Genomic DNA, 55,477 nt, shown 5'->3' with positions numbered 1-55,477 from the left:
CGGCCAGCCGGTGCGCGGCCGGGCCCAGGGCGTGCACCGGCAGCGGGCCCCGCTGGGAGATCTCCTGCGCCAGCTGGGCGGCGGTCACCGCGGCGCGCAGCGCGTCGGCGGACTCGGCCAGCCGGTCGGCGAGGACCAGGTCCAGGTCGGCGTCGTGCAGGTCCTCGACGTCGCGGAGGAAGACGGCGCCGCTCGGAGCGGCGACGCGGGAGGAGACGGGCGAGGCGACGAGCGGGTGCATGGCGGTTCCTCCTGGATCGTGGTGCGCCGGATCCGTCCGGCAGGTGCCACCGTCGAGGAGCAGCCGCACGGCGGCGCCGAGAGAACCGCAGGAAAGCCGCAAGACCGCCCGGTCGCCGTACTGCGCGACCACGTCGCCGGCCGTGTCCGCCGCGGGGGCGGCACCCGTCCCCCCAACGGGTGAGCGCCGGCCCCCGGGCGGCTCCGGGCGCTCCAGCCGGGGGTAGCGGTGGTCGATGCAGGAGTCGACCACGGCGGAGGAGCACGGGTGAGGATCTGGTTGCTGGCGTACGGCGTGCTGTACGTCGTCGTGGAGATCGTCGGGCACCAGCTGGAGAGCCTCGGCTGGGCCCGGATCACCGCCCTCGACGTGGCGACCGCGGTCACCGACGCATTCCTCACCGTCTCGATCGTCCTCGCCGTGCTGCTGGCCGGGCAGCTGGGGCTGCGCCGCTGGGCCCCGGTGGTGGCCGCGCGGCTGCACCCCCCGGCGCCTCCGGCGTTCCTCGTCGACCGGCCGCTCGGCGTCCGCTCGTGGCGCGCCGAGCCCCTCGCCCTGCCGGCCGCCACCCCCGCGCGCAGCCCGTACTCGGTGGGCGCCTACGGGCCGGCGTGGAGCCGCCGCGGACGCCGGGTGGCCCCCGCGTTCCCGGAGGAGCCCGGCCACCTGCTCTGAGCCCGGGAGGCCCGTCGGGCCGGCCCGGAGAAGAGTCCCAGGTCACAGTTCTGCGGCACCGGTGTCCTCATCCCCCGATCGACGGCTAGGGTGAGGACGTCGGGAAGGCCCCGCGCTATGGCAGGACCCCGATGCACCACCTCAGCTAGGAGCGAGCAATGCCCGAAGGAACTGTCAAGTGGTTCAACGCGGAGAAGGGGTTCGGCTTCGCCACCCCGGACGGCGGCGGACCGGACGTCTTCGTCCACTACTCGGCCATCCAGTCCAGCGGGTACCGCTCGCTCGATGAAGGCCAGCGGATCGCGTTCGACATCGAGCAGGGCCAGAAGGGCCCGCAGGCTGCGAACGTCACCCCGCTCTGATCGTCTGATCAGCACAGCGCCCCCCGCCCGGTTCTCCGGGCGGGGGGCGCTGTCGTTCGTGGGCCGGGCCGCCGGTCAGCGGGCCCGCGGCACGTACCCACCGATGAGCGCGGACATGAGCAGGGCCCCGTCGTGCTCGCCGACCGCGGCCGCCGCGTCGGCGAAGGCCCGCCAGCGCTGCCGCTCCAGCTCGGTCGGGGCGTTCTCCGCCCGGGTAGCGAGCTGCTCGAGCAGCCGTTCCCACTCCCCCTGGGGGGTCGGCCAGAGCCCGGCCAGCCGCCGGGCCTCCGGGGAGATCGCCGTGATGCGCACGATGTCGCCGGCGTGGTTGGTCAGCGGCTCGATGTACCCCGCGGACGCCAGCGCCTTCGCCGCGGCGATGACCTCCGCCTTGGGCAGCCCGCTCCCCGGCACGACCGAGCCGAGCAGGTACGGCGCGCCGCCGTGCTTGGGCTCGTCGACCAGCCGGGCGATCGCCCGGAGCACGGGCAGGTCACGGGTGAACCAGACGTCGGGCAGGACGCCGTCGGGCGGTTGGGGCGCGGAGGTCACCCCCCCAGTCTCTCCCGGCCCCGGACGCGACGGCGCCCCGCCTCCCCGGAGGGGCGGGGCGCCGTCGGCGGTTCAGGCGCGGGCGCCGGTGAGGTGTGGCCGGGTGGCGAGGATGACGCCCAGGGCGACGTACCCGATCAGCAGGTGCGCGGCACCCACGTACTGGGTGATCGCCGGCAGCAGGAAGGCGGTCGGGACGGTGACCGGCGCCCAGCTCTCGGCGACCATCGGCCAGAAGCGGGCGACGCCCGTCCAGCGGCCGGCGATCGCGATGCGGACCCCGAGCGCGGCCATGCCCAGCATGGACAGCGGCCAGAAGAGGTCGATCGCGAAGAAGAAGCCGGTGTCGTACAGCCCGGGCGTCAGCGCCCACATGAGCGAGGACACGATCGCTACCGCGAGCAGGCCGTGCTCGACGTGCAGGATCCGCCGGGCCAGGCGGCCGGTGCCGATCGCACCGGTCCGCAACTGCACGGTCACGAGGAGCACCAGGCCGATCTGGAAGGCGACCGCGGCCAGGTTGACGACGGTGGCCTGCCAGGTGCCGGCGGGTGGCGTCGTACCCAGGAACGCGCAGGCGACCGCCCAGCTCCCGGCGCCGGCGGAGAGCGCGATCCCGGCGCGTCGGACCAGGCTCGCGGAGGCGCCGGGGACGCCGCCGGCGGGCGTGTCGAGGTCCGTGCGGGCCGGGGCGGGGGTGGTGCTGAGGGACATCTCGTCTCCCGTGGTCTCGTGCGGTGCCCTGTGCACCGCATGGGAGAACCGTCTCGGGGCGGCGTCCCGGGCACCCAGGGCCGCGCGCCCGCGATCCGGTCCCGGAGCGTGTCCCGGGAAATACGGGACACCGGCCTCGTGACGTCCGGGACACCGGACGGCCAGTATCTGCGCGTGCAGGCGAGGATCCCGGTGGCCGAGTCCACCGACGCGGGGACCCCGGCGGGCGACGTCGCCCCCTCCCCAGCGCGCCGCCGCCCGCGGGTCGCCGCCTGGCTCGTCGTCGCGGTGGTGCTCGGCTCGACGGCCGCGGCAGCAGTCCTCGACGCGGTCACCCCGGAGGTCGCGCGGGCCGCCCGCCCCGGCGCCGAGCTCGGCTGGGTCGTCGCGCTGCCGGGGCTCGCCCTCGCCGCCCCCGCGTGGCTGCTGCTCACCCGGGTCCCGCGCAACGTGCTCTCGTGGGTGGTCGCCGGGACGGCGGTGCTCTGGGCCACGGACGGTCTGGCCGAGTCGTGGCTCACCTACGCGCTGCGCAGCGACCCTCCCCTCCCCGGTGCCAGCCTCGCCTCGTGGACCGTGGAGCGGCTCGGCGCCTTCCTGCTGCTGGGCCTGCCGCTGCTCCTGTTGCTCTACCCCGACGGCCGGCTGCCCACCGGCCGCCTGCGCCGCCTGGCCGTGGCGAGCCTCGTGTCCAGCGCGCTGCTGCCGGCGCTGCTGCTCGTCGTCCCCTCCGAGGTGGCCTACTCCCGGGAGGGCACCGGCACGCCCGACGTCTACGCCGGGCTCGACCTGGACCTCACGACCCTGCCGATCCCGCCGGACGTCGCGCAGCCGCTGCTCCGGATCGCCTTCCCGCTCGCGCTGCTGGCCGTCGCCGTGCCGGCCGCCGCGGTCGTCGCGCGGTACCGGAGGGCCCACGGCGAGCAGCGCCGCCGGATGCGGTGGCTGCTCTGGGCGGCCGTCGTCGACGTGCTCGTGATGCTGTCCACGCTGCTCCTGCCCGGCGGGACGAGCACCGCGACGCTCTCCGTCGCCGTCGCGCTGACCGGGACGGCGGTCACCCTCGGCATCCTGCGCCCGCGGGCGGTCGACATCGACCGGCTGCTCGGCGGCACCGTCGTCTACGGCGTGCTCGGGATCGGCGTGGTCCTCCTCGACCTGGCCGTGCTGGCCGGAGCCGGCGCGCTGCTCGGCGACCGGTTCGGCGAGCGCGATGCCACGCTGCTGACGCTGCTGCTCGTCGCCGCCGTCTACGTGCCCCTCCGGGCCCCGTTGTGGCGCCTCGTCCGGCGCTGGGTCCTCGGGGAGCGGGACGATCCCTACCGGGTGGTCTCCCAGCTCGCGGCCCGGCTGGAGCGGTCCGACGGCGTCGAGGCGCAGCTCGTGGCGATCGCGGCGGCGGTCGCGGAGGCGTTCCGGTCGCCCTACGTCGGCGTCGAGGTCGAGCACGCCGGTGGCGAGCGGCTGGTGGCCGAGCACGGCCGGCGCCCGGCGGCGGTCCAGTCCCTCCCGATCGCCTACCGCGGCGAGGAGGTCGGCCGGCTCCTCCTGCCCGGGGACGGCGTCCGGGCGCACCTGGTCACCCGCGACGAGGGGCTGCTGGCCGACGTCGTGCGCCAGGCTGCGGCCGCCGCCCGGGCCAGCTCGCTCGCCGCCCAGCTGCAGCGGAGCCGGGAAGAGCTGGTGGCCGCCCGCGAGGAGGAACGGCGCCGGCTGCGCCGGGATCTGCACGACGGGCTGGGCCCCAGCCTCGGCGCCGTGGTCCTCCGCATCGACACCGCCCGCAACCTGACCTCCGCGGGCGCGCGGAGGACGGCGACCGGCTGCTGCGCGCGGTCAGGGACGACGTCGCCGGCGCCCTGGCCGACGTCCGCCGGCTGGTGCACGACCTGCGGCCGCCGGCGCTGGACGACCTCGGCCTGGCCGGTGCCGTACGGCAGCAGGCGGATCGGCTGCTCGCGCCACGGGTCGCCGTCTCGGTCACCGCCTGTCCCGGTGCCGACGAGCTGCCGGCCGCCGTGGAGGTCGCCGCCTACCGGATCGCCTCCGAGGCGCTGGCCAACGTGGCGAAGCACTCCCGGGCCGGTTCCGCCACCGTCTCGCTGCACCGTGACGACGACGGGGCGCTGGTCCTCCGGGTCGCCGACGACGGGGCCGGGATCGATCCTGCGGCACCCGCGGGCGTCGGCCTGGTATCGCTGCGGGAGCGGGCCGCGGAACTGGGCGGCCGGTGCACGGTGGAGTGCCCCGACGAGGGCGGCACGGTGGTGCGGGCGATCCTGCCCGTGGAGAGGACCCGGTGATGACCTCGTCCGAGGAGCCCCTGCGGGTGGTGGTGGTCGACGACCACCCGGTGTACCGCGACGGCCTGGCGATGCTGCTGGGCTCGGTGCCGGGACTGCTCGTCGTGGGCACCGCCGCCGACGGCATCGACGCGGTCGCGCTGGCCCGCGAGGAGCAGCCCGACGTCGTGGTCATGGACGTGCAGATGCCGCGGCTGGACGGCATCGAGGCCACCCGCCGGATCACCACCGAGTCGCCGTCGGTCGGCGTCGTCGTGCTGACCATGAGCGAGGACGACGGCACCGTGTTCGCCGCCGTCCGCGCCGGGGCCCGCGGTTACCTGCTCAAGGGCGCCGACCAGGAGGAGGTCGTGCGGGCGGTGACCACGGTGGCCTCCGGCGGCGCCGTGTTCGGGGCGGCGCTGGCCCGGCGGATCACCGACTTCTTCGCCGCCGGGCCGGCCGGCCCCGGATCGGCGTTCCCCCAGCTGACCGCCCGCGAGCGGGAGGTGCTCGACCTGGTCGCCGCCGGGCGGTCCAACGCGCAGATCGCGGCCGCGCTCCACCTCTCCCCCAAGACGGTGCGCAACAACGTGTCGAACGTGCTGAGCAAGCTGCAGGTCACCGACCGGGCGCAGGCGATCGTGCGCGCCCGCGACGCCGGCCTGGGCCGCTGAGCACCGGGAATGGTGCCGCGGCGCGGCTCGTTCGACCTGGCATGACGACCTCCCCCGAGAAGCCCCAGGTCACCAAGACCGACGAGGAGTGGCGGGCGCAGCTGTCCCCGGAGGAGTACGCGGTGCTCCGCCAGGCCGGCACCGAGCGCGCCTGGACCGGTGAGTACGTCGACACGAAGACCGTCGGCGTCTACGAGTGCCGCGCGTGCGGGGCCGAGCTGTTCCGCTCGGAGACCAAGTTCGACTCGCACTGCGGCTGGCCGTCGTTCTACGAGGCCTCCGCCGAGGACAACGTCATCCTCCGCGAGGACCGCAGCTTCGGCATGATCCGCACCGAGGTGCTGTGCGCGACGTGCCACAGCCACCTGGGCCACCTGTTCGACGACGCCCCGCAGACGCCGACCGGCGACCGCTACTGCATCAACTCGGTGAGCATCAGGTTGCAGCCCGCTACGACATCGTGATCCTCCGGACCACACCGCGGCCAGGAGCCGTGCTCTGACACGGCGATCCTCCGGATCACACCGCGACCAGGTGCCGCGGCCGGGCTGCGCTGAGCTGTTCCGCGGTCGGCGTCGGGAGGCCTCCGGCCCCCGCGACGCCGACCGCCGGGCTCACTACGCGAGGTCGCGGACCAGCTCGGCGACCGGCTTGCGGGTGCCGGTGTAGAACGGCACCTCCTCGCGCACGTGCCGCCGGGCGCGGCTGGCCCGCAGGTCGCGCATCAGGTCGACGATGCGGTGCAGCTCGTCGGCCTCGAAGGCGAGCATCCACTCGTAGTCGCCCAGCCCGAACGAGGCCACCGTGTTGGCCCGCACGTCGGGGTAGGGGCGGGCCTGCATGCCGTGCTCCTTCAGCATGTCCCGCCGCTCCTCGTCGGGCAGCAGGTACCACTCGTAGGACCGCACGAACGGGTAGACGCAGACGAACCGCCGCGGCTCCTCGTCGGCCAGGAAGGCCGGGATGTGACTGCGGTTGAACTCCGCCGGCCGGTGCAGCGCCATCTGCGACCACACCGGCTCCAGGCGCCGGCCCAGGGCGGTGCGGCGCAGGCGGGTGTAGGCGTCCTGCAGCGCCTCGGCCGACGAGGAGTGCCACCAGACCATGAGGTCGGCGTCGGCCCGCAGCCCGCTCACGTCGTAGGTGCCGCGGACGACGACGTCCTTGCCGGCCAGCTCCTCGACCAGCGCGGTGGCCTCGTCGGCGGCGGCGGACCGCTGCTCGTCGCCGAAGGGCTGCGCCAGCCGGAACACCGACCACATCGTGTACCGGATGGTGGCGTTGAGCTCGTTGGCCCGCTTGCCGGTGCTGCGCTCGTCCACCTGCTGCTCGCTCATGCCCCCATCTTCCTCCGCGCCGCGGACGGCGCGAGGACCGGGCGGCTCAGGTGCTCGGGATCACCGACAGGTGCCGGCGGGTGCGTCCCGGCAGGCAGGCGAGCGTGGCCAGCGCCAGCGCGACGCCGTCCTCGACCAAGGCCGCCTGGGTGTCGGGCATCCGCTCCGCCGCCCACCGCCGCCAGGCCAGGCCGCCGAACGAGCCGGCCAGCGTGCCGGCGGCCCCCGCCACCACGGGGAGGGCGCCGTTCGCCAGCTCCCGCGCCGCCAGTCGCCACGCGCCCTCGGCACCGGCGAACAGCCGCGGCACCAGCGCCGCCGGCTCCGTGCGCGGCGGGATGCCCGGCTGCTTGTCGGCGACCACCTCGACCAGCACCCCGGCCGCCGCAAAGGCCTTCTTCGCGCTGGACATCCGGCCGACGGCCCCGCGGGTGGCCGGAGCGGTCAGCACCGGCGCCGCGAAGCCGAGCGAGCTGCGGCTCCCGGCGGCCAGCCCGAGCACCGCCGCACGCAGGACCAGGCCCGGCCTTGCCGGGGCGCGCGGAGCCGTCCGCTCGCTCGGGGTGGGCACCGCCTCCAGCACCGCCTGCACCGCGCTGCCGTACGCGAGGTGCGGAACCGCGTCGGCCATCCAGTCCGCACCCGACCAGGTACGCGGATCGCCCACGCCCAGGGCGGCCACCGCGCCGTCGGTGACCGCCGCCGACGCCGCCCCGGCCAGCGCCGCTCCGACCGGGGCGGAGAACCGCACCCCCAGGGACCGGGCGGTGCTGGCCAGGACACCCACGCCCAGGCCGTTCACGGTGCCGGCGAGCGCGCCGAGCGCGGTCCGCCGGGCGTCGCGGGCGGCGCCGCGGCCGGGGATCTCCCGTCCCGCCCGTGCGGCGACGGCATCGACCAAGCGCTCGGGCACCGTGCTCGCCGGGCGCCCGCGCGCAGCCATGTCGAGGTAGTTGACGGCGTCGAGGACGACGGTGCCCAGAGCACCGGCCGCCAGGCCACGGACGAAGGTGCCGGTCATGCTCCGACCCTGTGCTGCGACGGCGGCCCCGGCAACCGGAGGCTCAGCCGGTGGCCTCCTCCGCGGTCGCGGCACCGCGCCGGGGAGCGGGCGTGCGCGCGCCGGGTGTGCGGTGGGCGGGTGTGCGGTGGGCGTCGCGGCAGTCGGGGCAGGCGGCCATCCACACGTGGTGGCGCAGGCAGCGGACGGGGGTGACGGGGAACTGGTCGTGGCGGTGGATCGTGCTCACCGGACTTCCAACGCCGCGGCGGCACCGGTGATGCCCCGGTCGGCCGTGGTCCGCACCACGGGCGGGCCGGGGCATCAGGTCAGCGCGTCGAGTGCCCGGTGGGCGTCGCGGATGCACGCGGGGATGCCAACCCCGCCGAACGCGGCCCCCGCGATGCCCAGTCCCGGGACCTCCGCGACGGCCGCGCGGGCGGCGTCCACGCGCGCCTGGTGCCCGACCAGGTACTGCGGCAGGCCACCGCCCCAGCGGACGACGGCGGTCTCCAGCGGCTCCGGGCGGGAGAGCCCCAGCAGGTCGGCGACGTCGGCCACCACCGCGGCGGCCAGGTCGTCGTCGCCACGCTGCAGTTCGCCCTCGTCGCGGAACCGGCCCACCGACGAGCGCACCAGGAGCACGTCCCCGCCCAGGTGCGGCCACTTGGCCGAGGAGACCGTGACGCCCTTGACCAGCCGCCCGGTGACCGGCGGCACGAGCAGCCCGCTGCCGGCGTCGACGGGCTGCGCGGGGAAGGCCATGGCGACCACGGCCATCGAGGCGTACGGGATGCCCAGCAGCGGCTGCACCGCCCCGGGGGCGACGTCGGCGAGCAGCCGGGCCGCCTTGCCGGCGGGAGCGGTCACCAGCACGGCGTCGGCGCGCAGCACCTCCGGCGCACCCGCCGGGCCGACCGACACCTCGAGCCCCGCGGGCGTCCGCCGGATCCCGTGCGCGGGGGTGCGCAGCCGGACCTCGGCCCGGGCCGCTGCCACCAGCGCCGCGGGCAGCGCGCCGATGCCCTCGTCGACCGTCTGGAACACGGGGCCGTCGGCGTCGCCCCGGCTCCGGTTCCCCGCCTCCCGGGCGGCCGCGGCCGCGGCCAGCACCGACTCCGCGCCCGGCAGGTGGGCGAACAGCGCCGGCATGGTCGCCTGCAGAGAGAGCTCGTCGGCCCGGCCGGCGTAGACACCGCCCAGCAGCGGCTCGACCAGCCGGTCGACCACCTCGTCGCCGAGCCGCTCGCGCAGCAGCCCGCCGACCGCGACGTCGCCGTCCACGGCGAGCGGCGGCAGCTCCACCTCGGCCCGCACCCGGGCGACGCCCGCGGGCGAGAGGATGCCGTCGAGCCCGTCCGCCGACGCCGGCACGCCGAGCACGGTGCCGGCCGGGAGCGGGAAGCGGCCGTCGGGCAGCACGACCGACGCCTGGGTGGTGGCCGGCGCGACGAGCCGGTCCCGCAGCCCGAGGGCCTCGACCAGGCCGATCGCCTCGGGCACGCGGGCCAGCATCGCCTCGGGCCCGGTGTCGTACCAGTGCCCGGCCAGCTGGATGCGGTGCAGCTTCCCGCCGATCCGCTCACCGGCCTCCAGCACGACGATCTCGTCGTCGGGACGCCGGCGGCGCCACTCGAAGGCTGCGGCCAGCCCGGTGATGCCGGCCCCCACGACGACGAGCCGGGACCGGGTCATCGCGTGGTCAGCTCGTGGACGAGCTCGACGACGTGGGTGAGCACGTCCGGGTCGGTCTCGGGCAGCACCCCGTGCCCGAGGTTGAAGATGTGGCCGCGGGCGGCCTCCGCCTGCCGCACGACCCGGCGCACCTCCCGGTCGACCGTCGCCCGGTCGGCCAGCAGGACCGCCGGGTCCAGGTTGCCCTGCAGGGAGCGGTCGGGGCCCACGCGCCGCACGGCCTCGTCGAGCGGCACCCGCCAGTCGACCCCCACGACGTCGGCCCCGGCCTCGCCGATGAGCGGCAGCAGCTCCCCGGTGCCCACCCCGAAGTGGATCCGGGGGACGTCCCGCTCCCCCAGCCCGTCGAACGCCGCGCGCGAGTGCGGCAGCACCCGCTCGGCGTAGTCGGCGGCCGACAGCACGCCGGCCCAGGAGTCGAAGAGCTGCACCGCCGACGCCCCGGCGTCCACCTGGGCGCGCAGGAAGGTCGCCGCCGACGCCGAGAGCCGCTGCAGCAACCGGCTCCACGCCTCCGGCTCGGCGTACATGAACGCCTTCGTGCGGGCGTGCTCCTTGGAGGGACCGCCCTCGATCAGGTAGGTGGCCAGGGTGAACGGCGCCCCGGCGAAGCCGATGAGCGGCGTGGGACCGAGCTCCGCGACCAGCGAGCGCACCGCCGTCTGGAGGAAGCCGAGCTGCTCGGGCGCCAGGTCGGGCAGCGCGTCGACGTCGGCGACGGTGCGCACCGGGTCGGCGACCACCGGCCCGATGCCCGGCTTGATCTCGATGTCCACACCGGCGACGACCAGCGGCAGCACGATGTCGGAGAAGAGGATGGCGGCGTCCACCCCGTGACGGCGGACCGGCTGCAGGGTGATCTCGGTGACCAGGTCGGGATCCTGGCAGGCCGCCAGCATCGCCGTGCCGGCGCGCAGGGCCCGGTACTCCGGCAGCGAGCGCCCGGCCTGGCGCATGAACCAGACGGGCGTGCGGCTCACCGGGAGGCCGCGAGCGGCACGGACGAGGTCGGAATCGGCCGGGGACGCCGACGCGGGAGCGGGACTCACGACCACCGATCCTCCCAGACGGCCGGGCGGCATCGGTCCGCCGCGTCCTGCGGGCCTGCGGCGCGTCGGCGCCGCCGCGCCGCCTCCGGGCCTACTCTGCGGACGTGGAGCCGCGCAACCGGGCCGAGGCCGGGGACGGGAGCCGGGACGACGCCGTCCCGGCCGCCTTCCGCGCCGCCCTGGAGTCGCTGGCCGTGGTGCGCGTCCGCCCGGAGATCGAGCTGGGCCGCATCCCCGCCCCGCAGCGGCTGGCCCCCTTCGCCTACGCGATCGGCGCCCGGGTGCCCGACCCCGACGCCGGGGACGACGAGGACGACCTGGAGATCGCCAGCGCGCGGTTCATCGTGCTGTTCGACCCGGAGGGCCACGAGGCGTGGCACGGCACCACGCGGTGCGTCGGCTACCTGTCCGCCGCCACCGACGAGCAGCTGGTCGACGACGCGATGTTCTCCGAGGTGGCGTGGAGCTGGCTCACCGACGCGCTGTCGGACTCCGGCGCGGCGCACCACACCGTCGGCGGCACCGTCACCCGCACCGCCTCGACCCGGTTCGGCGAGCTGGCCGGGCCCGAGCACTCCGTCGACGTCGAGATCCGCGCCTCCTGGACGGCCGACGGCGCTGACCTGGACCGGCACCTGCTGGCCTGGCTGGAGGTGCTCGGCAACGCCGCCGGGCTCCCGCCGCCCGGTGTCCGGCTGCTGGGTCCCTCCGACCGGGTCGGTAGCGAGACTCTCTAACATCGGTGCGGCACAGCGGCGCGGAGCCCGTTGCGCCGGTGCTCCTCCCCAGGATCGGCGCGGTCGGCCGCGGTGGACCCCGGCCCGGGCGCCGGTGACCGACAGACGAGGAGCGGCGAGAAGGTGGACGGCAACTGAGCACCGAGCCCACCCCCCAGCCACCGGAGGACCCGGCGGCCGCTGCGGCCCCCGAACCGACCCCGCTGCTGGCCCCCCGCGACGGGCTGCCGCCGGTCATCGAGACCTCCACCCAGCTGGTGGAGTACGCCGAAGCGCTGCGCGCGGGTCGCGGCCCCGTCGCCGTCGACGCCGAGCGGGCCTCCGGCTACCGCTACGGGCAGCGGGCCTACCTGGTGCAGCTGCGCCGCGACGGGTCGGGCACCGGCCTGCTCGACCCGATCCCCCTGCCCGACCTGTCGGTGCTGCAGGAGGCGATCGCCGACGCCGAGTGGGTGCTGCACGCGGCGAACCAGGACCTGCCCTGCCTGGCCGAGATCGGTCTGGTCCCCGCCCGGATCTTCGACACCGAGCTGGCCGCCCGCCTCGCGGGACTGCCCCGGGTCGGGCTCGGCGCCGTGGTCGAGTCGCTGCTCGGCTTCTCGCTGCAGAAGGGGCACTCCGCCGCCGACTGGAGCACCCGCCCGCTCCCCGAGGAGTGGCTGGTCTACGCCGCGCTCGACGTGGAGGTGCTGGTCGACCTGCGCAACGCGCTGGCCGCCATCCTCGAGGAGCAGGGCAAGACCGAGTGGGCGCGGCAGGAGTTCGAGGCGATCCTCGCCGCCGGCCCGCCGGCGCCCCGGCAGGACCCGTGGCGCCGCACCTCGGGCGTGCACGGCCTGCGCAGCCGGCGCCAGCTCGGCATGCTCAAGGCCATCTGGGAGGCGCGTGACGAGCTGGCCCGCAAGCGGGACGTCGCGCCCGGCCGGGTGCTGCCCGACTCGGCGATGGTGGCCGCCGTCCAGGCCGACCCGAAGAACGAGGGCGCCCTGCTGGAGCTGCCGGTGTTCCGCGGCCGGGCCAACCGCCGGCTGGTGGCGCACTGGTACAACGCGCTGGCCCGCGGCAAGGCGCTGCCGGAGGACGAGCTGCCGCCGCACAGCAGGCCCGGTGACGGGCCACCGCCGGTGAACCGGTGGGCCGACCGCGATCCGGCGGCCGCCGCCCGGCTGCAGGTGGTCCGCGCAGGGCTCGCCGAGCTGTCGGAGAAGCATGCCGTGCCGGTGGAGAACATCCTCTCCCCCGACCTGGTGCGCCGGCTGATGTGGAGCCCGCCGGAGCCTCGGGAGCCCGGCGCCGTGGCGGATGCGCTGCGGGCCGGCGGCGCCCGCGAGTGGCAGATCGAGCTCACCCGCGACCTGCTCGCCGACGCGATCACCCGCGCCTGACACCCCCGGGCATAGGAAGCTCTACGTGCGGATCGGCGTCCCCATCCGCACGTGAAGCTTCCTATGCCTGTGCTGCCTGGGCCCAGGCCTGCGCCGGGTCCCCAGGGGGCGGACGACGACGCCGGCGCCGCCCGCGGGGTGCGGACGAAGCGGCGCCGGCGTGGTCACCTGCCGCCCGCCGGCGCTGAGCACGGCGGGCGGCAGGGGTCATCGTCGGGCCGTGGCGGCCCGTCGGCGGGCGAGCGCGTCGACGCCCGCGGCGAGCAGGAGCACCCCGCCGGTGATGATGAAGTTGAGGTACGCGGCAACCCCCAGCAGCCCGAGCCCGTTGGCGATGATCGCGATGACGAGCCCACCCAGGACGGCGTCCCGGGCCCGGCCACGCCCACCGAAGAGGCTGGTGCCACCGATCACCGCGGCCCCGACCGCGTAGAGCAGGGTGTTCCCGGCACCGGCGTCCGGGGTGACCGAGCTGAGCCGGGAGACGGCGAAGATGCCGCTGAGCGCCGCCAGGCTCGAGGACAGGACGAAGACGCTCACCCGGATGCGGGTGACGTTGATACCCGCGCGCCGCGCCGCCTCCGCGTTCCCCCCGACCGCGTAGATGTGCCGGCCGTAGCTGGTGCGGCTCAGCACGAAGGTGAGCAGCAGCAGGAGCACGATGACGATCGGCACCGCGTAGGGGATGCCCTGCAGGTCGATCGCGGCGGCCAGCGCCCGGTCGACGCTGAGGATCGCCGTCGCCGCCAGCACGACCGCCGAGATGACCGCGACGCGGAGCAGGACGACGATCAGCGACTGGTGCGCCAGCCCCCGCGCCCGCTGGCTGCGCCACCGCCACAGCTCGGCGACGGCGTAGACGACCACGACCCCGATCGCCAGCACCCAGCCCCACACGACCGGGAGGTTCTGGTTGATCAGGCCGACGATGACCTCGTCCCGGACGGGCACGGTCCCACCCTGGCCGATCAGCCAGAGGGTGACGCCCTGCCAGCCCAGGAACAGCGCCAGGGTGACCACGAAGGACGGGATCCCGACGATGCCGACGAGGCTGCCGGTGAACAGCCCGATGAGCGCGCCGACCGCGACCGCGGCCAGCACGGCGACGTACCAGGCCACGTCCGCCTGTACCAGCAGCTGGGCGAGGACGGCGGCGCAGACACCGCTCACGACGCCGGCGGAGAGGTCGATCTCCCCCAGCAGCAGGACGAAGACCAGGCCCATCGCCAGCACCGTGATCGGGACGGCCTGGGTGAGCAGGTTGGCCAGGTTGATCGGCGTCAGGAACGTGTCCGGCCGCAGCACGGTGAACAGGACCCCCAGGACGACGATGCCCAGGATGGCCGGCAGCGCGCCGAGGTCACCGGCCCGCAGCTTGTTCACGTAGCCGCGGACGGCGCCGCCCAGGGAGTTGTCCTGCCGGTCGCCCTCGAAGCCGGCGGCCGGCTTGTGCGGCCCGCTCGCCTCCGCGGCGGTCAGGGTGTTGCTCGACATGGAAGTCCTCTCAGTCCTCGAGCGCGTCCGGCGCGAGCCCCAGCTCGCCGGAGCGGCCGGAGGTGATCAGCTCGATGACCTGGGTGCGGTCGACCTCGGAGATGGGGACGTCCGCGGCGACCCGACCCAGGTACAGGGCGGCGACCCGGTCGGCGACCTCGAACACGTCGACCATGTTGTGGGTGATGAACACGACGGCGTGGCCGGTGTCGGCGAGGCGGCGGACCAGGTCGAGCACCTGACGGGTCTGCGCGACGCCGAGCGCGGCGGTGGGCTCGTCCAGGATGACCAGCTTGGACTCCCAGAGGACGGCCTTGGCGATGGCGACCGTCTGCCGCTGCCCACCGGAGAGGCTGGACACCAGCTGGCGCACCGACTTCAGCGTGCGCACCGACAGCTTGGTGAGCGTGTCCCGCGCGGCCTCCTCCATCGAGGCCTCGTCCAGGACGATGCCACGCTTGCGCTCCCGGCCGAGGAACATGTTCTGGACGACGTCGAGGTTGTCGGCCAGCGCGAGGTCCTGGTAGACGACCTCGATGCCCAGGCGCGCCGCGTCGCGCGGGCCGTGCAGCTGCACCGGCCGACCCTCGAACTCGACGGTGCCGGAGTCGATCGGGTGGATGCCGGCGATCGACTTGATCAGCGTGCTCTTGCCCGCGCCGTTGTCACCGACGAGCGCGGTGACCTTGCCGGGGTAGACGTCGAGGTGGACGTCGTGCAGGACCTGGACGGCCCCGAAGCTCTTGTTGACCCCGCGCAGGCTGAGCGTGGGCTGCTCCGAGGTCGTGGTGGTCGGGCTCTGTTCGAGTGCGGACACCGATGCGTCCTTCCGCAGGGGGCCGGCCCGTCGGGGGCCGGAGGGAGACAGTCTGGTGCCCTGGGGTCCGCGGGTGGCCGGGGACCCGCAGGGCGGGCGGCAGACGGCCGGGGCGCCCGACTGGTGGGCGCCCCGGCCGGACCGGCTCAGGAGATGCCGAGCTCCTCGCAGGCAGCCGCGTACTCGCCCGTGCAGACGTCCTCGGCCGACTGGTAGCCGTCCTCGATGACCTGGTTCACGTTGTCCCGGAAGATGGAGACCGGCTCGAGCAGCACCGCCGGCACCTCGCGCTCACCCTCGGGGTCCTCGACCGAGCCGTCGACCTCGGGCTCCTCGCCGTTGACGAGGGCGACCGCGAGCTCGGCCAGGGCGTTGGCCTCCTCCTCGATCGGCTTGTAGACGGTCATGCACTGGCGCTCGGCGAGGATGTTCTGCAGCCCCTCGACCGTCGCGTCCTGACCGGTCACCGGCACCTGCCCGGCGACGTTGTTGCGGGCCAGGATCGACACGACCGCGTTGGCCAGGCCGTCGTTGGCGGCCAGCACGCCCTGGATGTCGCCGCCGGCCTGGGTGTACATCTGCTCGAAGATGGTGGCGGCCTGCTGGTTGTCCCAGTCCGGCACGGCCTGCTCGGCCACGACGGTGTACTGGTCCATCGGGTCGAGGACCTCGTGCGCACCCTGCGAGAAGAGGGTGGCGTTGTTGTCGTCGGGCGAGCCGTTGAGGAAGGCGATGTTCGCCGGCTCGTCGCCCAGGCACTGGGCCAGGCCCTCGCCCTGCAGGCGACCGACCTGCACGTTGTCGAAGGAGACGTAGTAGTCGCTCTCCCCGCCGAGGGTCAGCCGGTCGTAGTCGATGGTCTGCACGCCCTGGCTCTCGGCCTGGCGCTGGATGGCCGCGCCGGAGGCCGAGTCGAGGTTCGTGATCGCCAGGACGGTGACGCCCTCGGTGATCATCTGCTCGGCGATGGTGTTCATCCGCTGGGCGTCGCCCTGCGCGTTCTGGATGTCGTACTCGACACCGGCCTCGTCGAAGGCGGCCTCCAGGAGCGGGCGGTCCGCGGACTCCCAGCGGGCGGAGGACGCGGTGTCGGGGAGGATGACACCGATCTTGCCGGCGGCGTCACCGCCGTTGCCGCCACCGCTGCCGCTGTCGTCGCCGCCACACGCGGCCAGCCCGAAGACCAGGGCCGCAGCGATCGCCGTCGTCACCGTGCGCCGTCGCGCCATGAGAGGGACCTCTATTTCGTTGGGGTTGCAGAGAAATTCCGGCGGGTCATCTTGCGCAGCTGTCGGTTGTGACCGCAAGCACACCCCGGAGCCGTTGCCGGACCGTGATCCGGAACCCCCTCGATCGGGTTCGTGCCGCGCTTGGACCTCCGGTTACCGGCGGGTAACTTCTAGCCGGACGGGCCCCGCCGGGCCCGCTACGAACTCCTGCGGAGGTCCCATGTCCCGCTCGCTGCGTGAGGTCGTCTTCGTCGACGGCGTGCGCACCCCCTTCGGCAAGGCCGGTCCGAAGGGCATCTACGCCGAGACGCGCGCCGACGACCTCGTCGTGCGCTGCATCCGCGAGCTCCTGCGCCGCAACCCGGCGCTGCCGGCCGACCGGGTCGACGAGGTGGCCATCGCCGCCACCACCCAGATCGGCGACCAGGGTCTGACCCTCGGCCGCACGGCCGCGCTGCTGGCCGGGCTGCCGAAGACGGTCCCCGGTTACTCGATCGACCGCATGTGCGCCGGCGCGATGACCGCGGTGACCACCACCGCGTCCGGCATCGCCTTCGGCGCCTACGACATCGCCATCGCCGGCGGCGTCGAGCACATGGGCAACCACCCCATGGGCGAGGGCGTGGACCCGAACCCGCGGATCGTGAGCGAGAAGCTGGTCGACCCCTCCGCACTGGTCATGGGCTCCACCGCCGAGAACCTGCACGACCGGTTCCCGCACCTGACCAAGGAGCGCGCCGACGCGTTCGCGCTGGCCAGCCAGCAGAAGTACGCCAAGGCCGTCGCCAACGGGCAGATCGGCCCGGAGCTGGTGACCGTGGCGACCCGCTCGGCCGAGCACGGCTGGGGCGTCGCCACCGTCGACGAGCCGCCGCGGCCGCAGACCACCCTCGAGGGTCTGGGCACGCTCAAGACGCCGTTCCGCCCGCACGGGCACGTGACCGCCGGCAACGCCGCCGGTCTCAACGACGGCGCCACCGGCTGCCTGCTCGCGGCCGAGGACGTCGCCCAGGAGCTGGGCCTCGACATCGGCATGCGCCTGGTCGGCTACGGCTTCGCCGGCGTCGAGCCCGAGGTCATGGGCATCGGCCCGGTGCCCTCGACCGAGAAGGCGCTGGCCCGCACCGGCCTCTCCATCTCCGACGTCGGCCTGTTCGAGCTGAACGAGGCCTTCGCCATCCAGGTGCTGGCGTTCCTCGACCACTTCGGCATCGCCGACGACGACGAGCGCGTCAACCCGTGGGGCGGCGCGATCGCCGTCGGCCACCCGCTGGCGTCCTCCGGCGTCCGCCTGATGACCCAGCTGTCGCGGCAGTTCGCCGAGCGGCCCGACGTCCGCTACGGGCTGACCGCCATGTGCGTCGGCCTCGGCATGGGCGCCACCGTGATCTGGGAGAACCCGAACTGGGAGGGGTTCCAGAAGTGACGAACGCCGTCTTCGAGAACGAGGTCGTGACGCGCGCCCTGGTGCGGTTCGTGACCCACCCGGGCCTGGCCGGGGAGATCGCGCTGATCACCCTGGACAACGGGCACGACCACACCCGCCCCTCCACCTTCGGCCCGGGCGGCCTCGCGTCCCTGGACGCCGCGCTGGACGAGGTCGCGGCGCACACGCCGGCCCCGGCGGCGATCGCCGTCACCGGGAAGCCGTTCATCTTCGCCGTCGGCGCCGACCTCTCCGGCGTCCCGTCGGTGACCGACGAGGCGACGGCACGGCAGATCGCCGAGACCGGCCACCGGGTGTTCCGGCGGCTCAAGGACTCGACGATCCCGACGTTCGCGTTCGTCAACGGCGTGGCGCTGGGCGGCGGGCTGGAGCTGGCGCTGCACTGCCACTACCGGACGATCAGCGGCACGGCCGCGGTCGCCTTCCCCGAGGCGTTCCTCGGGCTGGTGCCCGGCTGGGGCGGTACCCAGCTGCTGCCGAACCTGATCGGCATCGACGCCGCCGTCACCGTCATCGTCGAGAAGGCCCTGGCGCAGAACAAGATGACGCCGGCGCCGAAGGCCGCGAAGCTGGGCATCGCCGACGCCCTGTTCGAGCCGGCCGACTTCCTGGAGCGGTCGATCGAGTGGGCCGTCGGCGTGCTCGACGGCTCGGTGGCGGTCTCCCGGCCCGAGGTCGACCGCTCGGCCTGGGACGACGCGATCACCCGCGCCCGCGGCATCGTGGCGGCCCGCACCCGCAACGCCTCCCCCGGCGCCGTCCGCACCGTCGAGCTGCTCGACCTGGCGCGGGCCGGTGTCGAGGGCGAGGCCTTCACCGCCGGCACCGCCGCCGAGGACGACGCACTCACCGAGCTGCTGATGAGCGACCCGCTGCGGGCCTCGCTCTACTCCTTCGACCTGGTGAACAAGCGGGCCAAGCGACCGGCCGGCGCGCCGGACAAGTCGCTGGCCCGGAAGGTCACCAAGGTCGGTGTCGTGGGCGCCGGGCTCATGGCCTCGCAGCTGGCGATGCTGTTCGTGCGGCAGCTGAAGGTGCCGGTCGTCCTGACCGACATCGACCAGGCGCGCGTCGACAAGGGCGTGGCCTACGTGCACGGCGAGCTGGACAAGCTGGCCCAGCGGGGGCGGCTGAGCTCCGACAAGCTCAACCAGCTCAAGGGCCTGGTCACCGGCTCGCTGTCCAAGGACGTCTTCGCCGACGCCGACCTCGTCATCGAGGCGGTCTTCGAGGAGATGTCGGTGAAGCAGCAGGTGTTCGCCGAGGTCGAGGCGGTCGTGTCCGAGACCTGCGTGCTGGCGACCAACACCTCGGCGCTGTCGGTGACCGAGATGGCCGCCAAGCTCGAGCACCCCGAGCGCGTGGTCGGCCTGCACTTCTTCAACCCGGTCGCCGTCCTCCCGCTGCTGGAGGTCGTGCGCGCCGAGCAGACCGACGACGCGACGCTGGCCACCGCCTTCGCCGTCGGCAGGTCGCTGAAGAAGAGCTGCGTGCTGGTGGCCGACGCCCCGGCGTTCGTCGTCAACCGGCTGCTCACCCGGTTCCTGGGCGAGGTCACCTCGGCCGTGGAACAGGGGACGCCGGTCGAGGTGGCGGAGCGGGCGCTCGACCCGCTGGGCCTGCCCATGACGCCGTTCGAGCTGCTCTCGCTCGTCGGCCCCGCGGTCGCGCTGCACGTCGCCGAGCGCATGCACGAGGCCTTCCCGGACCGGTTCGCCGTCGGCGAAGGGCTCAAGCGCGTCGTCGAGCTCGGCAAGTCGAGCGTCTTCGTCGAGCCGGGCGTCGTCGACCCGGAGCTCGCGGACGCCTTCGCCGGCGACGAGCCGCTCACCGCGGAGCAGGTGCACGACCGCGCGGTCGAGGCGCTGGCGCAGGAGATCCGGCTGATGCTGGACGAGGGCGTCGTGCAGGCGGTGCAGGACATCGACCTCTGCATGATCCTGGGTGCGGGGTGGCCGTTCTGGCTGGGCGGCATCTCGGCCTACCTGGACCGCACCGGCGTCTCGGAGAAGGTCACCGGCTCGCGGTTCCTCCCCCAGGGCGTAGCCTCCCTCCCCGCGTGATGATGATCAGGTGACCTGATCGTTCCGGGTCCTGGCTCACGGTCAGCGCTGAGCCAGGACCCCACACGGTGAGCCAGGACGCACGGCCCCGCACGTCGACGACGACGCGCGGGGCCGTCCGTCGTCCCCCACCGCTCAGCGGTAGCTGTCGACGTACTCCCCCGAGGGCGGGATCACCGTGATGACGTCGACCAGCACGCCCTCCGGGCCCGCGAGCACGAAGTGCCGCTGCCCGAACGCCTCGGTGCGCAGCGGCAGCAGCGCGGTGAGCCCGGCGTCGAGGACGAGCCGGCGGTACTCGGCGTCCACGTCGTTGACCTCGACGTTGACCACCACCCCGGTGGCGGCCGCCCCGCGGTGGGATGCCGGCACGGTCGGGTGGTCGGGATCGAGCACGGCGAGCTCCCAGCGCTCCCGCCGGAGGCTGACGTACCAGTCGGACTCGAAGGTCGACTCGAAGCCGAGGTGCTGCCGGAAGAACCCTGCGGTCGCCTCGACGTCGTGGCTCATCAGCACGGGGTACACGCTCGTCACGGACATGACGGCTCCTTACGTACAGTCTGTCGGTAAGTGCCGCCGACGTTATACCTGCACGCTGTACGTATACAAGGAGGTCCGGTGCCACGACGCAGCCGGGAGGAGAGCGAGGCCACCGCCGCACGCGTGCTGGAGGCGGCCACCGAGCTGTTCGCCCGTGACGGGTACGCCCGGGTGGCCCTCGAGGCGGTCGCCGCGGCGGCCGGGGTCACGCGGGGCGCCGTCTACCACCACTACGCGGGCAAGGCCGAGCTGTTCCGCGCCGTGGTCAGCGGCGTCCAGTTGCGGGTGGCCGATGCAGTCGCAGCCGCAGCCGAGGCGGAGACCGACCCGTGGCGCGGGCTCGAGGCGGGCTGCCGGGCGTTCCTCGCGGCGAGCTCCGCGCCGGGGGTGCGGCGGATCGTGCTCGTCGACGCGCCCGCCGTCCTCGGCTGGCAGGAGTGGCGGACGGCGGACGCCGCCGGGTCGGGGCGGCTGCTGGCCGAGGCGCTCACCCAGCTGCACGACGCCGGCCGGCTCGGGGACCGTCCGGTTGGCGCCACCGCAGCCCTGCTGTCGGGGGCGATGAACGAGGCCGCGCTGTGGATCGCGGCGGAGCCGGACACGGCCGCGGCGATCGAGGAGGCCTGGGCGCCCCTGTGCGACATGCTCCGCGCCCTGCGCCGCGACTGAACCGGCACCCGGCCGCCGTGCTGCGACGCCCGGGGTGGGACGCCCGTGCCCGGTCCCGTACCGCCCGGCGCGCCGGGACCGACCGCGCAGCCCCCTCCGGTCAGGAGCGGCTCACCCGACGCCGCGCACGGCCTCCTCGGTGATGTGCACCCCCTCGGCGAAGCGGGCGGCCTGCTCCGGCGACCAGCCCAGCGCCCGCGGGACCTGGACGGCGACCGGCTGGCCGGTCACCGGGTCGACGTAGTGCAGCAGGTGCTCGACGCCGATGTCGACGGCTCCCGGCGAGTCCGGATCGACACCGCCGTCCACGACCACGCCGTCGGTCGTCCCGACACGGACCGGCACCCCCCCGGACGGGGCGGGAGCGTGCGTCGAGCGCAGCAGCACGGTCAGCTTTCCCGCGTACTGCGCCGGGTCGGTGTTCTCCGCGTTGGCCGGCGCGATGGTGAGCGCGTGCTCGGTGACCCCCTGCACGACCCACCCCTGCGGCACCGCGTCCACCACGAAGCCGGCCGGCTGGACACCGGTGTAGTCGACCAGCGCGATCCCGGCCGTCGCGATCCGGGGCGGCTCGTCCGGCGGCGCGGACGGCGGCACCGCACCGCCGCCCAGCAGAACGGCGCCGGCCAGCGCGCCGGCCGCGAGCAGCCCGGCGACGCCGGAACGCCGGACCCGCCGACGGGCCAGCGCACGACGACCGCGGGCGAGGTCGGCCCGCACGGTCTCGGGTCGCACGGTGGTGTCGACCGAGGCGGCGGCCTCGCGGAGCAGCGCGGAGAGGTTCACCGGTTCCTCCCGCAGGTCGAGGCGGTGCGGTTCTCGTCGACGGGTACCGGACCCGCCCGATCGGGTGTGGCATCCGGCACCGGGGCCGCACCCAGCGCGCGACGCAGGTGCTCCAGCGCGCGCGAGGTCTGGCTCTTCACCGTGCCCTGCGAGCAGTTCAGGACGTCCGCGGTCTCCGCGACGCTGAGCTCGTGCAGGTAGCGGAAGACGACGGCGGCCCGCATCCGCGGCGGGAGCTCGGCCAGCGCCGCCCCCACCCGGCCCAGCCGGTCGTCGGTCTCGGCGGGCGCGTGGTCGGCCGGCACGTCGGGGAGCTCTCCGTGGGAGCGCTCGCGTCGCCGCCACGGGCGTCGTGACTCGTCGACCAGGGTGTTGACGAGGATGCGTCGCGCGTAGGCCAGGCGGGCCTGGGGCGCGCGGACCCAGTGCCAGGCCAGGTAGAGCCGGGTGAGGGCGATCTGCACGAGGTCCTCGGCGAGATGGGTGTCCCCCGCGGCCAGCATGGTCGCGGTCCGCAGCAGGTCACCGCGGTGGCGGACCACGAAGTCGTGGAACGCCTCGTCCCGAGCCGTCCTCACGGCATGTCCGTTCCGTGCATGACTGGAAGACGGAACCGGCGTCGCGGAGGTTGCATGACCGCCGACCCCGCCGGACGGACTCAGCGGAACTTGGCGGTCAGGCTCTCCATCGTGCGGTTCACCGACGCGACCTTGATGTGCGAGAGCCCACCGGCGGCGCCGGCCGCGAGCATCGCCTCGTGCGCGGCCCGCAGCGTCGCCCACACCTCGTCGGCCTCGCCCTCGAGGGTCGTGCCGAGCGCCCCGACCTCGTAGCGCAGCCCCGACGCCTGGATGACGGCGATCGCCGCCTCCACGTGGGCGTGCGGGTCCTCCGCGGTGCCGGGCGGCGACGGCGCCACCTGGATCTCGGCGATGACGGTCATCGCCGGCCCTCCTCGACCGACTCGACGACGTGCTCGTCGCGGGACTCGGCGAGCCGGGCCGTCCACTCGGCTATCCGGCGGGCGACGTCCTGCTCGGTCAGCCCCGCGTCGGCCAGCACCTGGCCACGGCTGCCGTGCTCGAAGAACTGCTGCGGCAGGCCGAGGGTGCGCACCGGCACGTCGACGTCGCGGTCCTGCAGCGCCTGGGAGAGCGTGGTCCCCACCCCCCCGGCGCGGCCGCCGTCCTCGACGGTGACGACCAGGCGGGAGCCGGCGGCGAGCTCGAGCAGCTCTTCGGAGACCGGCAGCACCCACCGCGGGTCGACGACGGTCACCTCGATGCCGTGGTCGGCAGCGCGCTCGGCGACCGCCAGGCACATCGGCACCATGGAACCGACGGCGACCAGCAGCACGTCCCGCCGCTCGCCACGGCGCAGCACGTCGACCGGCCCGCGCCGCTCGACCGCCGGGATGTCCGGCGGCAGGGAGCCCTTCGGGAACCGCACGACCGACGGCCCGTCGGAGACCTCCACCGCCTCGCGCAGCTCCTCGCGCAGGGTGGCCTCGTCGCGCGGCGCGGCCAGCCGCAGCCCCGGGACCACCGAGAGGATCGACATGTCCCACATGCCGTTGTGCGAGGCGCCGTCCTCACCGGTCACCCCGGCGCGGTCGAGCACCACCGTCACCGGCTGGCGGTGCAGCGCGACGTCCATGAGCAGCTGGTCGAACGCCCGGTTGAGGAAGGTGGAGTAGACGGCGACGACCGGGTGCAGCCCCGCCATGGCCAGCCCGGCGGCCGAGGTGAGCGCGTGCTGCTCGGCGATGCCGACGTCGAAGGTGCGCTCGGGAAACCGCTCGGCGAACGGCGCCAGCCCGGTCGGGTGCAGCATCGCCGCGGTGATCGCGACGACGTCGGGACGCTCGGCGCCGACGCGGACCAGCTCGTCGGCGAAGGCGTCGGTCCAGGCCAGGCCCGTCTTGCGGACGCTCGCGCCGCTGTCGGGGTCGAAGACGCCGGTGGCGTGCCAGGCGTCGATTTGGTCGGTCTCGGCCGGCGGGTAGCCGAAGCCCTTGGTGGTGACGGCGTGCACGATCACCGGGCCGCCGAACGAGCGGGCCCGCCGCAGCGCGGACTCCATCATCTCGACGTCGTGACCGTCGACCGGGCCGACGTACTTCATGCCGAGGTCCTCGAACATGCCCTGCGGTGACAGGACGTCCTTGAGGCCCTTCTTGATCGCGTGCAGCGCGTCGTAGAGCTTGGTGCCGACGACGGGGGCCCGGTGCAGCGCCTGCCGGACGGCGGCGAGCGCCTCCTCGTACCCGGGGCGCAGCCGCAGGGTGGCCAGCGCGTCGGCAACCCCCCCGATCGTGGGCGAGTAGGAGCGCCCGTTGTCGTTGACAACGATGACGACCGGGCGGTCCTGGGCCGCGGCGATGTTGTTCAGCGCCTCCCAGGCCATGCCTCCGGTCAGCGCGCCGTCCCCGATCACCGCGACGACGGGGCGGGAGTCACCGCGGATGGCGAAGGCCTTGGCCAGGCCGTCGGCGTAGGACAGCGACGTCGAGGCGTGGCTGTTCTCCACCCAGTCGTGCTCGCTCTCGGCGCGGCTGGGGTATCCGGAGAGCCCACCCCGCTGGCGCAGCCGCTCGAAGCCCTCGACCCGGCCGGTCAGCATCTTGTGCACGTAGGACTGGTGGCCGGTGTCGAAGACGATCGGCTCGCGCGGGGAGTCGAACACCCGGTGCAGGGCGATCGTGAGCTCGACGCACCCGAGGTTCGGGCCGAGGTGACCCCCGGTCCTGGCCACGCTGGTGACCAGGGCGTCACGGACCTCCGCCGCGAGGGCGGGCAGCTGCTCGGGGGGAAGGGCCCGAAGGTCCTCCGGACCCCGCAGCGATCGCAGGAGCGGCACGGTGCGGCGGTGTCCTCTCGGTCGGGCGGAGGCTGCTGAGCAGCCGCCGACCCACTGTAGCTGCGCTTCACGGGTACTTCCGGTCGAGCGGGTGCCGCGGATGCAGCTCACAGCGCCCCGGTCCTCGCTCACAGCCGGGGAACCCACCGTTCACCCCGCAGCGCACCGCCGACGACCTCCACCCCGCGGGCGGCGGCGGCCAGCCGCGCCCCCTCCCGCTCGTAGGCCACCATCGCCGCCTCGATGGCGTCGGGCGGGAGCTGGTCGGCCAGCTCCACGCGCAGCGTGCGCCAGCCGGCGCGCGCGGCCTCCAGGCCGGCCGCGACGTGGTCCCCGGCGAACCGGGCAAGCAGCACCGGATACCGGCGGAGCACCTCGTGCGCGCGGTAGTCCGGCGGGACGAGGTCGAACAGCCAGGCGACGGCGGTGCGCTCCCAGTCCGGCGCGCCAGGTGGGCGCACCTCCTCCGGCCAGCCCGGCGGCAGCGTCCTGTCCACGGCGCCAGTCTGCCGCACCGGTCGAACGTGCGTTCGACGGCGTGCCGGTGCCCGGGTGCCCGCGTCAGCCGGCGGGCGGCGCCGTCGTCAGGAGCCGACCTGCCGCTTGAGCCAGAACTGCTCGAACCCCCAGGTGCCGGCACCGCTGGAGTGGTAGCTGACGAGCTCCCACCCCTCGGCACCGAGCTTGTTGAGCACCGAGCTGGTGTCGCCCTGCTGCCGTTCCGACTGACCGCCGGGGAGCTTGACGCTCACTCCGGCCCGCTGCGACTCGGCGTCGTTCGCGGTGATGACCGAGGCGTATTCCCACGTGGGCACAGGGAGACGGTATCCAATGGGCATCCGGCGGGTGACGGCAGCAGGACGGGAGGCGGTTCCGTCGCGGTCACCGGCCGGCCGGCACCAGCAGCGCCACGCACTCCACGTGGGCGGTCATCGGGAAGGCGTCGAACCCGCGCAGCGCGGCCAGCCGGTAGCCGGCCTCCCCGAACGCCGCGACGTCCCGGCCCAGCGCGGCCGGGTCGCAGGCCACGTAGACGACGGCGCGGGCCCCGCTGCCGGCCAGCAACCGGCTCACCGCCGTCCCGGCACCGGCGCGGGGCGGGTCCAGGACGACGACGTCGGGCGCGGCGCCGAGCTCGGCGAGCAGGTCCGCCAGCCCGTCGGCGTCCACCTCGCCCTGCCACACCTCGGCCTGCGGGAGCGCGGCCAGGTTGGCGTCGGCCGCGGCGCAGGCACCCGGGTCCTGCTCCACGCACACCACCCGGCCCTGCTCGCCGACGGCGGGGGCGAGAGCACCGCCGAAGAGGCCCGCGCCGGCGTAGAGGTCGAGGACGAGCTCCCCCGGACCCGCCGCGGCGAACTCCGCCACCGCCGCGACGAGCGCGTCGGCCGCGGCCGGGTGCACCTGCCAGAAGCCGGTGCCCTCGACCTCCCAGTCCCGCCCGCCCGCCCGCCGCTCGGCGCGGCCGGCCGGCTCCGCGGGCAGCTCCTCCCCCGCCCGCAGCACCTCGGTGGCCTGCACCCGGCCCCGGCGGTCCAGCCGGGCGGTGGTCACCGTGCCCGCCGAGTCGACCGAGACGTCGACGGCGCCCGCCCCCGGCCAGCGCCGTCCGAGCACCGCCCGCGCCGCGGGCTCCACGGTGATCGGGCAGTCGTCGAGGAGCGCCACGTCGTGCGACCGGTGCCGGCGCAGGCCGGGCGCGCCGGTGTGGTCGACGGCGAAGCGGGCCCGCGAGCGCCACCGCAGGGCGCCACCGGGCAGCTCCTCGACGGCGAGGCCGGCCACCACCGGGTCCTCGGGGTCGAGCCTGCCGAGCCGGACCAGCTGCTCCCGCACCACCGCGGCCTTGAGCCGGTGCTGCTCGGCCGGCTCCACGTGCTGCCAGTCGCAGCCGCCGCACTTCCCGGGGCCGCTGTACGGGCAGGGGCGCTCGACCCGTCCCGGTGCCGCGACCAGCACCTCGACGGCATCGGCGCGGCAGAAGCCGGGGTGCCGGTCCTCGGTCACCCGGACCCGCACCCGCTCGCCCGGCAGGGTGTGCCGGACGAACACCACCCGGCCCTCGTGCCGGGCGACGCAGTGCCCGCCGTGCGCGACCGGACCGACCTCGACCTCGAACTCCCGCCCGAGCCATCCCAGGCCCTTGGGAGCGTCGGGCGCCTTGGCCGCGGTGCGCCTGCGGCCCCGCTGCAGGGCCCCGCCCCGAGCCTGCGTGGGGCGGGGGGCAGCGGCGGCCCCGTCCCGAGGCTCGCCCCGAGCCTGCGAGGGGTGAGGAGAACGGGGTCCTTCATCCATACGGGGTCACGTCCATCTCGTCGTCGGTGTAGCCCCGCCGGAGGTCACCGGGCGCGGGCCCGCCGCGCCGCCCGTCGGCGTCGTCGTCGTGCCCGGCGGTGCTCTCCAGCTGCCACGGCACCGTGGTGATCATGACCCCCGGCTGGAACTGCAGCCGGGCGCGCAGCCGCAGCGCGCTCTGGTTGTGCAGGATGTTCTCCCACCAGTGGCCGACGACGTACTGCGGCACGAAGACCACCACGAGCTCGCGCGGGCTGTCCCGGCGGATGCTCTTGACGTAGTCGAGCACCGGGCGGGTGATCTCCCGGTACGGCGACTCCAGCACGGTCAGCGGCACCGGGATGTCGTAGCGCTGCCAGTCGGCCTGCAGCGCCCGGGTCTCGGCGTCGTCGACGTTGACCGTCAGCGCGGTCAGCGCGTCGGGGCGGGTGGCCCGGGCGAAGGCCAGCGCGCGCAACGTCGGCTTGTGCACCCTGGAGACGAGGACGACGGCGTGCACCTTGCTCGGCAGGGTGCGGGCGTCGGTGTCGGGTTCCAGCTGCTGCGACACGTTCGAGTAGTGCCGGTTGATGGCTCTCATCAGGAGGAACAGCACCGGCATGGCCAGCAGCACCAGCCAGGCGCCGCGGGTGAACTTGGTGACCACGATGATCAGCAGCACGACGGTGGTGAGCGACCCGCCGACGAAGTTGATCGCCTGGGAACGGCGCATGCGCCGGCGGGTGACGGCGTCGTCCTCCGCGCGCAGCTCCCGGTTCCAGTGCCGCACCATCCCCCACTGGCCGATGGTGAAGCTGGTGAACACCCCGATGATGTAGAGCTGGATCAGCCGGGTCACGTCGGCCTCGAAGACGACGATCAGCAGCCCGGCGAAGCCGGCCAGCAGCAGGATGCCGTTGCTGTACACCAGCTTGTCGCCGCGGGTGTGCAGCTGCCGGGGCAGGAAGCGGTCCTGGGCCAGCACCGACCCCAGCAGCGGGAAGCCGTTGAACGCAGTGTTGGCGGCCAGGATGAGGATGAGCGCGGTGGCGGCCTGGATGTAGTAGAAGCCGACCGAGGTGTCGCCGCCGAAGGTCGCCGCGGCCAGCTGGGCGATGACCGTGCGCTGCGGCTCGGTCTCGCAGTCGGTGAAGCCCACCAGGTCGCAGGGGAACTCGGTGTACTTGACGTCGCCGAGCAGGGCCAGCGCGGTGACCCCGGCGAACATGAAGGCGGCCAGCCCGCCCATGAGCGCGAGCGTCGTGGCGGCGTTGCGGCTCTTCGGCGGCCGGAACGCCGGAACGCCGTTGGCGATCGCCTCGACCCCGGTCAGCGCGGTGCAGCCGGAGGCGAAGGCGCGGAGCGCGAAGAACACCAGCGCCAGCCCCGCCACCTGCTCGTAACCGGGTTCCGGGGTGATCGAGTACTGGGCGCTCTCGGCGACGACCGGATTGTCGGTGAAGAAGTCCCGGATCAGGCCGGTGACGATCATGATCATGATCCCGGCCACGAACATGTACGTCGGCAGCGCGAAGGTCCGGCCCGACTCGCGCAGCCCGCGCAGGTTCGCCGCCGCGAGGATCGCCACCAGGCCCAGCGCGATGGCCACGCGGTGCTCGTTGAGCGCGGGGAAGGCGGAGATGATGTTGTCGGTGCCGGCCGAGACCGACACCGCCACGGTGAGCACGTAGTCGACCAGCAGCGCGCTGGCCACGACGAGGCCGGCGAACTGGCCGTGGTTCTTCATCGCGACCTCGTAGTCGCCGCCACCGGAGGGGTAGGCACGCACCACCTGCCGGTAGGAGAGCACCACCGTGATCAGCAGGAGCACGACGAGCAGCGCGAGCCAGGGGGCCAGGTAGAGGAACGCCGTGCCCGCCAGGGTCAGCACGATCAGGATCTCCTGGGTGGCGTAGGCCACGGAGGAGAGCGGGTCGCTGGCGAAGATCGGCAGCGCGAGCCGCTTGGGCAGCAGGGACTCCCCCGCCCGGTCGCTGCGCACGGGGCGGCCGAGGACGAGGCGTTTCGGGAGTTGTCCGAGGTCGGACAGGCTTGGCACGGCGCGATGGTACGGACGTGCGGGAGGCCCGCGGGCGTGACTCGGCGCACCTCGCCCCGACGGGGGGATACCGGCGTCCTGCCCGCTGGCGGACCGTGCGCGGGTGTAGCTTCGCGGCCGGTGATGCGCGGGCGGTCGGCGCCGGCGCCGCCGGAGATCTGCGGGAGTGACGCGCGTGCACGTGGTCGTGATGGGCTGCGGCCGTGTCGGCTCGGCCATCGCCCGGCGCCTGGAGCAGATCGGGCACAGCGTGGCCGTGATCGACCAGGACCCCGAGTCCTTCCGGCGGCTCGGCCCGGAGTTCACCGGGCGCCAGATCAAGGGCCTCGGCTTCGACCGGCAGACCCTGCTGGACGCCGGCATCGACTCCGCGGGCGCCTTCGCGGCGGTCAGCAGCGGCGACAACTCCAACATCATCTCGGCCCGCGTGGCGCGGGAGACCTTCGGCGTCCAGCACGTCGTGGCCCGCATCTACGACTCCAAGCGGGCCGAGGTCTACGAGCGCATGGGCATCCCGAGCGTCGCCACCGTCCCCTGGACGGTGAACCGGCTGCTGCGCGAACTCCTCTCGGTCAAGGTGAGCGAGCTGTGGCGCGAGCCCACCGGCAAGGTGCTGCTGGTGCGCGTGACGGTCACCGACGCCTGGGTGGGGCGCAAGCTCGCCGCCCTCGAGGCGGCCACCGGGGCCCGCGCGGCCTGGCTGGTCCGCTTCGGTGAAGCCCAGCTGCCCACGCCGGTCACGGTGCTCCAGGACGGCGACCAGCTCGTCGTCGCCGTCACCGACGAGCTGACCGCACGCGTGCACGAGGTCGTCGAGCGCGGCCCCCAGGAGGGGAGTCACTGATGCGGGTCGCGATCGTCGGGGCCGGCGCAGTGGGACGGTCCATCGCGGGGGAACTCCTGGGTTACGGCCACACCGTCATGCTCATCGAGAAGGACAGCCGCAAGGTCCGCACCCGGTCGGTGCCCGGCGCGGAGTGGGTGCAGGCCGACGCCTGCGAGGTCTCCTCGCTGGAGGAGGCGCAGCTGGCCACCTGCGACGTCGTGGTGGCCGCGACCGGCGACGACAAGGCCAACCTCGTCGTCTCGCTGCTGGCCAAGACCGAGTTCGCGGTCAATCGCGTGGTCGCCCGGGTCAAGGACCCGCGCAACGAGTGGCTCTACACCGAGGCGTGGGGCGTCGACGTCGCCGTCTCCACCCCCCGGGTGCTGGCCGCCCTGGTCGAGGAGGCCGTGTCGGTGGGCGACGTCGTCCGGCTCATGAGCTTCCGCAAGGGCGCGGCCAACCTGGTGGAGATCACCCTGGGCGACGACACCCCCTGGGTCGGCCACGCCCTGCGCGAGGTGCCGCTGCCCCGCGAGACGGTGCTGACGACGATCCTCCGCGGCGACCGGGTCATCACCCCGTCGCCGGACGAACCGCTGGAGTCCGGCGACGAGCTGCTGTTCGTGTCGCACGGCGACACCGAGGAGGAGCTGCAGCACGTCTTCGCGCCGGACGGCCCGGGCCGCACCGACCGCTGAACGAGGGACCCCGTCTTCCTCACCCCTCGCAGGCTCGGGGCGAGCCTCTCGACGGGGCCGCAGCGTGCCCCTGCACCGGAGTCGTGATCAGGTGACGGGCGGGCCGGGCGCGCGGTGCCGGTGCAGCCGGGCGACCACCCACAGGGTCACCACGAGCACGACCGCGGTGAGCGGCAGGCCGAGCACGACCGACGCCGTGCCGAGCAGCTCCACCTCGTCGGCGCGGTAGAGCACCCACTGCACCCCTGCCCGCAGGAAGAACGAGGCCGCCCAGAGCGCGGTCAGCCAGGAGTAGGCGCGCAGCAGCCGGGGCTCCCGGCGCCAGTGCAGCTGCGGCACCGCCGCCGGGTCGGGCACCGGCGGCGCGGTGGCGGGCGCGGGCGCGTCCTCGCGCGCCGCCCGACGACTCCAGGGCAGCGAGTGGGTGGCCATCGCGCCGAGGTGGCTCGGCGCCAGGAACTCGGCCACCACCCCGACCAGCGGCCAGCGCAGCGGGATCGAGCCCAGGAGCACCACCCCGACCACCAGGCTGCGCACGATGCCGAGCACGAAGAAGTCGCGGGCCTGACCGGTGTTGGCGGCGATGGCCACCGCGATGCCGACGCCGACCAGGCCGCTCACCGCCTGCTGCACGCTCTGCCGGCGGCTCAGCCGCAGCACGAAGACCGCGACCGCCGCGACCACCGCCGCCCAGATGCCGGTGCGCAGCCCGGCGATGCCGTTGGCCACGATGAAGGCGACCGTGGGCAGCGTGGCGTCGAGCATGCCGCGCCAGCCACCGAGCTGCGCCAGCAGCTGCTCGCGGTCGAACGGGGAGGCCGGCGCGCCCGCCTCGGGAACGTGCTCGCCGTCGCCCGGCCGGCCCGCTGCGGTCACCTTCGTCTCCCCCGATCGCTGCCCGGCCCACGCATGACGGCTCCCCGCCGCTGTGCGGTGGTCAGCCGGCGCTCAGCTCGTACCAGGGGTTGTAGATGACCTGACGGCCCTCGAAGGAGGCGAACCGCCCCCGCGCGGTCAGCGACCGACCGGGCTCGATACCCGCGATCCGCCGCCGGCCCAGCCACACCAGCGTCACCGACCCCGAACCGTCGAACAGCTCGGCCTCGAGCGTGGGCACCGTCTCGCGCGGCGTGTAGACGACCGACTTCAGCCGACCGGTGACGGTGACCACCGCGCCCTTGCGGCAGGTGCTGACCGGCTCGCAGCCTGCGGTGGCCGTTCCCGCGCGCAGCTCCTGCGCGTCGATGGCGTGGTCGTCGGCGGTCAGTCGCTGCAACGTGCGCGACCACCAGCCCGCCGGTCGGGTCTCCGTCACGGTTCCAGCGTAGTGCGCCACGGTGCCCACGGGGACGCGCGCGGGTGTTCCCTGCATCGCGTCGTCAGGCCGGGCCGGCAGCCGGCCCGCCGTCCGGCGACCGCGGGCCCGCAGCCGTCCCCGGGGCGGGCCGCTGCGCGGCCAGCTGGGCCGCGGCCTGCGGGGGCAGGGCGAGCGGGAGCGGCTCGCGCACCGGCATGGGCTCGCTGCCCCGGACGACGACGATGCCGCGGAACGCCGTCTCCAACGCCGCCGCCTCGGCCTCGGCGCCCGCGGCCGCGGAACCGCTGAGCAGCCCCCGCAGGAACCAGCGGGGTCCGTCCACGCCGAGGAAGCGGGCCGGTCGCCGGACCGGCGGCTGGGCGGCCTGCCCGGGCTGAGCCGGCGGGGCCGCCACGACGGTGCCGACGAGCTCCGCGCCGAACGGGCCCTCCACCTCGCGCAGCGACGCGCCCTGACCCGAGGCGCTGCGGGCCAGCTCGGCGCGGACGTCGTCCCAGATGCCGGCCGCCCGGGGCGCGGCGAAAGCCGCGATCTGCAGCAGCGAGTCCCCGTGGCGCAGGGTCGCGCCGATCACCTTCTGCTGCTGGTTGAGCTCCACCCGCAGGTCCATGCCGGGCAGTGCGGGCAGCCGGATCGCCCCCAGGTCGATGCGCGCCAGACCGTCGTCGGGCGCGTCGGCCTCGTCCCAGGGACCGCTCGTGGGCGGGACGTCCCGGATGCGCTGCTGGGGCTCCGGGGGGACGCCCCGCTCGCGCAGGCTGCGGTCGATGCGGTTGCGCCGTCGTCCGAACGGCATGTCAGTTCCCCTCGGGTGCTGGAGTGTCGGAGGACCCGGCCGCACCGGCCTGGTACCCGCCGGTGGAGCCGTGCCCACCCCCGCCGCGCTCGCTGGGCGGCAGCTCGGGGACCGGCACGAACCGCGCGCGGACCACCGGCTGCACCACGAGCTGCGCGATGCGGTCGCCGCGCGACAGGCGCAGCGGGGCGGCCGGGTCGAGGTTGATGAGGTTGACCATGATCTCGCCCCGGTACCCCGCGTCGATGGTGCCGGGCGCGTTCACCATGCTGAGCCCGACCCGGTGCGCCAGCCCCGAGCGCGGGTGCACGAAACCGGCGTAGCCCTCCGGGATGGCCACCGCGACGCCGGTGCTCACCAGCCGCCGCTCGAAGGGGGCCAGCTCGACGTCCTCGGCTGCCGCCAGGTCGGCGCCCGCGTCACCGGCCAGCGCGTAGCGCGGGACGGCGGCGTCGGGTGCGGTGAGGAGGACGGGCACGTCCAGCTCGGCGGAGGGATCGGGCACGTCGGCGACCCTATAAGGTCCCCGCCCTCACGCTCCGGGCCCGCGCAGGTCGGACAGGACGCGGCGCGCCAGGCCCTCGGTCGCCCGGCGGTTGACCCGGCCGGAGAGCGCGGCGCCGACGAGGAAGGGGGCCGCGCCGGGGACGGCACCGGCCAGCCGGCGGGTCATGCGCCGGCGCAGGGCGCGCATACCGGCGGTGCCCAGGACGGAGCCGAGCCCCGCGGCGCCGACGCCGGCCACGGCCCGCTGCTGCGACCAGCCGGCCAGGTATGCCTGGGCACGCGCGGCGGCGTCCCCAGGGGGTCGTCGGCCGTGCAGCTCGTGCAGCTCACCGATGAGGACGACCTCCACCGCGGCCACCACCACCGTCTCCGCCCCCAGCTCCAGGGGCACGGCGAGCAACGACGGCGGTGCGAACCAGTGCGCGGCGGACAGCCCGCCGGTGGCCGCGCCGATCCCGGAGGTGGCCCGGCCGGCGCGCTGGACGAGCGCCTCGGCGATCTCGTCGTCCGAGAGACCGGGATGGGCGGCGCGCAGCCGCTCCCGGTCACGGATCGGCAGCCGGGGCACCGCGGCCGCCAGGAGGTCGCCCAGCAGGGCGCCAGGTGCCCGGCCGTCCCCGCCGGGAACCCGGGCGTCGGCCGGGCCGGGCGACGGCGGGCCGCTGCCCCCTCCGCCGAACGCTCCGGCCACGGCGCCGGCGACGGCACCGACGACGTCGCGCAGGCCGCCTCCGGCCGCCCGGTCGGCGCCGCCCCCGGTCAGCCCGGCGACGGCGTCGGCGACGGCCCGCCCGGCGCGCGCCAGGGGGCCTTCCTCGACCGGCGCGGCGCCGTCCGACGGCGCCACCGGTCGTGGCGGCGGGACGTCACGCGGCGCCCCGGTCCGCGGCCCCTCGGTCATCGGTCCCCCAGGTGAGGTACTGGAACGGCCCCCGTGCAGGGTCCCGCCGCGAGCCTGCGAGTGGCGGGGGGCACGGGGGTCCTTTCAGGCGCAGTCGCGGCAGAGCAGCTGGTCGCCGCGGGTGGAGGCCAGGCGGCTGCGGTGCTGCACCAGGAAGCAGCGCGAGCAGGTGAACTCGTCCTCCTGCTTGGGCAGGACGCGGACGGTCAGCTCCTCGTTCGACAGGTCCGCTCCGGGGAGCTCGAGGTTCTCGTTGAAGTCGGTCTCGTCGACGTCGACCGACGAGGACTGGGCCTCGGCCCGGCGAGCCTTCAGCTCCTCGAGCGAGTCCTCGCCGAGCTCGTCGGTCTCGTTGCGGCGCGGGGCGTCGTAGTCGGTGGCCATGGGGTGTGCCCCTCCTCCGGGGTTCTCGCGGGCGTCGTGCCCGCTCGTCTGACGCGGCGCGGGGTGCGCGCCGTCGTCCTGGCCGATCGCCGGTGGGCGACCGGTGGGTCGGTGTGGGGCGTCCCTCACCGGGCGCCCGTCCACTGCGCCGGCCTCTCCTCGCGGAGTGGCCAGCAGCCCCCCAACGCCGTCCGGCCCCGATTTGTGCCCGACTCCGCGGAGGTGACACATCGGGCCCGGGAAGGGCCGGGCGGGCGGCGGAGCGCCAGAGGTTACCCTGCGCCGGTGGCGACTCCCCCGGGTGCTGATCCAACCGTCGTCGGGCCGTACCTGGCCTCCGTCTTCGGGGAGGAGCGATGGCGATCGGTGGACGTCGAGCTGATCGCCGCGGGCATGTCCAACCTCACCTACGTGGTGACGCCCGAGGGCGGGTCCGCGGACGACGCGGTGATCCTCCGGCGTCCGCCGACGGGCGCCGTGCTGGCCACCGCTCACGACATGGCCCGCGAGCACCGGGTGATCTCCGCGCTGGTCCCCACGCCGGTGCCGGTGCCGCGGACACTGCACCTGTGCACCGACACGAGCGTGCTGGGCGCGCCGTTCTACGTGATGGAGCGCGTCGTCGGCCTGCACGTCATCGACCGGATCCCGGAGGGCTACGCCGACGATCCCGCCCGGCGGCGCGCGATCGGCGAGGGCCTGGTCGACGTCCTGGCCGATCTGCACTCGGTCGACCACGTCGCGGTGGGCCTGGGCGACTTCGGCCGCCCGGAGGGCTTCATGGCCCGCCAGGTGCGTCGCTGGACCCAGCAGTGGGAGGCGACCCGCGACCGCGAGCGTCCGGGGTTGGACGCCCTCGCCGCCCGGCTGGCGGAGACCGTGCCCACCACCCAGCGGCACGGGATCGTCCACGGCGACTTCCGGCTGGACAACTGCCTCCTCGACCCGGAGGTGCCCGGCCGCGTCCGGGCGGTGCTGGACTGGGAGATGTCGACCCTGGGCGACCCGCTGGCCGACCTGGGCATGCTCCACGTCTACTGGCCGCAGGCCGGGGAGCGCAGCGTCGCCGGGCAGAGCACGGTGACGGCCCTGGAGGGCTTCCCCACCCGCGCGGAGGTCGCGGCACGCTACGCCGAGCGCAGCGGCCTGGACCTCTCCGACCTGCCCTGGTACGTGGGCTTCGCCTACTTCAAGTTCGCGGCGATCGTCGCCGGCATCGTCGCCCGCTCGGCCGCCGGAGCCATGGCGGGCAAGGACACGGCGGGCTACGCCGACCGGATCGACCCCTGCGTCGAGCGGGGACGCGCCGCGCTGGACGACGGTGCGATCTAGGGACGCCGTCCGCCCCTAAGCTCGCTGCTGACAGCCGTCCGCACCAGTCGTCGGCGCCGTCCGTCCCGTCCCGGCCGGTCGGCGCCCCGCCTGCCGGATCCCGCCCGAGGAGCATTCCCGTGACCGAGCGCACCGTCCAGCCTCCGGTGCGCCCGCGCAGTGGCCGTCGCCCGCTCCCCCCGCTGATCTTCCTGCTGGTCCTCGCGCTGGCCGCCGGAGCGGTGTGGTGGACGGTGGTCCGGCAGGACCGGGAGCAGCAGGCAGCGGACGCGCGGGCGTGCGCCACCGCGGAGGCGGCGCCCCCGTCGCTGGACCCGGCAGCCGTCTCGGTGCGGGTCCTCAACGCCACGGACCAGGGCGGGCTCGCGCAGACGGTGGCCGACGAGCTCGCCGCACGCGGCTTCACGGTGAGCGAGGTCGCGAACGACCCGAGCAGCCGCGAGGTGGAGGGCGTCGGGGAGGTCCGCCACGGCTCGCCGGGCAACGACGCCGCACGCTTCCTCGCGGTGCACGCGCCGGGCGTCGGGGACTACCGCGACACCCGGGCCACCGCGGTCGTCGACCTCGTCCTCGGCCCCGAGTTCACCTTCCCCGACAGCCTGGCCACCCCCGAGGAGGTCGAGACGGCGCTCACCGCGCCGGAGAGCGCCGCCGAGGACTGCTGAGCCGCACTGCCGGTCAGCGGTGCAGCTCGGACACCAGCGCGAGGAAGGGCTCGGCCACCGAGGGGGCCACCGCGACGACCATCGGCTCGCCGACCGGCGTGCCGTCGAGGCCCGTCACCACCGCGCCCGCCTCGGCGGCCACCAGCGCGCCGGCCGCGTGGTCCCACGGGTTCAGGTCGAGCTCGTAGTAGGCGTCCACCCGGCCGGCTGCCACGGCGCAGAGGTCCAGCGCGGCACTGCCGAACCGCCGGATGTCCCGCACGCGCGTGACCAGCTGCGCCACCACCGCGCCCTGGGCCCTCCGCTGCTCGACCCGGTAGCCGAAGCCGGTTGCGACCATCGTCCGGTCCAGCGCCTCCGGCGTCGGAACGGTGAGCCGGCGCGGCGGCCGCCCGGGCGACTCCAGCCACGCGCCGCCGCCGGACGTCGCCGAGAACAGCTCCCCGGTGGCCACGTTGAGCACCACGCCGGCCCGCACCACCCCGTCGACCTCGGCGGCCACCGAGACGGCGTAGGCCGGGATGCCGTAGAGGAAGTTCACGGTGCCGTCGATCGGGTCGACGATCCACCGCACCCCGCTCGTCCCCTCGCGTGCGGCCCCCTCCTCCCCCAGCACCCCGTCCGCCGGCCGGGCGGCGAGCAGCCGCCGCACCAGCAGCTCCTCGCTGGCGGTGTCCACCGCCGTGACGACGTCGACGGGGCTGGACTTGGTGGTGACGTGCTCGCCGGCGGACTCCCGCCCGCGGGCCACCAGGGCGGCGGCCTCCCGTGCGGCCGTCACCGCGAGCTCCAGCAGCGCGCCCGGTGCCGGCCGGTCGGAAGGAAGTGCGTGCGCAGAGGTCATGCGGCGATCCTGCCGCAGGGAGGGGACCCCTCGTCGGGGCCCGCTGCGAGCATGCGAGCTGCGGGGGGCGAGGGGGCCTTCCACTAGCCTGTCGGCGTGCAGGGCTTCGGGGTGGACATCGGCGGCAGCGGCATCAAGGGGTGCCTGGTCGACCTGGACGAGGGACGGCTGATCGGGGAGCGGCTGCGCATCGAGACGCCGCAGCCGTCGCTGCCCGAGCCCGTCTTCGACGTCGTGGCTCGCATCGTCGGGTCGTTCGGGTGGTCCGGACGCGTGGGGGTGACCTTCCCGGGGGTACTCAAGTCGGGCGTCGCGCACACGGCCGCGAACGTCGACAAGACCTGGCTGGGCACGGACCTCGCCGCGGGGGTCGCCCAGCGCGTCCCCGGCCCGGTGGAGACGCTGAACGACGCCGACGCCGCAGGACTGGCCGAGATGCGCTACGGCGCCGGCCGCGACCGGCGCGGGGTGGTGCTCATGCTCACGTTCGGCACGGGCATCGGCAGCGCGCTGTTCGTCGACGGGAAGCTGGTGCCCAACACCGAGTTCGGTCACATCCAGGTCGACGGCGAGGACGGCGAGAAGCGCGCTTCCGCGGCCGCCCGGGAGCGGGAGGAGCTCAGCTACCCCGAGTGGGCGCAGCGCGTCGACCGCTACCTCGACGTCCTGGAGGCCGGCGTCTGGCCGGACCTGATCATCGTGGGCGGCGGGGTCAGCAAGAAGGCCCACAAGTGGGTCCCGCTGCTGTCCACGCGCACCCCGGTGGTGCCCGCGGAGCTGCAGAACGACGCCGGGATCGTCGGGGCCGCGCTGGCTGCGGCCGAGCGCGGCGAGGCCTGACCGCGGCGTCCCGGCGCCGGGTGACCCTCCCGGGGTGAGCCGACCGCCCCCTCGGAGCGAGGGGCCGGGGTGCGAGGCGCTGGTTTCACCCGGCGACGTCGTTACAATGGTGGAGCCCCAGCCCGCCGCGCTCCAGCCGGGAGGGATTCCCATACCCGATCGTGGCCAAACGCCGCGCCGGTCCGTGGGGTCCCTCCCGCTCCGAGCACAGGGCCGGAGCCGCTGCCCGCGGGCCACACGGTCCCCCGGGGAACGCACCCAGCACGGGAAGGAACCTGAGTGCCCGCCGATCAGCCAGCACCGGAAGCAGCCGCAGCGAGCACCCCGCGCGCCAGGACGGCCGCAGCCGGTACCCGTGCCAAGAAGCCGGCCGGCGAGCCGGCCGCTGCGCGGAAGAAGGCACCGGCCAAGGCCGCCGGTACCACGACCGCGGCCAAGGGCCGCGCAAAGCCGGCGATCACCCCGTCCACGGCGGCCGGCGAGGGCACGGTCCTCACCGCGGTGGCCAGCGAGGACGGCGCGGTCGCGGTCGTCGACGCCGGCTCCGAGGGCCTCAAGCTCGACGAGACGGTCGTCACCGGCAAGGACGGTGTCGAGGTCGCCGCCGAGGAGGAGACCGCAGAGGGCGGCACCGACTTCGAGTGGGACGAGGAGGAGGAGTCCGAGGCCCTCCGCCAGGCCCGCAAGGACGCCGAGCTCACCGCCTCGGCCGACTCGGTCCGCGCCTACCTCAAGCAGATCGGCAAGGTCGCGCTGCTCAACGCCGAGGAGGAGGTCGACCTCGCCAAGCGGATCGAGGCCGGCCTCTACGGCGCCGAGCGGCTGCGCCAGGCCGAGGAGGAGGGCCAGAAGCTCTCCCCGCAGATGCGCCGCGACCTCAACTGGATCGTCCGCGACGGCGAGCGCGCCAAGAACCACCTGCTGGAGGCCAACCTCCGCCTCGTGGTCTCCCTGGCCAAGCGCTACACCGGCCGCGGCATGGCGTTCCTGGACCTGATCCAGGAGGGCAACCTCGGCCTGATCCGCGCGGTCGAGAAGTTCGACTACACCAAGGGCTACAAGTTCTCCACCTACGCCACGTGGTGGATCCGCCAGGCCATCACCCGCGCCATGGCCGACCAGGCCCGCACCATCCGCATCCCGGTGCACATGGTCGAGGTCATCAACAAGCTCGGTCGCATCCAGCGCGAGCTGCTCCAGGACCTGGGCCGCGAGCCCACCCCGGAGGAGCTGGCCAAGGAGATGGACATCACCCCGGACAAGGTGCTGGAGATCCAGCAGTACGCCCGGGAGCCGATCAGCCTCGACCAGACCATCGGTGACGAGGGCGACAGCCAGCTCGGCGACTTCATCGAGGACTCCGAGGCCGTCGTCGCCGTCGACGCGGTCAGCTTCACCCTGATGCAGGACCAGCTGACCAGCGTGCTGCAGACCCTCTCCGAGCGGGAGGCCGGCGTGGTCCGGCTGCGCTTCGGCCTCACCGACGGCCAGCCGCGCACCCTCGACGAGATCGGCCAGGTCTACGGCGTGACCCGCGAGCGGATCCGTCAGATCGAGTCGAAGACGATGTCGAAGCTGCGCCACCCCAGCCGCTCCCAGGTGCTGCGCGACTACCTGGACTAGGACGCCGGCACCGGTCCCGTACACCGCCGTCGGCCTCGCGCAGCGCCGTGACCCGGACGGGTCACGGACTGCCGGTGGCGGTGTACGCCGACACCTGTCGGGTAGACGGCGTAGCGTGGGGCCCGTCAGAACAGCAGCGGACCCACGGCCGGACCGGTCACCCGACGGCCCGGCAGATGATCACCAGCACGTGCACCACCCGTCCCAGCCAGTGACGTCCCCTGCTGAACCCGCTCCACCCACGCCCGGCGTGTTACGGACTCATCTCATTCGGCGAGTCCGGGATGAACCGGGCGGGAACGGGAATCCGAGGGGCCATCCTGGCGCTGTGCAGGAGGCCGATCCGCAGCCGCGGGTCCGTGCGGTAGAGAGCGAGTGATGACCCAGATGACCCAGACGCTGACGACGACCCCCGCCGCCGACGACCTGGTCGTGCCCTTCCACTGCGACCGCTGCGGCGCACTTGCCAAGGTCCGTGTCGTGCTCGCCAACGGCAGCGACCTCGTGTTCTGCGGACACCACGCCCGCGAGTACGAGGGCAAGCTGCGTGACATCGCCGTCGACATCATCGACACTGAGGGCGAGCAGCGCGTAACTGCGTGAGAGAGGCGCTATCGTCGCGCCCGCGATGACCGCCTCACCCGACGACGCCGCCGCGTCCGACGTCCCGCCTCGTGCGGGCGCCGGGCCGGCGGCTCCGTCGTCTGTGGGGACCCCCGGTCGGCGGCGACCGGAGGAAACCCCCATGTCCCAGCACCACCCCGCATCCGACGAGACGGTGCGCATGCGTCCCGACGCCGGCGACGGGCCACCACCGCCCACGGGCTCGGTCCCGGCCTACCAGGCCGGGGCGGACGACACCCGTCCGGTGGGCCGGGACTGGCAGCCCGGCACGCCCGCTGCGCCCCCGGTCACCGCGGAGAACGCCGCCACCGGGTCGGACCCGGTGGACGACGACGCCGCCAGCACCCGCCGCATCCCGGTGGACGCGGAGGCACCCGTTGCGGACGACGACAGCGCGCGGACCGGCGTCATCCCTCCCGTCGACGACCGCGACGCCACGGACGCCACGGACGCCGCGCCCCCCGAGCCGGCCGCCCAGGACGCCGATGCCGCCGGTCCCCCGCCGCTGGGACAGGAGGACCACGGCGGCCCTCGTGGCCCCTGGTGGCGGCGCCGCGCCGCCCTGGTCCCCGCCGGTGTCCTGGCCGCGCTGGCCGCCCTCTACGGCATCGACCTGGTCGCGTCCTCCGGCGAGGTGCCGCGGAACACCGTCGTCGCCGGTGTCGACGTCGGCGGGCTCTCCCCCGCGATGGCGGCCCAGCGGCTGGAGGAGCAGCTCGCCCCCCGGGTCGTGGCCGACCACCCCGTCACCGCCGCCGACGTGACGGCCACCCTCTCCCCCGCCACGGCGGGGATCACCCTCGACGTCCCCCGGACCGTGGACGCGGCCGAGGAGCAGCCGCTCAACCCCTGGACGCGCCTGGTCACCCTGGTCTCCGACCGCGAGGTGGAGCCGGTGATCACCGGCGAGGAGACGGCGCTGAACGCGCAGATCGAAGCCATCGCCGCACAGGTCGACCGGGCTCCGCAGGACGCCACGATCGCCATCGAGGGCACCACGCCGTCGGTCGTGGAGCCGGTGGACGGCCGGACCCTCGACCGGGAGGGCGCCGCCGACGCGATCACCGACGCCCTGGCCTCCGGCGGGGACCCCAGCACGCCGATCGAGCTGCCCGTGGAAGAGACCCCCGTTCAGGTCGACGCCGAGGAGGCCCGCCGCGTCCTCGAGGAGACGGTCACCCCCGCGCTCTCCGCGCCCGTCCAGGTCGTGAGCCAGGACGGCACCACCTCGGCCGAGGTGCCGGTGACGGCGATCGCCGACGCGCTCGCCTTCACCCCCGAGGACGACGGCGAGCTCGCCGTCGAGCTGGACCCCGGGTCGCTGCAGGCGGCGCTCGGCGACGAGCTGTCGGTCTTCGGCGCCCCGGCGCAGGACGCCACCTTCGACGTCTCCGGCGGCTCGGTGCGCGTCGTCCCGTCGGTCGACGGCACCGGTATCGCGCCGGCTCGGCTGGCCGAGCAGCTGCTGCCGGTGCTGACCGAGGACGCGCCCCGGACCGTCACCGCCGAACTGGGCCCTGTCCCCGCGGACTTCACCACCGAGGAGGCCGAGGCCCTCGGCATCCGGGAGGAGATCTCCAGCTTCACCACCAACATCGGCAACCCGGCCAGCGGGACGAACATCCGGGTGGTGGCCGAAGAGGTCGACGGCGCGATCGTCATGCCCGGGGAGACGTTCAGCCTGAACGGCTTCACCGGACCCCGCGGTCTGGCGCAGGGCTACGTCGAGGCCGGCGTCATCAACAACGGCGAGTTCACCACCGCCGTGGGCGGCGGCATCAGCCAGTTCGCCACGACGATGTTCAACGCCGTCTTCTTCGCCGGTCTCGAGGACGTCTTCCACAAGCCGCACAGCTACTACATCAGCCGCTACCCGGCCGGCCGCGAGGCGACGGTCTACTACGACTCGATCGACCTCAAGTGGCGCAACGACGGGGACACGGGCGTCTACATCGACACCGCCTGGACGCCGGGGACCATCACCGTCACCTTCTACGGGACCCCGCGCTACGAGATCGAGTCGATCAGCAGCGAGCGCTACAACATCCGCCAGCCGGTCGTGCAGAACAAGCCGGACAGCCCCACCTGCGAGCCCCAGTCCGGATCGACCGGGTTCGACATCACGGTGACCCGCGTCTTCCGCGACCTGGACACGGGTGCGGAGATCAAGCGGGAGCCCTTCCGCACGCGCTACGCCGCCGAACCCGTGATCAACTGCGTCCCCGCCGAGGAGCCGGCCCCGCCGGGCCCCGAGGGCACCGCACCGGGCGGCCCGCCCGCGCCCGGAGGCCGGCGCCCACCGCGTCCGCGGGCGGCCTGACGCCGGCCGCCCGAGGCGTTCCGCGGGGCGCCGGCGCCGGGCGTCCCGCCGGTCCCCGCCGGCGCGGCGTGCACACTGTGCAGGTGAGCGCCGTCCTCCCCAGCGGCTCGCCCGCCCGGGCCGGCGCGGACGAGCCGGAGCCCCCCGTTCCCGGCGCATCCGGCGCAACCCGGGCCGATGTGCCACCGCCCTCCCGGCTGCGCCGGTGGCCGACCCCGCTGCGGGTGCCGCTGCAGGTGCTCGGGCGCACGCTGGCCAAGGCCTGGCAGGACCGCATCATCGGCCTGTCGGCCGAGGCGGCGTTCTGGCAGATCCTGTCGGTACCGCCGCTGCTCATCGGGTTGCTCGGCTCGCTGGGCTACCTGGGCTCCCTCATCGGCGACGACGCGGTCACGATGATCGAGGAACAACTGCTGAACGCCTCGTCCGAGGTGCTGACCGACGACGTCGTCGACGACCTGGTACGCCCCACGCTGGCCGACATCCTGGGCTCGGGCCGGCTGGAGGTGGTCAGCGTCGGCTTCCTGGTCTCGCTGTGGGCGGGGTCCTCGGCGACCGCGACCTTCATGAACACCATCGTCATCGCCTACGACCAGCGCGACGTGCGTGGCCCGATCCGCACCCGGCTGAAGGCGCTGTGGCTGTTCGTCGTCGGGCTTCTCCTCGCGGTGCTGACGCTCCCGCTCCTGGTGCTCGGCCGCGGCACGCTGGTCGGCCTCGTCCCGCCCGACTGGCGGAGCACCACCGACATGCTGATCAACGCCGTGTACTGGCCGCTCGTGGTGATCGGGTTGCTGCTGGCGCTCACCAGCTTCTTCCACGTGACCCTGCCGAACCGGCTGCCGTGGCGTCGGCACCTGCCCGGCGCGCTGCTCAGCCTCGGGTTCTTCCTGGTGGCCGCGCTGCTGCTGCGTGCCTACGTCGGCAGCTTCCTCACCACCGCCCTGCCCTACGGAGCGCTGGCGGCACCGATCGGCGCCCTGCTGTTCTGCTTCTTCTTCGGCATGGCGGTGCTCCTGGGTGCGGAGCTCAACGCCACCATCCAGGCCCGCTGGCCGGCGCCGCTGCGCCGGCACGAGCGCCGCCGCCGGGAGCGGCGGCAGGCCAAGCTCGACGAGGAGGCCCGCCGGCTCGGCCTGCGGTAGCGCTACTCCTTGCGGAGCTGCTGGTAGACCTCCTTGCACGCCGGGCACACCGGGCTACCGGGCTTGGGGCTCTTGGTCACCGGGAAGACCTCGCCGCACAGCGCCTCGACCATGGTGCCCATGACGGCGCTCTCGGCGATCTTGTTCTTCTTGACGTAGTGGAAGACCTCGTTGGCGTTGCCGGTGTCGGAGTCGCGGACGTCCGGCCGCTCGAGGATGTCGCTGCTGCTCATGCGGTCTCCCTGTTCGACGGTGCAGTCGTGCGACGGCCGCGCGGCCGGGATCGCCGCGGTGCTCGGCGCACCCGGCGACCATTCTGACAGGGTGCCGGCCGCGACCACCGCTCCCCGCCCGGTCCTGTCCCCCGAGGTCGCCGACGGCCTGGCCGACGGCCGGCGGGCGGCGGCCGACGACGTCACGGCGGCGCTCCGGCCGGCGCGGTTGTGGCCGGGGTGATCGGTCAGCCCGGAACGCGCTGACCCGCCCTCACCGGCTATCCCTCGATGACGCGCCCCGTCCGGGCGGGGTTCTCCAGCACCCGGTCCGGCCGGGCATCCACGCCGGCGAGGCGGGTCCGGCTCTTGGGCGGCCGGTCGTTGGCCATGACGACCGCGACCCACGGCAGCACCGTGCCGAGGATCGCCAGGATGATCATCAGCCAGACGATCTTGTAGAAGACGGCAGCCAGGATCAGCGCCAGACCGCGGATCGCCATGGTGATCACGTAGCGCCGCCTGCGGGCGGCCTGCTGGTCGGTCAGGCTCGGCGCAGCTTCGGTGATCAGCACCGGCTCCGGCTTGCGCGACCGCGGGAACTGCTGGCTCGAGGCCACGGGCACCCTTCCCTCCGCTGGCCGGTGGCCGCGGGGGATCAGCCCCGCCGGCTCCCCGGACCACCCCCATGGTGCCACCGGGCGGGGCCCGGTGCAGGGGCCCCGGTCAGCCCGTCGTCACCTGCTTCGCCGCCTTCGCGGCCTGCTTCTGCTCCTGCTTGAACGCCCGCACCTCGGCCAGGGTCTCCGGGCCGGTGATGTCGGCGACCGAGCGCCGGGAGCCGTCGGCGCCGTAGTCACCGGCCGCCTCTCGCCAGCCGGGCGGGGTGACGTCGTACTGCTTGCCGAGCAGCGCGAGGAAGATCTTCGACTTCTGCGTTCCGAAGCCCGGCAGCTGGTTCAGCCGCCTCAGCACCGTGGCGCCGTCGGGTGCGTCGGCCCACAGCCCCTCCACGCGGCCGTCGTAGCGCTCGACGAGGGTCCGGCACACCTCCTGGGCGCGGCCGGCCATCGAGCCGGGGTAGCGGTGCAACGCCGGCGGTCCCTGGAACACCCGCACGAGCTCCTCGGGGTCCATCGCCGCCAGCTGCTCGGCCGAGAGGTTGTCCACGCCGAGCCGGTCGGCCAGCAGGCGCGGGGCGCCGAAGGCCCGCTCCATGGGGAACTGCTGGTCCAGCAGCATCCCGATCAGCAGGGCGAGGGGATCCCGGCCGAGCAGCTCGTCGGCGGCGGCGTCCTGGGCGATGCAGAGGGTCGGCACACCCGAGATGGTGCCGTAGAGCGACCCCGTGGCAATCACCACCGAGCACCGCGGGCCGTATGGTTCCGCCGGTGGACGATGTGCCTGCCAGAGAGCTAGTTCCAGGTTTTGTGAACGAGCGCTGACTTCCGGCTTCGCTCTACCCCGGTCACCACCACGCCGTCCGCATCCTGGGCGCCGGGCGCCACTTCCCGACATGCATAACGAGCCGGCGCGCGGTAGCGTCGCAACAGTAGTTGAGCATTCAATGAGATGCGCCGACTACTGCCCGCCATGTCCGAACCCACCCGCTACAGGGAGAACCGTGCCCAACATCGCTGTCGTCTACTACTCGTCGACCGGGAACGTCCACCAGCTCGCCGCCGCTGTTGCTGACGGCGCCCGCGAAGCCGGGGCCGAGGTTCGCCTGCGTCGAGTCCCCGAGCTGGCTCCCGAGGAGGCCATCGACTCCAACCCGCTCTGGCGCGCCCACGTGGACACCACCGCCGATCAGGTCGAGGTGGCCACGCCGGCGGACCTCGAGTGGGCCGACGGCTACGCCTTGGGCACGCCGACCCGATTCGGCACCCCTGCAGCCCAGATGAAGCAGTTCATCGACACCCTCGGTGGGCTCTGGTTCACCGGGAAGCTGGCCAACAAGGGCGCCACCGCCTTCACCAGCGCGCAGAACGTCCACGGCGGCCAGGAGTCGACGATCCTGACACTGTTCAACGTGTTCTCCCACTTCGGGGCGGTCATCGTGCCGCCCGGCTACACCGACCCCCTCCTGTTCGAGGCCGGCGGGAACCCCTACGGCGTCTCCAACGCCTCGGGCGGCCAGGCGGCGACCGCCAACCAGGCCGAGCTGGCCGCGGCCCGCTACCAGGGCCGCCGCCTCGCCGAGGTGACCGCCAAGCTCGTCGCCTGACATGGATCACGGTTCCTGGGGCTGCTCCGCGGACTCGCCCCAGGAACCGGCCAGATCCAAGATCCCGGCGCTACCGCCGCAAGGTCGCCAGCGCCTCTCCCGCCCATACGGCACGGAGCGCGAACTCCACCCCGTCACGGGTCACCGGGCGCGTCGGCCGCCGCCCTTCCAGGGGCCACGCGGGTAGCGAGTGACTCTCGCGCCGCGGCCGCTCCGCGGGAAGTCGCGGTCAGAACCGGCCCCTCTCGTCGCGGCGGGTCGAACTGGAGTCGACTTCTTCAGCTGCTTCGTCGACGCATGTACTGGTCGAACAGCATCCCCAGGAGCAACGGCAGCGGGGCACGGCGAGGAGTTCGTCGGCAGCGGAGTCCCGGGTCAGGCGGAGGGGCGGCACAGCCGCGATGGTGCCGTACGGCCGTCCCACGGCAATGACCCGCCGGTCGGCCCGGTCAGCCACGCTGCATCGCCGTACGCCCTGTTCCGCCACGGACTTTGTGCCTACCATCCCGGCGCATGAGTGACGGAGCTGACCGAGGGACCGCAGCCGATGCGGACGGCTTCGCGCGCGCCTTCTTCCGGGAATGGACCGGTGCGGGCAACCGGGGGGACTGGCCAGCCTTCGAGGCGATGCTGCACGAGGAGGTGACCCTCCTCGACCCGCTGGAACCGGAACCAGCCGTCGGCAAGTCGGCGGTCCTGGCACGGGCGCAGGCGCAGTACGCGCCGTTTCCCGATGGACGGGTGGACGTCATCGGTGCGCCGCTCGCCAGCGCCGATCGAAGAACGCTGAGCTACCAGTGGCGTTTCGTCGGCACTCACGAACGGCCGATCGAGCCGCCGGGCTTCGCGCCGACCGGAGTGCGGTTGACCCTCGAGGGGATGTCGTACCTGGAGTTGCAGCACGGACGGGTGCGAGCCGTGCGCCTGTTCTTCGACGCCACCGATGTGGCCCGGCAGATCGGCGCAGCACCTCCTCGGGGGCACCGTGTCGAGCGGCTGGTCGTGGCGGCTCAACGGTTGCGAGCCAGGCGCCGACGCTGAACTCGCCCGGGAGCCTCGGATCCTCGGAGCCCCGGACGAAGCGTCGTGACCATCGTGCCGACGTCGATGAAGGCACAGCCGGCCGGTCCCGACCCGAGGTCGGGTCGGGCTCTTCCTCCACTGCGGCGAGCTCGAGAGGGTCGCCGTCGTCTCGGCCCGGTCCGAGACGCTGCCGGTGCTCCCTACCGGGTACGGGGGCCGGTGCCGACGACGGCCCTACTGCTTCGTTGACGCATGTGCTGGTCCAGCAGCATGCCCAGGAGCAGCGCGAGCGGGTCCCGGCTCAGCAGCTCGTCGGCGGCGTCGTCCTGGGCGATGCGAACGGTGGTCACGTCGGAGATGGTGCCCCCGAGCGATCCCGCCGCAATCACCTCCGGACAAGGGGAACGTCTCGATGATGACTCCCTGTGAGGTCAGGGGAGAGCGCTGATCGGAACACCTCTCCTGCGAACGGCGCAGAACGGTCGGAGTGAATGGTGCGGGTGGGTGGCGATGCGTGAGGTCAGGTGGCCGGGTCGGCGGGCCGGGTCGCGGCTGGACCACTGGGCTCTCGATGACGCCATGCGGCGACACTCCGCACCGCCCAGCTCGCACGGGTGACGCCCGGGCCGACCAGCCGGCGCAGCGCCGGACCGGCGGGACTGCCGCCGACGTGGACGGCGATGGCGTGGAGGCCGCGCACGCCGTGCGGGAAGGGTGTCGTGGTCGTCCCCTCCTGCCACTGGCCGGTGGTCGTGCGGCACCGGACGCGCAGCCGGTGCGTACCGGGCGTGGCCGCCCATCGGGCTGTCCACGGCCGCCAGGCGTCCGGGCCGAGGTCGACGCCGAGGGTGGCGTCGGTCCACGTGCCGCCGTCGATCTGCAGCTGCACGCGGTCGACGCCGACGGGCGGTGCCCAGGCGTAGCCGCGGATCCTGACCTCGCCTGGCTGGACGAGGGCGTGCGGGCCGGGGGCGTCGATGCGGGAGGACGGGTGCACTGGGTAGGTGCCGTCGATCCAGCCGCGCGAGCCCCAGTACGACGGTGGAGGTGTCGCTGTGACGGTAAGCCGCCGCAGCCACTTGATGTTGCCGTCCTGCCCGTGCCGGCCGGAGACGAGCAGCCGGGCGGGGCTGCCGTGCTCGCGGGGCAGCGGATGGCCGGCCATGCCGACGGCGAGGAAGCCGTGCCGGCGGGCCGCGTCCAGCGGGAGCACGTTGGTGTAGCCGTCGACGGCCTCGGCGACCAACCAGCCGTCGTCGTCAGTGACGCCGGCCCGTTCGAGCAGGTCGGCCAGGCCGACACCGGTCCAGCGGGCGCAGCCCATCCGGTCGCCGCCGACCGGGTTGTGCACGCAGATCATCAGCAGGTCCCGCTCCTCCAACGGCAGCGCGAGCACCTCGGGCAAGCTGAGCGACAGCGGCCGCTCCACCTCGCCGTCCACCTCGAGTCGCCAGGTGTCCAGGTCGGTACGCGGCTCGGGGACGGTGACGTCGATGACGACCAGCTCACCGGGCTCGGCCAGCAGCGGGGCGACGCCCGGACGCCGGGCGGCGTCGGCGGCAGACACCGGCGGCAGCGGCCAGACGGGGGCGGGCACTGCCACCTGGTCGCGCAGCGCGGCGGCGCCCCGACGACGCGCCCGCCGGTCGGCGGCCACGACCGCGCCCGTGCCCGCAATGGCGGCGGCCAGCACCGCCGGCGGCGGTACCGGCAGCGGGGCGACCGCGGCCGCGGCGGTGAGCACGCCGGCGGCCGTGGCGGCGGCGGTGTGCCGCGTCGAGGCGTCGCCGCGGCGCAGGGCCAGGTAGCCGCCGACGGCGTGCGGAGCAACGGCCAGGGCGGCACCGAGCAGCGGGCGGCGGCCGGCCACGGTGCCGCCAGCGGCGGCGGCGAGGCCGCTGGCACCGGCCGCGAGCACGGCCAGGCCGGGCTTGTCGGCCCGGCCGACGAGGGCGACGCCGCCGTCGACGAGCATCGCGGGGGCGGCGTCGACGAGGCCGCGGGCCAGGCCGGAGGACGGTGAGCGGCCACGGCGCGTGGCGGAAGCGGCGATCTCACCGGCCGCGGCGGCGAGCAGCCCGGCGAGCAGACCGGTCCGCGCGGGACGTGCAGCAGGGGTGGGGTGGTGGGCCATCCAGGGCTCCTCGGGTGCGCGGTCGGTCGCGGATCAGTGGCTCGGTGGGCTGAGGCCGACGCTAGGAACGGACCGCCGGCGTCACGCCGGGAGAACCGCCGGGATTGCCGGGGCCGGGCCGGTGGGTTGCTGCGGCCCGGCGGCGTCCGCGATGAGCCGGGCGGCCAGCGCCCGGGCGTGAACGCCGAGGAGGCGAGCAGGGCGGAGCCGCGGCAGGCTGCCAGGGCAGGCCGGGAACGTGCCGGCCGGGCACGTCGCGCCGGCCGGTCCGGGCACCCGGGGAGAACCGCCAGGTCGGTTCCGGGCGCCCGCACGGCGCCGGAGCAGCCCCGAGCCCTGCGGCTAGTCGACCGGAAGAGCGGTGAGCTCCGCCCGGGAGGCCACGCCGAGCTTGCTGAACACGTTGCGCAGGTGGAAGTCGACGGTGCGGGGGGACACGAACAGCCGCGCCGCGACGTCCCGATTCGACAGGCCCTGCCGGACGAGTGCGGCGACCTGGCGCTCCTGCGGGGTCAGTTCGGTGGTGGTGGTGACGTCGCGGCGGCGGGCGGTCTCCCCGGAGGCGCGCAGCTCCTGGGCGGCCCGTTCGGCGTAGGGCGCGGCGCCGAGCTCCTCGAAGACGGTGAGCGCGGCCCGCAGGTGCTCGCGGGCGTCGACCCGCCGCCGGGTGCGCCGCAGGTGCTCACCGAAGGCAAGCTGGGTGCGGGCCCGGTCGGGCAGCCGCGGTGAGGCGGCGTGCGCACCGAGGCCGGCCAGGAAGTGCTTCTCGGCGTCCGGGCCGTCGGCGAGCAGCGCGCGGCCGTGCTCGGTGACGGCGACCGCCGAGGCGATGCCGGTGGCCGCGGCGAACTGCTCGACCTCGGCCAGCCACGTGCGCACGACGTCGGTCCGGCCGGAGCGGACGGCGATGTCGAAGACGTCCAGGGCGGCCATGCGGCGCAGCATCGGGTTCTGCAGCTGCTCCAGGTGGTGCAGCGCGGGCGCGGGCCGGTCGGCGCCGCGCAGCGCCTGCGCCCAGTGCGCCAGGTCGGTGACGAGGCTGTCGGTGATGCCGACCGGGTGCGCCGCGCGGACCGCGGCGACGTCGGCGAGGTGGCGGTCGGCGGCATCGTCCCCGCGCAGGGCCGCGATCACCGCCAGCTGCGCGGTGGGCAGGGCGGTCAGCCCCGTGGAGCCGGTGCTCGCGGTCAGCGGCAGCGCCTCGGCGGCGGCTGCGGCGGCTCTCGTCCACGCCCCGGTCGCCAGCTGCGCGGGGAGCCCGCGGGTGAGGGCGTGCTCGACCATGTTGAGCGCGCCGGCGCGGCGGGCGGCGGTCAGCTGCTCGGCGTGCAGCCGCAGGCTGCGCTCGTCGTCGTCGATGAGCCAGGCGGCGATGCCGAGGTTGGGCTGCAGCACGTGGTCGCCGTCGAGCGGCTCGGCGTCGGTCAGGTCGAACGCGCGCCGGAACGAGGCCGCGGCGTGCGCCCAGTCCCGCCGGCCGACGGCGGCGAACCCCTGCAGCAGCTCCCAGGCCGCCCGGCCGGTGGCCGGTGCGTCGGCGGGAGGTCGGCCGACCAGCGTGGCGGGGTCGACCGGGCGCGGGGAGCGCGCCCCGAACGCCGACAGCGCCGCGGCGAGCATCGCCAGCGGCCGCGCGGTCGCCTCGTCGGCTGTGGCGGCGAGGGTGGCGGCCTCCAGGACGAGGTCGTAGCCGTCGTCAAGGGAGTGGATGTTCCACTCGATCTGGCCGTGCAGCAGCAGCAGCCGTGCGCGCTGCACCGGGTCGGTGACATCGGCCGCGGCGGCGGCCGCCAGCCCGGCGGCGTGCGACGGATGGGCGCCGAGCCAGGCCGAGGAGGCAGCGGAGAACAGCCGCCGGCCGCGGGCGGCGCTGTCGACGGTCAGTTCGGCGGCGCGGGCCCAGGCGGCGGAGGCGGCCTCGTGTCCTCCGCGGGCGGCGGCGCGCTCGGCGACGCCGTCGAGCGCGCCGACCACCGTCTCGTCGGGCCGATCGGCCGCCGCCGCCAGGTGCCAGGCGCGCCTGTCGGGGTCGGCGCCGAGGACGTCGGCCAGGGCTCGGTGGGCAGCGCGGCGCTGCGCGCTGGTGGCCGCCCGGTACACCGCCGAGCGGACCAGCGGGTGGTACAGCGCCAGGGTGTCGCCGTCGACGCGGAGCAGCCCGATCCCCTCCGCCTCGTCCACGGCGTCGTCGGCGATGTCGAGCCGCGAGGCGGCGTCGCGGACCACGGTCAGCCGGCCCGTGTCGTCGGCTGCGACCAGGAGCAGCAGCCGCTGGGCCGGGGCGCTCAGGCGACGGACCCGGTCGAGGAACCCGCGCTCGACCCCGCCGGTCAACGGAAGCGGGGTCGGCAGCGGCGCCCGCCCGGCCAGCTGGTCACCGGTCAGCGCGGCGGCGAGCTCACCGAGCGCGAGCGGGTTGCCACCGGTCGCGGCCACCAGCCGGTCGCGCACCGCCGGGTCGACCTCACCGTTGCCCTGGGCGGTCAGCAGCTCCTCGGCGTCGGCACCGCTCACGCCACCGAGCACGGCGGTGGGCAGGTCGGGCGCCTCGAAGCCGTAGGCCTCGCCCTCGCGGGCGGCGAACAGCAGCGCGACGCGCTCGGCCTGCAGCCGGCGAGCGACGAACAGCAGCGCCGCGGCCGAGGCGTCATCGAGCCAGTGCGCATCGTCGACCACGACCAGCACCGGGGCCTCCTCGGCGGCGTCGGCGAGCAGGCTCAGCGTCCCCAGGAACGCCAGGAACCGATCGCCCTCGCCGTCGGCCTCGCCCAGTGCCGCGCCCAGCGCGGCGGCCTGCCGCGCCGGTAGCGCGTCCAGGCGGGCGCGCAGCGGCCACAGCAGCCGCTGCAACGCGGCGAACGCCAGCGGCGACTCCGACTCCACCCCCGACGTGCGCAGCACCCGCATGCCGGCCACGGCGCTGACCGCGTCGGCCAGCAGCGTCGACTTGCCCGACCCGGCCACGCCGCGGATCACCAGGGATCCGCCGGCCCCGGCGCGGGCGGCGCCGAGCAGCGCAGCGATCGCCGCGCGTTCGGCATCCCGTCCGGCCAGCACGAACGGGACCGTACCGAGCGCAGCGGACAGGTCCCGTGATCGCGATCCCGGTGGTTTTCCCGGCGTGAGGGCCCGCGACGGCGGCGAGCGTGGCAGCCAGACCCGCAGACCCACCCTGAGGAGGAGCCATGTCGGCCCACCCCGCCATCGAACCGGCGGCGCCCGCTCACCAGCACCCGCACGCCTGCGGCCACGGCCACGCGGCACCTGCCGCGGACGAGCCGCGCCGGCCGTGGACGGTCTTCGCGCTGATGATCGCCGCGCAGTTCATGGTCATCCTGGACGTGTCGGTGGTGAACGTCGCCCTGCCGTCCATCAGCGAGTCCCTGCGCCTGTCGGCCGCGGACTACCAGTGGACGATCAGCGCCTACGTGCTGCTGTCGGGCGGGCTGCTGCTGCTCGGCGGCCGGATCGCCGACCTGCTCGACCGGCGCCGCGCGGCCCTCGCCGGTATCGCCCTGTTCACCGCCGCGTCGCTGGTCAGCGGTCTGGCGCAGACCCCGCTCACGCTCATCGGAGCCCGGGCGGCGCAGGGTGCCGGTGCGGCGCTGCTCACCCCGGCCGCCTTGTCGATCATCATGACCGCCTACGCCGGAAAGCAGCGGCAGACCGCGCTCGCGGTGTGGGGCACCGTCGGCAGCCTCGGCATCGCCGCCGGCGTGCTCTTCGGCGGGGCGCTGACCAGCGCGCTGGGCTGGCGGGCGGTCTTCTTCATCAACGTGCCGATCGGCATCGCCGTCGTGCTCGGCACCCTGCGCACCGTGACCTGCGGCAACTCGAGGACCGGTGCGCTGCGCCGCCTCGACGTGCCCGGTGCGCTCACCCTGGTCGGCGGGCTGCTGGCCCTGGTGTTCGGCATCGAGGCCACCCGCTCGGCCGGCTGGGCCGCGCCGCGCACCTGGCTCGCGCTGGCCGCCGCCGCCGCCCTGCTCACGACGTTCGCCCGGCTCGAGCGGCGCGCCGCCGATCCGCTCATCCCGCCGACCACCTGGCGGATGCGGTCGCTGGTCTCGGCCTCGGCGGTGATGGCCGGTGTCACCGGTGTGGTGGTCGGCGCGATCTTCCTGACCTCGCTGTACCTGCAGGCCATCGTGGGCTCGACGCCGGTCGTGGCCGGCTTGCAGTTCCTGCCGCTGGCCGCCGCGATCACCCTCGCCGCCGCCGCCGCGTCGAAGGTCATCGGCCACCTCGGCGCCCGCACCCTCATCCTCGGCGGGTTGGTCGTGCTGGCCGCCGGCGTGCTGCTGCTGGCCACGAGCGCCGGCGGCACCTCCTACGCCGCCCACGTGCTGCCCGGCTTCCTGCTCGTCGGTGCCGGCGTCGGCCCGATGTTCGTGGCCATCGCCGTCGCCGCGATGAGCGACGTGCCCGCCGAGCGCTCCGGGCTGGCCTCGGGCCTGATGATGACCGGCCACGAGATCGGCGCCGCCCTCGGCGTCGCCGCGCTCACCGCCGTCGCCGGCGACCTCGCCACCTCCGCCGGGCTCATCGACGGCTACGGCCGGGCGTTCGCCGTCACCGCCGCCGTCCTCGCCGCGCTGTTCGTGCTCACCGCACTCGCCGTTCCCGGCGGCAAGCCCCCGGCCGGCACCGCCGGCCACGGGCACGGGCACGGGCACTGACCCGGCCGATCCCAGCACAGATACCGGCGATTCCCCCGGTGAGAGGCACCCACCCCGGCGCCGAGGCTCCTCCCGACCGACGCCGCACCCATGCACCAGGAGCTCCCCATGCTGTCCGGCACCCCGCGCACCTTCATCGGCGCCACCACCTTCCGCGTCACCGGGATGACCTGCGCGCACTGCCGCCAGGCGGTCACCGAGCAGATCGCCGCCGTCGACGGCGTCGAGACCGTCACCGTCGACCTGGCCAGCGGCATGGCCACCGTCACCGCTACCCGGCCGGTGGACCGCGCCGACATCGCCGCCGCGATCGAGGCGGCCGGCTACCGCGTCCTGCCCTGACCGCCCGGCGGCGGAAGCCCGCGATGCTCCCGCCGCCGGCGCTCCCCCACTCCCTGCACCGCCCGCACGAAGGGACCCCCGCCGTGAACCTGCTCCACGAGGAGCTCTTCCACGCCCGCCAGGCCGAACTGCTCCTCGACGCCCGCACCCACCGGCTCGCGCGGGCGGCCGGGGCCCGCTCCCTGCGCCGCCGCACCCGCTGACCACCCGCCCCACACGCCCCCAGGAGACGCCATGCCCGCCCGCCCTCTTCTCCCACCGCACCCTCGGCCCCCCTCTGCAGGAGAGACCATGACCCGTTCCTCCGCCGTCCCGGCCGCCGCGACGACGGAAGCCGAGCCGCCGATCGCCGCCCGCGCCATCGACCTGGTCAAGACCTACGGCCGCGGCGAGGCCACAGTCCGAGCCCTCGACGGCGCCTCGGTCGCGATCCCCGCCGGTGAGTTCACCGCCGTCATGGGTCCCTCCGGGTCGGGCAAGTCGACCCTCGTGCACGCCCTCGCCGGCCTCGACGCCGTCTACTCCGGCCGGGTCCTCCTCGGCGACACCGACCTGACCACGCTGTCCGAGCGCGACCGCACCCTGCTGCGTCGCGAGCGGATCGGCTTCGTCTTCCAGGCGTTCAACCTCATCCCGTCGCTGACCGCCGCCGAGAACATCAGCTTGCCGCTCACGCTCGCCGGCAAGCGCCCCGACCCGGCGTGGCAGGAGAAGCTGGTGGCGATGCTGGGCTTGGGTGACCGGCTCGACCACAGCCCGGCGCAGCTGTCCGGGGGGCAGCAGCAGCGCGTCGCCGTCGGCCGGGCGCTGATCGCCCGCCCAGAGCTGGTCTTCGCCGACGAGCCGACCGGCAACCTCGACTCCCGCGCCGGCGCCGCGCTGCTGTCCTTCCTGCGCAACGCCACCCGCACGCTGGGCCAGACGATCGTCATGGTCACCCACGATCCGGTCGCGGCCGCCTCCGCCGACCGCGTCGTCTTCCTCGCCGACGGCCGCATCGTCGACGAGCTGCCCGACCCCACCGCCGAGACGGTGCTCGCCCGCATGGCCGGTCTCGACACGCGAGCGGGGGTGTGAGCCGAGATGTTCCGACT

At 74.7% G+C, this 55,477-nt stretch carries 60 protein-coding genes (2 of these 60 running past the window's edge); 26 read left to right on the top strand and 34 right to left on the bottom strand.

Annotated elements, in window-relative coordinates; genetic code table 11:
* A protein-coding gene (locus tag ACI8AG_RS07085; RefSeq protein ID WP_456587791.1) for a hypothetical protein crosses the window boundary here: on the bottom strand, positions 1–241 show its 5' portion. Its footprint begins 5 nt before the window's first position; only the first 241 of its 246 coding nucleotides appear in the window; the start codon lies at positions 239–241; the stop codon falls past the left edge of the window.
* Positions 242–508: 267 nt separating this feature from the next.
* Between ACI8AG_RS07085 and ACI8AG_RS07080 the strand changes: the two genes are divergently transcribed.
* A complete protein-coding gene (locus tag ACI8AG_RS07080; RefSeq protein ID WP_456596449.1) occupies positions 509–916 on the top strand; it encodes a hypothetical protein in 408 nt (135 codons plus the stop codon).
* Between the two features lie 158 nt (positions 917–1,074).
* Positions 1,075–1,278 carry a cold-shock protein gene (locus tag ACI8AG_RS07075; protein WP_014377016.1) on the top strand — a complete coding sequence of 68 codons (204 nt, stop codon included), beginning with the start codon at positions 1,075–1,077 and terminating at the stop codon, positions 1,276–1,278.
* A gap of 75 nt (positions 1,279–1,353) precedes the next feature.
* On the opposite strand, the gene ACI8AG_RS07070 is transcribed toward ACI8AG_RS07075, so the two are convergent.
* The 3 genes from ACI8AG_RS07070 to ACI8AG_RS07060 all read right to left on the bottom strand — a co-directional run bounded on the left by ACI8AG_RS07070 (position 1,354) and on the right by ACI8AG_RS07060 (position 3,605).
* Positions 1,354–1,830 (bottom strand): hypothetical protein, encoded by a 477-nt coding sequence (locus tag ACI8AG_RS07070; RefSeq protein WP_456596448.1) that lies wholly within the window; start codon positions 1,828–1,830, stop codon positions 1,354–1,356.
* 72 nt (positions 1,831–1,902) lie between these two features.
* Entirely contained in the window at positions 1,903–2,544 is a 642-nt protein-coding gene (locus tag ACI8AG_RS07065) for a hypothetical protein (RefSeq protein WP_456596447.1), read from the bottom strand.
* Between the two features lie 773 nt (positions 2,545–3,317).
* On the bottom strand, positions 3,318–3,605 hold the full coding sequence (locus ACI8AG_RS07060) for a hypothetical protein (protein WP_456596446.1): 288 nt from the start codon (positions 3,603–3,605) through the stop codon (positions 3,318–3,320).
* Positions 3,606–4,424: 819 nt separating this feature from the next.
* Between ACI8AG_RS07060 and ACI8AG_RS07055 the strand changes: the two genes are divergently transcribed.
* From ACI8AG_RS07055 to msrB, 3 genes are read left to right on the top strand one after another with little or no spacing between them, the layout of a single operon-like run.
* Positions 4,425–4,847, top strand: a complete 423-nt coding sequence (locus ACI8AG_RS07055) for a sensor histidine kinase (RefSeq protein WP_456596445.1) — start codon at positions 4,425–4,427, stop codon at positions 4,845–4,847.
* Complete coding sequence (locus tag ACI8AG_RS07050) at positions 4,847–5,503, top strand: response regulator (protein ID WP_456596444.1); 657 nt, start codon at positions 4,847–4,849, stop codon at positions 5,501–5,503. Before ACI8AG_RS07055 ends, ACI8AG_RS07050 begins: the two co-directional genes overlap by 1 nt.
* 41 nt (positions 5,504–5,544) lie before the next feature.
* Positions 5,545–5,967 (top strand): peptide-methionine (R)-S-oxide reductase MsrB, encoded by a 423-nt coding sequence (gene msrB, locus ACI8AG_RS07045; protein WP_456587785.1) that lies wholly within the window; start codon positions 5,545–5,547, stop codon positions 5,965–5,967.
* Positions 5,968–6,120: 153 nt separating this feature from the next.
* Here the strand turns inward: msrB and hemQ are convergent, their stop codons facing one another.
* The 5 genes from hemQ to hemE all read right to left on the bottom strand — a co-directional run bounded on the left by hemQ (position 6,121) and on the right by hemE (position 10,617).
* Positions 6,121–6,840 (bottom strand): hydrogen peroxide-dependent heme synthase, encoded by a 720-nt coding sequence (gene hemQ, locus ACI8AG_RS07040; RefSeq protein ID WP_456587784.1) that lies wholly within the window; start codon positions 6,838–6,840, stop codon positions 6,121–6,123.
* Between the two features lie 46 nt (positions 6,841–6,886).
* Positions 6,887–7,861: a hypothetical protein gene (locus ACI8AG_RS07035; RefSeq protein WP_456596443.1), complete on the bottom strand. Its 975-nt coding sequence runs from the start codon at positions 7,859–7,861 to the stop codon at positions 6,887–6,889.
* Between the two features lie 43 nt (positions 7,862–7,904).
* Complete coding sequence (locus tag ACI8AG_RS07030; RefSeq protein WP_456587782.1) at positions 7,905–8,090, bottom strand: hypothetical protein; 186 nt, start codon at positions 8,088–8,090, stop codon at positions 7,905–7,907.
* Between the two features lie 74 nt (positions 8,091–8,164).
* Complete coding sequence (hemG, locus tag ACI8AG_RS07025; protein ID WP_456596442.1) at positions 8,165–9,535, bottom strand: protoporphyrinogen oxidase; 1,371 nt, start codon at positions 9,533–9,535, stop codon at positions 8,165–8,167.
* On the bottom strand, positions 9,532–10,617 hold the full coding sequence (gene hemE / locus ACI8AG_RS07020; protein ID WP_456596441.1) for a uroporphyrinogen decarboxylase: 1,086 nt from the start codon (positions 10,615–10,617) through the stop codon (positions 9,532–9,534). Before hemE ends, hemG begins: the two co-directional genes overlap by 4 nt.
* Before the next feature lie 71 nt (positions 10,618–10,688).
* Here hemE and ACI8AG_RS07015 point away from each other — a divergent pair, with 71 nt between their 5' ends.
* Entirely contained in the window at positions 10,689–11,321 is a 633-nt protein-coding gene (locus ACI8AG_RS07015) for a DUF3000 domain-containing protein (protein WP_456587779.1), read from the top strand.
* Between the two features lie 257 nt (positions 11,322–11,578).
* Entirely contained in the window at positions 11,579–12,706 is a 1,128-nt protein-coding gene (locus tag ACI8AG_RS07010) for an HRDC domain-containing protein (protein ID WP_456596440.1), read from the top strand.
* Between the two features lie 207 nt (positions 12,707–12,913).
* On the opposite strand, the gene ACI8AG_RS07005 is transcribed toward ACI8AG_RS07010, so the two are convergent.
* The 3 genes from ACI8AG_RS07005 to ACI8AG_RS06995 all read right to left on the bottom strand — a co-directional run bounded on the left by ACI8AG_RS07005 (position 12,914) and on the right by ACI8AG_RS06995 (position 16,246).
* Positions 12,914–14,200: a sugar ABC transporter permease gene (locus tag ACI8AG_RS07005; protein WP_456596439.1), complete on the bottom strand. Its 1,287-nt coding sequence runs from the start codon at positions 14,198–14,200 to the stop codon at positions 12,914–12,916.
* Positions 14,201–14,210: 10 nt separating this feature from the next.
* Positions 14,211–15,017 (bottom strand): ATP-binding cassette domain-containing protein, encoded by an 807-nt coding sequence (locus ACI8AG_RS07000; RefSeq protein ID WP_456596438.1) that lies wholly within the window; start codon positions 15,015–15,017, stop codon positions 14,211–14,213.
* A gap of 146 nt (positions 15,018–15,163) precedes the next feature.
* Positions 15,164–16,246 carry a sugar ABC transporter substrate-binding protein gene (locus ACI8AG_RS06995; protein WP_456596437.1) on the bottom strand — a complete coding sequence of 361 codons (1,083 nt, stop codon included), beginning with the start codon at positions 16,244–16,246 and terminating at the stop codon, positions 15,164–15,166.
* Positions 16,247–16,466: 220 nt separating this feature from the next.
* On the opposite strand from ACI8AG_RS06995, the gene ACI8AG_RS06990 reads away from it, so the two are divergent.
* Together ACI8AG_RS06990 and ACI8AG_RS06985 are read left to right on the top strand one after the other, a co-directional pair.
* The gene (locus ACI8AG_RS06990; RefSeq protein WP_456596436.1) at positions 16,467–17,672 is read left to right on the top strand and encodes a thiolase family protein; all 1,206 of its coding nucleotides are present in this window, start codon (positions 16,467–16,469) and stop codon (positions 17,670–17,672) included.
* Positions 17,669–19,756 (top strand): 3-hydroxyacyl-CoA dehydrogenase NAD-binding domain-containing protein, encoded by a 2,088-nt coding sequence (locus tag ACI8AG_RS06985; RefSeq protein WP_456596435.1) that lies wholly within the window; start codon positions 17,669–17,671, stop codon positions 19,754–19,756. Before ACI8AG_RS06990 ends, ACI8AG_RS06985 begins: the two co-directional genes overlap by 4 nt.
* A 135-nt stretch (positions 19,757–19,891) precedes the next feature.
* Here the strand turns inward: ACI8AG_RS06985 and ACI8AG_RS06980 are convergent, their stop codons facing one another.
* Positions 19,892–20,296: a VOC family protein gene (locus ACI8AG_RS06980; RefSeq protein ID WP_456596434.1), complete on the bottom strand. Its 405-nt coding sequence runs from the start codon at positions 20,294–20,296 to the stop codon at positions 19,892–19,894.
* Positions 20,297–20,374: 78 nt separating this feature from the next.
* Here ACI8AG_RS06980 and ACI8AG_RS06975 point away from each other — a divergent pair, with 78 nt between their 5' ends.
* Entirely contained in the window at positions 20,375–20,965 is a 591-nt protein-coding gene (locus ACI8AG_RS06975; protein WP_456596433.1) for a TetR family transcriptional regulator, read from the top strand.
* Positions 20,966–21,076: 111 nt separating this feature from the next.
* Here the strand turns inward: ACI8AG_RS06975 and ACI8AG_RS06970 are convergent, their stop codons facing one another.
* From ACI8AG_RS06970 to ACI8AG_RS06935, 8 genes are all read right to left on the bottom strand, one after another.
* Positions 21,077–21,751, bottom strand: coding sequence for a hypothetical protein (locus ACI8AG_RS06970; protein WP_456596432.1), 675 nt, complete (start codon positions 21,749–21,751; stop codon positions 21,077–21,079).
* Complete coding sequence (locus ACI8AG_RS06965; RefSeq protein ID WP_456596431.1) at positions 21,748–22,329, bottom strand: SigE family RNA polymerase sigma factor; 582 nt, start codon at positions 22,327–22,329, stop codon at positions 21,748–21,750. The genes ACI8AG_RS06970 and ACI8AG_RS06965 overlap by 4 nt, the downstream gene beginning before the upstream one ends.
* A gap of 80 nt (positions 22,330–22,409) precedes the next feature.
* Entirely contained in the window at positions 22,410–22,694 is a 285-nt protein-coding gene (locus tag ACI8AG_RS06960; protein ID WP_456596430.1) for a thiamine-binding protein, read from the bottom strand.
* Positions 22,691–24,610 (bottom strand): 1-deoxy-D-xylulose-5-phosphate synthase, encoded by a 1,920-nt coding sequence (gene dxs, locus ACI8AG_RS06955; protein ID WP_456596429.1) that lies wholly within the window; start codon positions 24,608–24,610, stop codon positions 22,691–22,693. Before dxs ends, ACI8AG_RS06960 begins: the two co-directional genes overlap by 4 nt.
* A gap of 128 nt (positions 24,611–24,738) precedes the next feature.
* Entirely contained in the window at positions 24,739–25,107 is a 369-nt protein-coding gene (locus ACI8AG_RS06950) for a hypothetical protein (protein WP_456596428.1), read from the bottom strand.
* Between the two features lie 87 nt (positions 25,108–25,194).
* The gene (locus ACI8AG_RS06945; protein WP_456587765.1) at positions 25,195–25,425 is read right to left on the bottom strand and encodes a DUF4177 domain-containing protein; all 231 of its coding nucleotides are present in this window, start codon (positions 25,423–25,425) and stop codon (positions 25,195–25,197) included.
* 67 nt (positions 25,426–25,492) lie between these two features.
* Complete coding sequence (locus tag ACI8AG_RS06940; RefSeq protein WP_456596504.1) at positions 25,493–26,749, bottom strand: class I SAM-dependent RNA methyltransferase; 1,257 nt, start codon at positions 26,747–26,749, stop codon at positions 25,493–25,495.
* Between the two features lie 148 nt (positions 26,750–26,897).
* Complete coding sequence (locus ACI8AG_RS06935) at positions 26,898–28,943, bottom strand: APC family permease (RefSeq protein WP_456596427.1); 2,046 nt, start codon at positions 28,941–28,943, stop codon at positions 26,898–26,900.
* Positions 28,944–29,118: 175 nt separating this feature from the next.
* On the opposite strand from ACI8AG_RS06935, the gene ACI8AG_RS06930 reads away from it, so the two are divergent.
* Positions 29,119–29,787: a potassium channel family protein gene (locus tag ACI8AG_RS06930; protein WP_456587762.1), complete on the top strand. Its 669-nt coding sequence runs from the start codon at positions 29,119–29,121 to the stop codon at positions 29,785–29,787.
* Positions 29,787–30,467 (top strand): potassium channel family protein, encoded by a 681-nt coding sequence (locus tag ACI8AG_RS06925; RefSeq protein WP_456587761.1) that lies wholly within the window; start codon positions 29,787–29,789, stop codon positions 30,465–30,467. Before ACI8AG_RS06930 ends, ACI8AG_RS06925 begins: the two co-directional genes overlap by 1 nt.
* 87 nt (positions 30,468–30,554) lie before the next feature.
* Here ACI8AG_RS06925 and ACI8AG_RS06920 read toward each other — a convergent pair whose 3' ends face one another.
* The 6 genes from ACI8AG_RS06920 to ACI8AG_RS06895 all read right to left on the bottom strand — a co-directional run bounded on the left by ACI8AG_RS06920 (position 30,555) and on the right by ACI8AG_RS06895 (position 34,373).
* Complete coding sequence (locus tag ACI8AG_RS06920) at positions 30,555–31,343, bottom strand: DUF3159 domain-containing protein (RefSeq protein ID WP_456587760.1); 789 nt, start codon at positions 31,341–31,343, stop codon at positions 30,555–30,557.
* A 61-nt stretch (positions 31,344–31,404) separates the two neighbouring features.
* Entirely contained in the window at positions 31,405–31,782 is a 378-nt protein-coding gene (locus ACI8AG_RS06915; protein WP_456596426.1) for an OB-fold nucleic acid binding domain-containing protein, read from the bottom strand.
* A 64-nt stretch (positions 31,783–31,846) separates the two neighbouring features.
* Positions 31,847–32,581 carry a DUF3710 domain-containing protein gene (locus tag ACI8AG_RS06910; RefSeq protein ID WP_456596425.1) on the bottom strand — a complete coding sequence of 245 codons (735 nt, stop codon included), beginning with the start codon at positions 32,579–32,581 and terminating at the stop codon, positions 31,847–31,849.
* 1 nt (position 32,582) lies between these two features.
* Positions 32,583–33,086: a dUTP diphosphatase gene (dut, locus tag ACI8AG_RS06905; RefSeq protein ID WP_456596424.1), complete on the bottom strand. Its 504-nt coding sequence runs from the start codon at positions 33,084–33,086 to the stop codon at positions 32,583–32,585.
* 27 nt (positions 33,087–33,113) lie between these two features.
* A complete protein-coding gene (locus ACI8AG_RS06900; protein WP_456596423.1) occupies positions 33,114–33,989 on the bottom strand; it encodes a hypothetical protein in 876 nt (291 codons plus the stop codon).
* 84 nt (positions 33,990–34,073) lie between these two features.
* Positions 34,074–34,373 carry a DUF4193 domain-containing protein gene (locus ACI8AG_RS06895; RefSeq protein WP_456587755.1) on the bottom strand — a complete coding sequence of 100 codons (300 nt, stop codon included), beginning with the start codon at positions 34,371–34,373 and terminating at the stop codon, positions 34,074–34,076.
* A gap of 285 nt (positions 34,374–34,658) precedes the next feature.
* On the opposite strand from ACI8AG_RS06895, the gene ACI8AG_RS06890 reads away from it, so the two are divergent.
* Together ACI8AG_RS06890 and ACI8AG_RS06885 are read left to right on the top strand one after the other, a co-directional pair.
* Positions 34,659–35,705 (top strand): phosphotransferase family protein, encoded by a 1,047-nt coding sequence (locus ACI8AG_RS06890; protein ID WP_456596422.1) that lies wholly within the window; start codon positions 34,659–34,661, stop codon positions 35,703–35,705.
* A gap of 119 nt (positions 35,706–35,824) precedes the next feature.
* Positions 35,825–36,370 (top strand): LytR C-terminal domain-containing protein, encoded by a 546-nt coding sequence (locus ACI8AG_RS06885; protein ID WP_456587753.1) that lies wholly within the window; start codon positions 35,825–35,827, stop codon positions 36,368–36,370.
* Between the two features lie 13 nt (positions 36,371–36,383).
* Here ACI8AG_RS06885 and ACI8AG_RS06880 read toward each other — a convergent pair whose 3' ends face one another.
* On the bottom strand, positions 36,384–37,214 hold the full coding sequence (locus tag ACI8AG_RS06880) for an inositol monophosphatase family protein (protein ID WP_456587752.1): 831 nt from the start codon (positions 37,212–37,214) through the stop codon (positions 36,384–36,386).
* A gap of 96 nt (positions 37,215–37,310) precedes the next feature.
* On the opposite strand from ACI8AG_RS06880, the gene ppgK reads away from it, so the two are divergent.
* The 5 genes from ppgK (at position 37,311) to ACI8AG_RS06855 (ending at position 43,766) form a co-directional block, all read left to right on the top strand.
* Entirely contained in the window at positions 37,311–38,054 is a 744-nt protein-coding gene (ppgK, locus tag ACI8AG_RS06875; RefSeq protein ID WP_456587751.1) for a polyphosphate--glucose phosphotransferase, read from the top strand.
* A 279-nt stretch (positions 38,055–38,333) separates the two neighbouring features.
* Positions 38,334–39,677 carry an RNA polymerase sigma factor gene (locus ACI8AG_RS06870; RefSeq protein WP_456587750.1) on the top strand — a complete coding sequence of 448 codons (1,344 nt, stop codon included), beginning with the start codon at positions 38,334–38,336 and terminating at the stop codon, positions 39,675–39,677.
* 378 nt (positions 39,678–40,055) lie between these two features.
* The gene (locus ACI8AG_RS06865) at positions 40,056–40,280 is read left to right on the top strand and encodes a DUF7455 domain-containing protein (protein WP_091930645.1); all 225 of its coding nucleotides are present in this window, start codon (positions 40,056–40,058) and stop codon (positions 40,278–40,280) included.
* Positions 40,281–40,422: 142 nt separating this feature from the next.
* Positions 40,423–42,621: a VanW family protein gene (locus ACI8AG_RS06860; protein WP_456596421.1), complete on the top strand. Its 2,199-nt coding sequence runs from the start codon at positions 40,423–40,425 to the stop codon at positions 42,619–42,621.
* Positions 42,622–42,704: 83 nt separating this feature from the next.
* A complete protein-coding gene (locus ACI8AG_RS06855) occupies positions 42,705–43,766 on the top strand; it encodes a YihY/virulence factor BrkB family protein (protein WP_456596420.1) in 1,062 nt (353 codons plus the stop codon).
* Between the two features lie 2 nt (positions 43,767–43,768).
* On the opposite strand, the gene ACI8AG_RS06850 is transcribed toward ACI8AG_RS06855, so the two are convergent.
* Positions 43,769–43,999 (bottom strand): DUF3039 domain-containing protein, encoded by a 231-nt coding sequence (locus ACI8AG_RS06850; protein WP_456587747.1) that lies wholly within the window; start codon positions 43,997–43,999, stop codon positions 43,769–43,771.
* Between the two features lie 91 nt (positions 44,000–44,090).
* Between ACI8AG_RS06850 and ACI8AG_RS06845 the strand changes: the two genes are divergently transcribed.
* Positions 44,091–44,222 (top strand): hypothetical protein, encoded by a 132-nt coding sequence (locus tag ACI8AG_RS06845; RefSeq protein ID WP_456596419.1) that lies wholly within the window; start codon positions 44,091–44,093, stop codon positions 44,220–44,222.
* 37 nt (positions 44,223–44,259) lie between these two features.
* Here the strand turns inward: ACI8AG_RS06845 and ACI8AG_RS06840 are convergent, their stop codons facing one another.
* Both ACI8AG_RS06840 and ACI8AG_RS06835 read right to left on the bottom strand, forming a co-directional pair.
* Positions 44,260–44,604, bottom strand: coding sequence for a DUF3099 domain-containing protein (locus ACI8AG_RS06840; RefSeq protein WP_456587746.1), 345 nt, complete (start codon positions 44,602–44,604; stop codon positions 44,260–44,262).
* A gap of 100 nt (positions 44,605–44,704) precedes the next feature.
* Positions 44,705–45,337 (bottom strand): HhH-GPD-type base excision DNA repair protein, encoded by a 633-nt coding sequence (locus ACI8AG_RS06835; protein ID WP_456596418.1) that lies wholly within the window; start codon positions 45,335–45,337, stop codon positions 44,705–44,707.
* Positions 45,338–45,602: 265 nt separating this feature from the next.
* Between ACI8AG_RS06835 and wrbA the strand changes: the two genes are divergently transcribed.
* Both wrbA and ACI8AG_RS06825 read left to right on the top strand, forming a co-directional pair.
* Positions 45,603–46,205: an NAD(P)H:quinone oxidoreductase gene (gene wrbA / locus ACI8AG_RS06830; RefSeq protein WP_456568071.1), complete on the top strand. Its 603-nt coding sequence runs from the start codon at positions 45,603–45,605 to the stop codon at positions 46,203–46,205.
* 513 nt (positions 46,206–46,718) lie between these two features.
* A complete protein-coding gene (locus ACI8AG_RS06825) occupies positions 46,719–47,246 on the top strand; it encodes an ester cyclase (protein WP_456596417.1) in 528 nt (175 codons plus the stop codon).
* A 182-nt stretch (positions 47,247–47,428) separates the two neighbouring features.
* Here the strand turns inward: ACI8AG_RS06825 and ACI8AG_RS06820 are convergent, their stop codons facing one another.
* The 3 genes from ACI8AG_RS06820 to ACI8AG_RS06810 all read right to left on the bottom strand — a co-directional run bounded on the left by ACI8AG_RS06820 (position 47,429) and on the right by ACI8AG_RS06810 (position 52,419).
* Complete coding sequence (locus tag ACI8AG_RS06820) at positions 47,429–47,578, bottom strand: hypothetical protein (RefSeq protein WP_456596416.1); 150 nt, start codon at positions 47,576–47,578, stop codon at positions 47,429–47,431.
* Positions 47,579–47,748: 170 nt separating this feature from the next.
* Complete coding sequence (locus ACI8AG_RS06815) at positions 47,749–49,362, bottom strand: molybdopterin-dependent oxidoreductase (RefSeq protein ID WP_456596415.1); 1,614 nt, start codon at positions 49,360–49,362, stop codon at positions 47,749–47,751.
* A gap of 342 nt (positions 49,363–49,704) precedes the next feature.
* Positions 49,705–52,419, bottom strand: a complete 2,715-nt coding sequence (locus ACI8AG_RS06810) for an AAA family ATPase (protein WP_456596414.1) — start codon at positions 52,417–52,419, stop codon at positions 49,705–49,707.
* 128 nt (positions 52,420–52,547) lie between these two features.
* Between ACI8AG_RS06810 and ACI8AG_RS06805 the strand changes: the two genes are divergently transcribed.
* From ACI8AG_RS06805 to ACI8AG_RS06790, 4 genes are all read left to right on the top strand, one after another.
* The gene (locus ACI8AG_RS06805) at positions 52,548–54,041 is read left to right on the top strand and encodes an MFS transporter (RefSeq protein WP_456596413.1); all 1,494 of its coding nucleotides are present in this window, start codon (positions 52,548–52,550) and stop codon (positions 54,039–54,041) included.
* A gap of 108 nt (positions 54,042–54,149) precedes the next feature.
* A complete protein-coding gene (locus ACI8AG_RS06800; protein WP_456587741.1) occupies positions 54,150–54,383 on the top strand; it encodes a heavy-metal-associated domain-containing protein in 234 nt (77 codons plus the stop codon).
* Positions 54,384–54,674: 291 nt separating this feature from the next.
* Entirely contained in the window at positions 54,675–55,460 is a 786-nt protein-coding gene (locus ACI8AG_RS06795; protein ID WP_456596412.1) for an ABC transporter ATP-binding protein, read from the top strand.
* A 6-nt stretch (positions 55,461–55,466) separates the two neighbouring features.
* A protein-coding gene (locus tag ACI8AG_RS06790) for an FtsX-like permease family protein (RefSeq protein WP_456596411.1) crosses the window boundary here: on the top strand, positions 55,467–55,477 show its beginning. The gene runs 2,518 nt beyond the window's last position; the window shows 11 of its 2,529 coding nt (coding positions 1–11); it begins with the start codon at positions 55,467–55,469; the stop codon falls past the right edge of the window.

This window comes from Blastococcus sp. SYSU DS0552, from assembly GCF_054050815.1.
This window is presented reverse-complemented; position numbering and strand designations above follow the sequence as displayed.

Bases quoted from the DNA above. Each gene is read 5' to 3' on its own strand.
- ACI8AG_RS07075 (WP_014377016.1), top strand. From the start codon at position 1,075: ATGCCCGAAGGAACTGTCAAGTGGTTCAACGCGGAGAAGGGGTTCGGC.
- ACI8AG_RS07065 (WP_456596447.1), bottom strand. From the start codon at position 2,544: ATGTCCCTCAGCACCACCCCCGCCCCGGCCCGCACGGACCTCGACACG.
- ACI8AG_RS07050 (WP_456596444.1), top strand. From the start codon at position 4,847: ATGACCTCGTCCGAGGAGCCCCTGCGGGTGGTGGTGGTCGACGACCAC.
- msrB (WP_456587785.1), top strand. From the start codon at position 5,545: ATGACGACCTCCCCCGAGAAGCCCCAGGTCACCAAGACCGACGAGGAG.
- hemQ (WP_456587784.1), bottom strand. From the start codon at position 6,840: ATGAGCGAGCAGCAGGTGGACGAGCGCAGCACCGGCAAGCGGGCCAAC.
- ACI8AG_RS07035 (WP_456596443.1), bottom strand. From the start codon at position 7,861: ATGACCGGCACCTTCGTCCGTGGCCTGGCGGCCGGTGCTCTGGGCACC.
- hemG (WP_456596442.1), bottom strand. From the start codon at position 9,535: ATGACCCGGTCCCGGCTCGTCGTCGTGGGGGCCGGCATCACCGGGCTG.
- hemE (WP_456596441.1), bottom strand. From the start codon at position 10,617: ATGCCGCCCGGCCGTCTGGGAGGATCGGTGGTCGTGAGTCCCGCTCCC.
- ACI8AG_RS07005 (WP_456596439.1), bottom strand. From the start codon at position 14,200: ATGTCGAGCAACACCCTGACCGCCGCGGAGGCGAGCGGGCCGCACAAG.
- ACI8AG_RS06995 (WP_456596437.1), bottom strand. From the start codon at position 16,246: ATGGCGCGACGGCGCACGGTGACGACGGCGATCGCTGCGGCCCTGGTC.
- ACI8AG_RS06990 (WP_456596436.1), top strand. From the start codon at position 16,467: ATGTCCCGCTCGCTGCGTGAGGTCGTCTTCGTCGACGGCGTGCGCACC.
- ACI8AG_RS06980 (WP_456596434.1), bottom strand. From the start codon at position 20,296: ATGTCCGTGACGAGCGTGTACCCCGTGCTGATGAGCCACGACGTCGAG.
- ACI8AG_RS06960 (WP_456596430.1), bottom strand. From the start codon at position 22,694: ATGACCGTCATCGCCGAGATCCAGGTGGCGCCGTCGCCGCCCGGCACC.
- ACI8AG_RS06925 (WP_456587761.1), top strand. From the start codon at position 29,787: ATGCGGGTCGCGATCGTCGGGGCCGGCGCAGTGGGACGGTCCATCGCG.
- ACI8AG_RS06910 (WP_456596425.1), bottom strand. From the start codon at position 32,581: ATGCCGTTCGGACGACGGCGCAACCGCATCGACCGCAGCCTGCGCGAG.
- ACI8AG_RS06900 (WP_456596423.1), bottom strand. From the start codon at position 33,989: ATGACCGAGGGGCCGCGGACCGGGGCGCCGCGTGACGTCCCGCCGCCA.
- ACI8AG_RS06895 (WP_456587755.1), bottom strand. From the start codon at position 34,373: ATGGCCACCGACTACGACGCCCCGCGCCGCAACGAGACCGACGAGCTC.
- ACI8AG_RS06880 (WP_456587752.1), bottom strand. From the start codon at position 37,214: ATGACCTCTGCGCACGCACTTCCTTCCGACCGGCCGGCACCGGGCGCG.
- ACI8AG_RS06865 (WP_091930645.1), top strand. From the start codon at position 40,056: ATGACCCAGATGACCCAGACGCTGACGACGACCCCCGCCGCCGACGAC.
- ACI8AG_RS06860 (WP_456596421.1), top strand. From the start codon at position 40,423: ATGTCCCAGCACCACCCCGCATCCGACGAGACGGTGCGCATGCGTCCC.
- ACI8AG_RS06850 (WP_456587747.1), bottom strand. From the start codon at position 43,999: ATGAGCAGCAGCGACATCCTCGAGCGGCCGGACGTCCGCGACTCCGAC.
- ACI8AG_RS06825 (WP_456596417.1), top strand. From the start codon at position 46,719: ATGAGTGACGGAGCTGACCGAGGGACCGCAGCCGATGCGGACGGCTTC.
- ACI8AG_RS06815 (WP_456596415.1), bottom strand. From the start codon at position 49,362: ATGGCCCACCACCCCACCCCTGCTGCACGTCCCGCGCGGACCGGTCTG.
- ACI8AG_RS06805 (WP_456596413.1), top strand. From the start codon at position 52,548: ATGTCGGCCCACCCCGCCATCGAACCGGCGGCGCCCGCTCACCAGCAC.
- ACI8AG_RS06800 (WP_456587741.1), top strand. From the start codon at position 54,150: ATGCTGTCCGGCACCCCGCGCACCTTCATCGGCGCCACCACCTTCCGC.
- ACI8AG_RS06795 (WP_456596412.1), top strand. From the start codon at position 54,675: ATGACCCGTTCCTCCGCCGTCCCGGCCGCCGCGACGACGGAAGCCGAG.